Below are 54,873 nucleotides of genomic sequence, written 5' to 3'. Positions count from 1 at the left end.
TCACTGCATCGGTCTGCACGATGACGGCTCGCGCGGCATCCCCGTCGGAGGCGATGTGCGAGCCCTGCACCCGCAACCGCTCACCGACCGCCGATCGCCAGTAGGCCTGGCTCGTGCGGCCGCGCTGCTCTGTCGACGTGAGCACCTCGATGAGTCCGACCCCCGCGCGGCCCGCGTGGGTCGACGAGGTCATCACCACCGACAGGGGGGCGTCGACCGACCAATGGAGTTCGAACGCGCCGACCCGGGCACGGTACGTGGTGAGAGCTGCGTCCTCGTGGTCTTCCTCCGGAGGGGCATCGAGGTCGATGGGCTGCGGGGCGGTGTCGGTCACGGAATCTTTCTCGTCTCGTCGTTCAGCGGAAGCCGCAGGGCGTCGTTGCAGATGTGGATGCCGACCCCCAGCAGGGCGGGGAGGAACATCGCCAGCACTGAGCCGACGAGCGGGAGCGTCATCGCGCCGATGCCGAGCCCGACCAGCAGCAGCCAGCTCAGTGCCACGTGGGGCCGACGTGCGATCGCCTTGACGGCGGCCGTGGTGACATCGATCGGCTTGTGTTCGGACCGCGTTGCGGCGACCGCGCAGACACCGATCACCAGGACCAGGACGACGACGGCGGCGCCGACTGCGAACAGCAGCATGGCGTCGGAGGCTCCGAAAAGAGTGACGTCGTATGCGAGCAGCAGCGCCAGGACGCCGACGGCGAGCGCGGCCCACGCCAGGGCGCGGCACGCCTGGGCGAACGATGTCCAGAAGACGCGCCCGGCGCGCGCCTCCTCTCGCTCGGCGAGCAGCCGCCGCGAGCTCCTCAGCAGCGCGTACACCGCCGGAACGACCGGGAGCAGCGAAAGGGCACCGAGCCACAGCGCCACGTGCGTCGGCTGCCAGCCGACCAGCGCCAGGAAGGCGAACGCCGGGACGAGGCATCCCCAGAACGAGACGGACACCAGGAAGTACTGGAAGACCGTCAGCACCGTCGTGGCCAGCGGACCCTCGAGCGCGGCGAGCCCGCGAAGGCGGCCGAGGGCGCTGACGGGCTTCGACGGGGTCTGGGCGGTCATCCCTTCACCGCCCCGACGGACATGCCCTTGATGAAGTAGCGCTGGAAGGCCGCAAAGATCGCCACCGACGGGATGATCGCGAGGATCGCTCCGGTGTAGATGAGCTGCCACTGGGACGTGAGCAGGCCCACCATGCGGTTGATCGCGACGTTGATCGTGCCGGCCGACGATGAGTCGAGGAAGACCAGCGGGATGAAGAAGTCGTTCCAGAGCCCGAGCGCCTGGATGATGACGAACGCCGAGGTCACTGGCAGCAGCATCGGGAACACGATCGACCAGAAGGTCCGCAGACGCCCGGCGCCGTCCATGTTCGCCGCTTCCTCCACTTCGATCGGGATGCCCTTGATGAAGCTGCAGTACAGCAGGATGCCGAAGCTCGCCGCTCCTCCGAGATGCACCAGGACGACGCTGGTCAGGGTGCTGTAGAGCCCGACGTCGTCGAATCCCTTGACGAGCGGGATCATCCGCACCTGGAACGGGATCATGAGGCCGGCGATGAACAGGATGTACATGAGGCGCGAGGTGCGGCCCCCGACACGTTCGATGCCGTACGCGGCCATGGGCACGATCGCGATGAGCAGCACGACGGTCGCGACGGTGATGATGAGGGTGTTGACCAGCGCCTCGCCGTAATCGGTCTGCTGGAACAGCTGGATGTAGTTGTCCAGCGTGAACTGCGTGGGAAGCCCCATCGGGTCCATCGTGATCTCGGCATACGAACGGAACGAGTTCAGCAGCGCATAGATCACCGGACTCGCGACGATCAGCACCAGCACTGCGAGCACGACCATCACGACGATCTGGCCGACGGTCAGCTTCTTGCGCTTCGGCCGGCGACGCGCGGGGCTCTGCTTCGGGGTGACGAGCAGCTCGGTCTCGGTGCTCATGCCTGGATCTCCCTCTTGCGCATGTAGGCGTTGGCCGCGACGGTGCTGACGATGACCACCAGGAACAGCACGATGGCGGCGGCGCTGCCGAATCCCGCCCGGTACTCGCCGAACCCGACCTTGTAGATGAAGAACGCCATGGTCTCGCTCACGAACCCCGGGCCGCCGGAGGTGAGCACCATGACCTGATCGAAGATGGTCCACCCGGCGATCATGGCCAGCGTCATATTGACCGTCACCGCACCCGCCAGCATCGGCCATGTCACGTGGCGGAACACCTGGCGGCTGTTGGCGCCGTCGATGCGGGCGGCTTCGATGAGGTCCTGCGGCACCGACTGCAGGTTGGCGAGGTAGATGAGCGTCGTGTTGCCGCCGAGGGTGAAGCACGTGATGAAGAGGATGACCCCCACCACGATCGTGCTGTCGCCCAGCCAGTCGCGCGCCCAGTCCGGCAGGCCGATGTCGCGCAGGAACATGTTGACCGCGCCGAAGTTGTAGTTGAGCAGGTACTTCCAGATCGTCGCGAGGATGAAGGCGCTCACGAGCGAGGGAAGGTAGACGGCCGTGCGGAACAGGCCCTGCCACCGCCCGACCTTGTCGAGCATGAGTGCGACGCCGAGCGAGATCGCATTGATGATCACGGCCGAGCCGAGCCCCAGGATGAGGGTGTTCTTGACCGCGTTCCAGAACCGGCCGCTCGCCAGGATCTCTTCGTAGTTGCGCGTTCCGACGTAGGCGTAGTCGGGGCTGATGCCGTCCCAGTCGGTGAAGCTGAGCTGGAGCGACTGCAGCGAGGGGATGATCACCATCAGCAGGTAGATGACGAGCGCGGGTGCGATGAAGCCGAGCATGGCCCAGCGCACCGAGCGGAAGCGCCGCGTGCGCCGTTTCTCGGTGTCGGGACCGCGTGGAACGAAGGGGACGTCGTCGGCGGCGCCCGCGGGCGCTCCGTCGAGCGGGCCCTCTCCGGTGAGGCGGACTGCCGTGCCGACCACCTGGGTCTGCCCTTGCAGTGCACTCTGATCAGTCATGGAGGCCTCCTCGGCTCCCGGATCGCGGTGCCCGGGCGTCGCCCGGGCACCGCGTCACGTGTGGGTCAGCCTGCGGCGACCGTCTTGTCGAACTCGGCCTGGACCTTGGCGATGGTGTCGTCGATCGAGGACTGGCCGTCCTGCATCTCGATGCGCGCCTGACGGAAGAACGTGTTGAACGCGCTGAAGGTCGACAGCGCCGAGACGTTCTCGTACCAGACGAGGTTCGGGTTCTCGAGCAGGGCGAAGTAGTCCGCCGCACCCGGGATCGACGTGTTCCGCTCGACCTCGTCGGCGGCCACGATGTTGGGCGCGAGCCAGCCGTTCTCCTCCATGAGGTTCGCCGTGTCGACCTGATAGAAGAACTCGAGGAACTCCGTCGCCGACGCGTACTCGTCGTCGTCCTCGGCCGCCTGCGCCGAGATCGCGAGCCCGCCGGCGGTGTCGCCGTTCACGGCGTTCTTCAGCACGTTGAGGGAGCCGTCCTCGGCCGGGATGATGAACAGCCCGGCGTTGAAGTCGGCATCGACCTTGTTGATGTCGTTCAGCCGCCCGATGCCGGCGGACGACGTGGCCATCACCGCCATGTCGTTCACGAGCAGTGTGGTCGTCTGCGCGTCGGCGGTCGACTGCCAGCCGTCGAGCACGTACTCGTTCGTGATGTCGAGGAGCTCCTGGAGCGGCTCGCGAAGGTCTTCGATCGTCGCGTCGCCGTTCTGGGCCGCCGTCCAGAACCCGCCCTGGTCGCCCCACTCGGCGAAGTAGGGCGCGGCGAGCTGCTTCCAGAGCTGGTCGCTCGGCCACACCTCGGCCGCCGCGGTGGCCAGCGGAGCCTCTCCGTTCGCGGCGATGTCGGCCATCAGATCCAGGAAGTCGTCGTACGTCTCGGGGACTTCGAGGTCGTTCTCCTCGAAGTAGTCCTTGTTGTAGACGATGTTGAGGCCGATCTCGCCGTTCAGGGCGCTGTACGGCACGGTGTAGACGTTTCCGTCGGACGCGGTCCCGACCGCCTCGGGCTCGATGAGCTCCGTCACGGATTCGGGAATCGGAGCGAGCTTTCCGGCATCCACGTAGGTGAGCGTGTCGCGCATGTCGACGACCGCGGGCCAGTTGCCGGTGGCGTCCATCGTCTTGAGCGCTGTGGCGTAGTCGCTGCCGGCCGGAAGCGGGTCGAGCTGCACCGTCGTCGTGTCGCTCTGCTCGTTGAAGGCCTCGACGACGGTGTCGACCACCGCGTTCCAGGTCTCATCGCCGGTGGCGTAGAGGAAGCGGATCGTCGTCTTCTCCGTCGCTGCGTCGCCGCCGTCGTCGCCCGAGCTGCTGCAGCCCGCGAGTGCCAGAGCGGCCACGGCGATGCCGGCTGCGCCGGCGATCCATGGCGAGCGGCGGCCCGTGCGGGCACGCACTCCCGCCCGCGTCGTTGCGTTGTGCATGTGATCTCCCTTGATTCGTGCTGGAACGTTTCCGTCTCGGAGAGAGTACCGCAAAGTGGACAACGTTTGCCACCCTGAATCGAAAGCGCTTTCCACCGCGGCCGCGGGCGCGGGCGCACTCCGGAGGGCCGGATCGCGGGATGCGGTCAGGCCGTGATAAGCGGTGCCCCGTGCAGGATAGGCGTCGCCGTGAGGGCGATCTCCTCCACCCCGGCCGGATGCTCGTCCAGCACCAGACCGAGTGCTGCGCCGCCGAACTCTTCCAGCGGCACCTCGACCGTGCTGAACTCAGGGAGGACGTCGCCCAGCATGGGCACATGGTCGAAGCCGGTCACTTCGATGTCGGCGAGGAGATCCGGCGCCAGCTCGCGGAGCCGCGCGATGACCCCGACGGCCATCGCATCGCTCATCGCGGCGATGACGTCCAGATCGCCGATGCGGTCGCCCAGCAGATCCGCGGCGCGGTAGCCGCCGTCGCGTGAGAACTCGGTGTGAACGATGTCCCGCTCGTCGATCACGATGCCCTGCGCCGCGAGGCCCTCGACGAAACCGCCGACCCGCTCGAGGGCGGTGATCTCGCCGTCCGGCCCCGACACGATCGCGAAACGACGCTGACCGGCTCGGGCGAGTCCCTCGGCGAGCAGGCTCGCCGCGCGACGGTTGTCCACGGTGACGGTGGGAAAGCCCAGGTCGTTGTCGCCGATGACGACGATCCTCGCGCCATGGTCGCGCAGCACCATCAGCTGCTCCTTGACCGAGGCCTCCCGCGCGGAGTCGGTCGTCCGGCTGGTCGCCATCACCACGGCGAGATGACGCTCGCCGCGGAGCTGCGTGAGGATCTCGAGTTCGCGTGCGGGCTCATCGCGGGTGGTGCGCACGGCGACGGAGATGCCTCGCTCCTCGGCAGCGTGCATCACGCCGGAGATCATCGTGGCCGATCCGAAGTCGTCGATGTCGCCGACGATGAAGGCCACTGTCCGCGAGCGGCCGCCCTTCATGGTCTGGGCGGCGGGGCTGACGGAGTAGCCCAGCGTGCGTGCCGCTTCCTCCACACGGCTCCGAAGCTCCGCCGAGCCGCTCTGCCGGCCTCGAACGCCACCGTTGAGCGCGCGCGAGGCTGCCGGGACCGACACTCCCGCCAGCCGAGCGACGTCGGCGAGCGTGGCGGGTTTATCGGATTTCGACATGCTTCTCCCCGATCCGGTTGATGAGGTAACGCTATCCAGATTTTTGGACACCGGCCTCGACCGACGATCGGAGAGCCGTCAGGTGAGCTGTCCGCGCCGCACATCGCAGCCGGAGCACAGGCACACGCGCGTCCGGCCCCGGTGCATCCCGCACCGGGGCCGGACGTCGTCGAGACGCGTATCAGGCGGCTCGCTCGAGCCCGTCGATCGCGGCGGCGAGCGCCGCGGCGGCGGCATCGATCACGGCCTGGTCGGTCTCAGCGGCATCCACCAAGGTCTGCGCGACTGCTCGCGCCTCGGCGTACCCGGCCCAGGAGCCGGGCGTCCATTCGGCTCGCGTCAGGTCCTTCGTCTCGTCGAGGGACAGGACGAGCGCGCTTCGATCCGCCGTGCTCGAGATCAGTTCCACCTCTGCCAGATTCGTGTTCCCCGACGTCGCGAATACCCGGACGGCGGTGGTCGACACGGGAGCACTGAGGTCGATCCGGTTCCAGCCGTCCGTCGCGCCGGTGACGGTCGCGAACGTCGTCCACGTCACGCCGCCGTCGGATGACCCCTGGAACTGAATCCCCTGAGCCCGTGACGTGAACGTGGCGCGAGGTGCGAAGCGCACGCCCTCGACAGTGAGCTCACGCCCATCGGTGGGCACCACGCTCACCCAGCCCGACGCTCCGGTCGTGTCGGTGAAGGTGGCGAGATCGCCGTCGAACATCGCCCAGCCGTTGGCGGCGGCGTCTCGCTTGCCGTCCCACGAGCGCGTGCTCGCCGTCACCCAGCTGGTCACGACGTCGACCGTGTCGAAAGGCGGTTCGCCGAGCAGATCCCACGCTTCGTGCAGCCGCGCGACGAGCGCGACCGTGTCAGCGTCCGGCTCCCCGGCCGCCGTGGTCACGGCGTCGAGTTCCCGCTCGAAGAGCACGACAGAGGCGCGTGAGTATCCCGACAGATCGGTGGCTCTCGCCTCGGCGAGCTGGTCCTCGATGGTCACCTCCGTGCGCACGCCGTCGATGCGGAAGTCCGCCTGGGTCCAGATACCCGGGTACGCGGGGTCGGTCGGCGCTCCGGGTTCGTCGATCTGCAGCCGGAGGTAGCGGTAGCGCTCGGCCTGCACCTCGTCGCGCACGTCGATGTACTCGACGCCGGCGTCGCTGCCCTCGTTCGGATGCTCCGTGAGAAGCGTCCACGAGACGGCGTCGTTCGAGCCGTACACGTTGGTTCCCTCCGAGCGATTGGCGAAGGTGTCGCGTGCCAGCAGACCGAAGCGATCGGCCTGCACACGGTACCCCGCCCCGAAGTCGAGCTCGACGGAGTTGTCGCGGCGATCCCCCCAGGTGGTCTGGTTCGACCCGTCCACGAGCGCGAGCAGCGTCGTCTGCGATAGCTCGGGCGAGGTCACCGTCAGCGAGTAGTCCAGCGTTCCGTCGTCGAGTCGGGGATTGAGCAGATCCAGCTGCGCCACCGCGAGCCGGAGGTCCTCGAGGAGCGCCGCGAACGTGGGAGCGTCGGCGGCGAGACCCGCGCGTGCGGCCGACAGGGCTGCCGCGACAACTGCCCAGCTCACCGTCGTGTACTGCGCGGAATCTTCCAGACCGTCCAGCGTCTCGGCGATGGCCCCGTCGCGGTCCGCCGCGACGGTCACCGCGACGGACAGGGTGGTCGTCGCCACTCCGTCAGCGGCGACGACGAGGAGCTGCTCCTCGCCCGCGGAGGCCGGGGTCCAGGTGAACACGCCGTCGGCGCTGATGCCCGCTGCGCGCGGCGCGCCCTGCAGCGACAGCGCACGGTCGGAATCGGCATCCGTCACCGTGATCGGCCGCGCGATCGGCTCACCGGCGACCGCGACGAACGTGAGGTGTCGTCCGTCGGCGAAGACCGGCGGCGTGATGGTGCGGGCGGCGTCGGCGACGACGCCCCCGACATCGACCGGCGACTTCGAGTCGAGCGCGCGCAGGAAGACGATGTGCTGCCCGACGGCCTTGCCCGCCGCGACCGCCTGCCCGACATCCGCCCAGACCGTCGTCCACTCTCCCTTCGTGTCGGGCAGGGCGATCGCCGCGAACGGCTCGGAGGTCGCTGTCGCGGAGGCCTGCAGCGTCGCCTGCTCCTGGGTGCGCACGCGGATGCCGACGAGCGATGTCGCGCCCGTGCTCCACACCATCCGGCGGATGGCGACGACCGCGTCCCCGCGGTTCGGGTTGAGGCGTGCGATCTCCGCGCCGTCGTCGTCGGTCAGGAGTTTGGTGCCCCGTCCCACGCCGAAGCCGTACTTCACAGGGGAGACTTCCGCCGATGAGGCCGTCTGCGGCACCTCCACGTCCTGAGCCGCCAGCTCCGACGGGAAGGCGAGCCACGACTCGGAGTCCGTGAAGTCGGAGCCACGAGGGTTCCAGAAGTTCTCGATCGCGGACCCGTAGTAGTACAGCGGACCGTCGGACTGCTCGTGCAGCAGCGCGAGGTGGGGTGCCTCCGCTTCGACGTCGACGCCCTCGATGTAGGTGTACTGGTAGTACAGGTCGCTCATGAGGTCGCGGAGGCGCCCCCGATAGGCCTGCGACAGCGTGCTGGCGCCCCCCGACGTGTCGACGAAGGGCGGCTCGCCGCCCATCATGAACTCGGCGAAGGCGTCGGCGCCCTTGAGAAGCCGATCGTCGAGGAAGCCGTACGGCGAGACGGCGTCCTCGGCCGTGGAGATGGTGCCCGCGACCGGGTCGAGGCGCGTGCCCTGGTTGTTGACGATGCGCGCGGCCGCGCTCAGCGTCGTGATGTCGCCCTCAGCATGCGCCTGATCCCGCGCCATCTCGAGGAGCTCGACGAAATCCTCACCGTAGGGGTTGATCGGGTCATCGGCGCTGATCGACCGGATGAGCGAGGCCAGTCCCCCGTTCACGTCTCCGCCGTTGATCGTGTGCTCGCTCTCGTAGGTCGAGTTCACCGAGAACCACTCGACGCGCTCCGCGTAGAGTTGCGCGTCGTCGAGGAAGATCGCGGCGGCGATCATGCCGAGCACGCCGTAGGTGTGCTGGTTCCACAGGCGATTCTGCGAGAACAGGAACGTCTCGAGAGTGGGGCGGACGAGGTTGTCCTCGGCTCGCTGCTGATCACGCTCGGTCCAGCGCAGGTCGTATCCGTCGAGCGTGTCGTTCGCCGGCTCGGTGGCGCGGACGATCTCCGCCGCGGTCACGAAGTAGTACAGCGGAACGCCGGTGTGAATGTGGGCATCCGCGAAGTAGGCGTACGCGGCGGGGTCGAGACTGCTCCAGGTGCGCAGCACGTGCAGCGCGTTCGCGCGGTACACCTCCTCGCCGGTCGCCGCGTACATCACCGCCTGGGTGAGCGCGCCGAGGCTGTCGTCATGCGCGCGGGAGCGCATCGCGACCTCGTTGTAGGAGTCGTCCTTCGGCTGCTCGTCCGTGGCGCCCTGGTTCTGGGCGACGTAGGTCCGGGAGGCGTACTTGGTCTGGGCCATCGCCGCGTAGTAGCTCGTCCAGGGCTCAGCACCCGCCGCGAGCTGCTCCTGGACGTTGCGCAGCTGAACGGCCGTGACGCCGATGCCCGGATGCCGGAAGCCCTCGGGGCTGACCGATTCGACGATCTGAGGAACCGTCGGCGCTTCTGCGGCAGCTGCGCTCGTCGGTACGGCGGCGAGCGCGGAAAGGCCGATCGCCGTGGCGACGACAACGCCGATCCCCCTCCGTCCGCGGTTCGTGGTGGTGTGCTTCGTTGTACGCAGCATCGCGTCGTGCCCTTTCCTCGAGGCCTCCGCTCGCATCTTCGCTCGCGTGAGTCCACTCCGATGTCGAATGGATAGCGTTTGCCATGAGCAGATTGCCACGTCTGCTCGACGTCGGCAAGCCTTTTCCCGAGTTTCCGTGGTCGATCGGGCTTCGAGACCGGCGCCCCCTCGGCCCCGGCCCTAAGCTCACGGTGTGGCTGCGATCGACGACGGCGATCTCGCCGGCATCCGCCGTCGTCTGCTGGCGTTCTGCTACCAGATGCTCGGCTCGGCGTTCGAAGCGGAAGACGCCGTGCAGGACGCGATGGAGCGCATCTGGCGCGCACGCGACAGCTTCGATCCGGCGCGCGCCAGCCTGACGACGTGGGCGTATCGCATCGCACGCAACGTGTGCCTCGACCGGCTGCGCGAGGCGCCGCGCCGGCCGCTGCCGAGGGATCTGCGGGAACCCGGGATCGAGGTCGGTGCGCCGCTCGTGCCGTCCCTCGATGTACCTTGGCTGATCCCCGCTCCGACCGGCTGGCTCGCCGCCTCCGACGTGGAGCAGACGGCGGAGCGGCGCAGCGATGTGCGCCTCGCGGTCACCGCGATGCTCCAGTCCCTCTCGCCGCTGCAGCGCGGCGCGTTCGTCCTGCGCGACATCGTCGGACTCTCGGCGGCTGAGACCGCGGCGACTCTCGAGGTGTCGGTCGCCTCCGCGAACTCCGCTCTCCAGCGGGCGCGGGCGGCGATCGCCGCCGGGACGCAGCGCCCGCACTCACTGGCGCCGGCGGCCGTCGAGCGGTACGCGCGAGCGATCGAACAGGCGGATGTCGCAGCCCTCGCGTCCCTCGTGACCGACGACCTCGTCTTCGAGATGCCACCCGTTCCTGCGTGGTCGCGCGGTCGCGAGACCTATCGCGCATTCATGGCCGACTTCTTCCTCCGGAGGGGGACAGGCTGGACGACGCGGGCGATGTCGGCGAACGGGCAGCCCGGCATCCTGCTCTATCGACTCGGCCCGGTGGGGCCCGAACCGCACACGGTGCAGCTCTTCGACGGCGACGGGACCGGTGCGATCCGGCATGTCCTCGTCTATCAGGATCCCCGGCTGTTCGCCCTCTTCGAGAACCAGCTCACCGCCGAGAGATGAGTTCGCGTCCCGCCGTTCGTATGTCCTGGTGAACCCGATTCACGAGGAGGACAGCATGGGACGACTGATCGTCGTGCAGTACATCACGCTCGATGGCGTGGTGGAGGATCCGGACGGCAGCGACGGCACGCCGTTCGGCGGATGGGCGATGCGCTTCGGGCCCGAGGGCGTCGCCGGCGACAAATTCCGGCTCGGCGACATGCTCGAGACCGGCGTGCTGCTGTTCGGGCGCCGGACGTGGGACCACTTCGCCGAGCTCTGGCCGCCCCGCGACACGCCCTTCGCGCAGGCCATGAACCGTGCCGAGAAGGCCGTGGCGACGAGCCGGCCACTGCCTGCCGCAGCCTGGACGAACTCGCGCGCCATCGCCGGCCCGCTCACCGATTGGGTCGCGGCCACCATCGCGACGCGCGACGTGGTCGTCATCGGCAGCGGGTCGGTGGTCGGCGAACTGCAGGCGTCGGACCTCGTGGACGAATACCGCCTCATCGCCTTCCCCCTCGCGGTCGCGGCCGGCAGGCGACTGTTCCCCGATCCGCAGCAGCTCGAGCTGGTCTCGTCGGAGATGGTCGGCCCCGCGAGCCTCACGGTGCACCGTACCCGTACGACCACGGGCTGAGCGACCGATCGCGGCGGCCGCGACCACTGTTGCGGCCGTCCAGCGAGGACTCGACGACCATCAGCCGCCGAGTCCTCGCCGCAACGCGACGAGCCCGTATTCGAAGGCGGCGTCCACGTCGCCGCCGAGCCGGAAGGCTCCGGCAAGCTCCATGTGGATGAACCCTGTCGCCCACGCGGTCACCAGGCGCGCCGCGTCCAGCGCGTGGGTCTCGCCGGCGATCGCGGCCGCGCTGTCCACGATGGTGAGGCCCGCACGGGCGAGCAGCTCCGGCGGCGCCGCTGTGGCGAACATCAGGCGGAACCCCTCCGGCCGGCTCCGCGCCAGGGTGCGGTACGCGCGGGCGAGCCCTTCGATGGAGTGATCGGATGCCTCGAGCCGCGCTGTCAGGTCGTCCACGGTCGCCGCGGCCACGGCCTCGATGAGCGCGTCGCGGTCGCGGACCCGCTTGTAGAGCGACGGTGCGCGCACGCCCACGCGCTCCGCGACCCGCTGCATCGTGAGCCCCGCGGGCCCGGACTCCTCGAGGAGATCGCGCGCTGCGGCGATGATCTCGGCGTAGGACGTGCGTTCCGGCGTCGGCATGCGGCATCCCCTCGATGGCTATTGACATTAGCCATGATAGCTACGTATCGTAGCCTTGCCAACCCCGGACACCCCCCACTCCCCGAAGGATGCGCCATGAAGCTCGCACCGCACCTGCACCGCATCGGCAACGACATCGTCGCCGCCTATCTCGTCGTCACCGACGACGGGGTCACCGTCGTCGACGCGGGCCTTCCCGGTCACTGGAAGGATCTCGTGCGCGAGCTCGACACGCTGGGCCTGACGCCCGCCGACGTGAAGGGCGTCGTCCTCACCCACGGCGACAGCGATCACATCGGGTTCGCCGAGCGCCTGCGCCGCGACCACGGCGTGCCCGTCTACGTGCACGAGGCCGATGCCGAGCGCGCACGCACCGGCGAGAAGCCGAAGGTCGCCGCAGGCCCGATGAAGCTCGGCCCGGCGCTGGGCTTCTTCGGGTACGCGCTGCGCAAGCGCGCCATGCCCACGACGTATGTGTCCGAAGTGGTGGAGGTGCACGACGGCGACGTGCTCGACCTGCCCGGCTCCCCGGTGGTCGTCGGGATGCCCGGACACTCCCCCGGCAGCATCGCGGTGCACGTGCCCCTCGTCGACGCGGTGTTCGTGGGCGACGCGCTCACGACGCGCCACGTGCTCACCGGTCACGAGGGCATGCAGCCGGCGCCCTTCACCGATGACCTCGACGAGGCGTCCGCGTCGCTCGATCGGCTTGCGGGCATCTCGGCATCGTGGGTTCTTCCCGGGCACGGTGCGCCCTGGCAGGGCTCCCCGGCGGATGTCGCCGCCGCGGTCCGCAGCGGAGCTGCCTGAGCCAAGCAGCCCGACCGGAGGCCTGAACCGCCCCGCTCGCGGCGGCCCGACCCGATCAGACCGGGCGCGCCGCCGCGAACAGGTTGGCCGGGTCGTACGCGAGCTTGAGCTGACGCAGGCGGGCCCACGCCGGCCCGAAGGCGAGGGCACGGTCGGCGCCGGGCGCGTCGATGAACGTCAGCGCGAGTGCGTCGGCGTGCCACGGCTCGAGGGCGGCAACTCCGGCGCGGACGGCCGCCGTGGCGGAGGGGTCCGCCTCGGGCACCGGCACCATCGCGATCGAGTGCACGAGGTAGTCCCCCTCGAGTGCCGCGATCGCGCCGCCCCCGGCCGGCTGTCGGGTCACGGCGCCACCGAGGTGACGCATTTCCTGAACGAAGATCCCCGGAGTCCCGGCCGCCCCGACGAACGCGTCCACGGCGTCCGCCGGGAACGAGTCGAGCATCGCGTGCCACGTCAGCGACGGCGTCGGCTCCGGCGGGTCCATGTGGACGCCGACGAGCGCAGGCGCGGGGATGCGGGCGAACGTGTCGATCTCGGGCAGCAGCGCCCGCAGCGGCGCGAGCAGAGCGGATGCCGCGGCATCCGTCTCGTCGATCGCCCCGTCGATCACGACCACCGACCGCCCCGACAGGAAGGGCGGAAGCTGCGGCAGCGGCGGGAAGTTCATGATCCGCAGTGCGGTGGTGGCGGTCTCGGGCGCGGAGCGCGTCCACTGCGCCCACGCATGCGAGACCTCGGCGGCGCGCGATGCGTCCCACAGCAGCATGCCCGCGAAGACGTCGGCGACGGGCAGCAGGTCGATCTCGATGGCGACGACGACGCCGAACGATCCGGAGCCGCCGCGCAGCGCCCAGAACAGGTCGGGGTGCTCGTCCTCGCTCGCCCGCACGAGCGTGCCGTCGGCCGTCACGACCTCGACGGCGCGCACCGCATTGACGGCGAGGCCGTGCGCGCGGGCGTAGAACGAGAGCCCGCCGCTGAGCATGTATCCGACGACCGAGACGTCGCCGGCGCTGCCGTGCAGCGCGGTGAGCCCGTGAGGCGCGGCCGCCTCGAGCACATCGTTCCAGAGCGAGCCGCCGAGCACGCGCGCAGTGCGGGCCCCTGGGTCGATCTCGACGCCGCGGAGGCCCTTCAGCGAGACCAGCACGGTGTGCGCGAGATCCGTGTCGGCGAGCGCCCCAGCAGCATGGCCGGTCGACTGCGGCGCCACACGGAGCCCGGACAGGGTCGCGGCACGCACGACGTCGACGACGTCCTCGGCCGATTCGGGAAGGGCGACGGCGAACGGATGCTGCGCCACGGCGACGTTCCACGGAGTGCGCGCGGCGTCGAAGCCGGCGTCACCCGGGAACAGCACGCGGGCGCCGAGCGCGGTGCGCAGTTCGCCGGCGGCGGCGCGGATCGCGGCACGGGGGACGTCGATGGCCAGATCATTGAGCGACATGGAGTGGGATGCCTTTCGATGAAGCGTGCGCGACGGATCGTCAGCACGACTCCGTCACGCGCCCGCGCGTCGGGCGCGGGCCACCCCACCAATGAGCAGACTGCGATCTCCCAGATACATGGGGACCGCGGAGATTCTCAGCTCTCGAAGTCCTCGGGCTCGACCTCGTCGAGGAAGCGCTTGAACTCGTCGAGACGCTCCGACGCATCGGTCTCGGTGAGCACATCGGGAACGCCGGCCTCGGCGAGGACCTCGTCCGCCACCCACATCGGCGCCGCCACACGCGAGGCGAGCGCGATGGCATCCGACGGCCGGGCATCGACGATGCGATCACCGAGCGCGGTGGAGATCGTGATCTCGGCGAAGAAGGTGCCGTCTTCGATGCGGGTCACCTCCACCCTCGTCGCCGACGCATCGAGCGCGGCGAGCATCAGACCCATCAGGTCGTGCGCGAGCGGGCGCGGCACATCCGCGTTCTCGACCGCGACGAGGATCGAGGTCGCCTCGAGCTGTCCGATCCAGATCGGCAGGACGAGTCCGTCGCCCGGGATCTGATCCACCGGCTTGAGCAGCAGCACGTGCTGCCCCGAGGCGTCGAGGGCGACGCCCGCCACACGGACCTGAACCATGACGTGCCTCCTCTCGCCGCGGCATCCCCCCGCATGATCTTCTGTGCCGCCATCGTAGGCACGCCCGGCCGCGGACGGACAGGGGGTCACGCGAGTGCGACCGCCGCCGGCCACCCGCGCCGCTCAGCGCGGCGGAATGCCCGTGATCGCCGAGAGACCTTCGTTGACGCCGTAGCTTCTCGCGTCGATGTCGGTCACACCGACACTGCGCAGCCGTTCGCTGTGGAACGCGAGGTAGCGATCGGCGTCCTCCTTCGTCTCGAAGAGGTAGGCGCCGCCGGCGATGCCCGTCTCGGCATCCTCGGTCCACACCTTGAACACGAGGCCCTTCTCACCCGCGATGTCGCGAGCGAGCTCGCCGAACGCTGCGACCGCGTCAGCGCCGAACGGCCCCGCCGAGGGGAATTCGAACACCAGGAGATGTGCCATGCTTCGTCCTTCCGACTTTCCGGTTTGAGATCCAGGCAACCACGAGGTGCCGACACCCTTCCCCCGTGACGCCTCATCACCCACGGGGCGCGAAGCAGCGGCAGTGCATTCACCGGAATGGATGCTGCGCGCGTACCGTTGCAGTCGACATGCAGCGATTCGGCACCCTCTCGTTCGGACACTACGGCCCGCTGGGCGGCGGGCGGCAGCTCACTGCAGCCGACTCGATGCTGCAGGCGATCGACCTCGCCCAGGGCATGGACGAACTCGGTGTGAACGGCGCCTACTTCCGCGTCCACCACTTCGCTCGTCAGCAGGCGTCGCCGATGCCCCTGCTCGCCGCCATCGCGGCGCGCACCCGCACCATCGAGGTCGGAACCGGCGTGATCGACATGCGCTACGAGAATCCGCTGTACCTCGCCGAGGAGGCCGCCGCCGTGGACCTCATCTCGGACGGCCGGCTCGCGCTCGGCGTGAGCCGCGGCTCACCCGAGACCGTCGTGCGCGGCTACGAGGCGTTCGGGTACACCGGATCGGGCGACCCCCGGGGCGCCGACATCGCCCGGGAGCACTTCGACCTCTTCCTGCGCGCGATCGAGGGCGAGGGCCTCGCAGAGCGCGACGCCTCGTCGCCGTTCGGCGGGGGCACCGGAGTGCAGCGCATCGAGCCGCACTCCCCCGGGCTCCGCTCTCGCGTGTGGTGGGGCGCCGGCAACCGCGACTCCGCCGAGTGGGCGGGCCGTACGGGCGTGAACCTCATGTCGTCGACGCTGCTCACCTCCGCGGACGGACGACCGTTCGACATCCTCCAGGCCGAGCAGATCGACGGCTTCCGGGCCGCGTGGCGGGACGCGGGCCATCCGGGCGAACCGCGCGTGTCGGTGAGTCGCTCGATCTTCCCGATCACGACCGCCGAGGAGCGGATGTACTTCGGCGGGCGCCAGGACGGCGACCAGATCGGCGTCATCGACGGCATCCGCTCCACATTCGGCAAGACCTACGCCGGTGAGCCCGACGAACTCGTTCAGCAGCTGAAGGAGGACGCGGCCATCGCCTCGGCCGACACCCTGATGCTCACCATCCCGAGCCAGCTCGGCGTGGAGTTCAACCTGCGCATGATCGACTCGTTCGCGAAATACGTCGCCCCCGAGCTCGGCTGGCAGCCGGCCCGCGTCTGACGCCGCCGCACGCAGCGCCGCGGGCGTGTTCGTGAGGGATCTTGACCGGTCGGTCAGTCAGGAATAGCGTGGAGTCGACCCCCGATCGGGAGCCATCACCGTCTCCGAAGGAGGAGATTCCGATGAACAAGTGGACTCGTTGGGAGGACTGGGTCGTCGTGGTCGTGGGCCTCGTCGCCGCAGTGGCAGCGCTGCTCATGCCGCCGATGGGCGCCTCCATGCCATGGATGCTGATCGTCGGCATCCTGCTGATCGTCGCCGGCGTCATGAACCTCGCGATGCCGGGGATGGTGGCGATGGAGTACGTGCAGCTGGCGCTCGGTGCGGTGCTGTTCGTCGCGCCGTGGCTGGGCGGTTTCGCCAGCATGGATTCCGCAGCCGCGTGGATCTGCTGGATCGGCGGGGCGGTCGCCGCGATCGTCGCCGCACTCGCCATCCGACCGGCCATGCACATGCACGACCGTTCCCTCCCGCACTGAGGTACCTTCCCCACTGACGTGCGCCGTCGAGACGGGGGCGCCGGACACCGCCGGCCGCCCCCGCGCCTTTCCCGAGGACCCCACATGACCCGAAACCGGGAGAGCCGGATCCTCATCCTCGATGCGGCCGAGCGCCTCTTCGCCGAGCGCGGCTTCGACGCCACCCCGACAGGGGCGATCGCCGACCTGGCGGGCGTCCCCAAGGGGCTGCTCTTCTACTACTTCCCCAGCAAGACCGATCTGCTGCGCGCGCTGATGGGCGAACGGCTCGACCTCGATCCCATCGACACCTCAGCGCTGATCGCCGAGGGCGATCCCGCGCAGTCGCTGCTCAACGTCACGGGGAGGCTCCGCGAGCTGCAGGGCGAGTCGGCGGTGCGCCGCGTCATCGTGTGGCGCGAGCACCGCACGCACCCCGAAGTGCGCGCGAGGCTCCGCGACTACCGCAGCCAGCTGCAGGCGATCGTCGAGCGGGTGCTCGGCGCGAGCATCCTGCATCCGATCGCCGCACGGCGCGTGCGGATCGCGGCGGAAGCCTGGGTCGCGATCATCACGACCCCGACCCTTCCGGCCCACTCGGGAGGCGAGGAGCTCGAGTCTGCAGCGGCGGGCGACGAGCTCGGCGGCCCGGCCGATGCCGCCGACCTGCCCGCACTCGCCGATCTCATCTCGGCCGGCCTGCGCGAGGCCGCGGCCTGACCTCCGGCGCTCACGCCGCGGAAGGCCGCGCCACCGGCCGCGGAGTCAGTCGAGCACCTCGACGCCGGTGATGCGCAGTTCCTCCACGTCGAGCCTGGTCTGGATCTGCGTCACCACGGCATCGTCCACGGCACCCTCGCGGCGCAGCCGGTACAGCACCTCGCGCTTGCGATCCAGCAGTGCGATCCGCAGCCGCGAGTACTCCTCGTCTCGTTCGCGCGGCGAGGGCAGCGGGGCGAGCGGATCGAGCACGGCAGTGGCGGTGGCGGCTGTCTCGGCCTCGGCCCCGGTCTCGGCATCCGTGGCCCCGATCATCTTGTCGAGATCGGCGATCCTGCGGTCGACCTCGGCCTGCTCCCGCGCCTGCACGCGCTCGTTGTTGCGCTCGAGGTAGTCGTAGTAGTCGCGGGTGAGCCGGTCACGGGTCTCCTCGCTGACGCCGTGGTCGTGGGCGAGGTCCTTCATCGCGGTAAGGGCCGCGCCGGTGATCGCGCGCTCAGCGAGTTCCAACTCCCTCTGCATCGCCATGTCGTCGGGAAGGCGCGCCCACCGCACGACGGCAGGGAGGATCGGTCCCTGCACGAGGAGGGTCAGCAGGATGATGCCCGCAGTGACGAAGATGATCTCGTCGCGCCCCGGCATCGGGTCTCCGGCGGTCGTCATGAGCGGCACCGACAGCGCGATCGCGAGCGAGACCGCGCCGCGGAAGCCGGCCACCGCACTCACGATCCGCGCACGGTACGTGGTGCGCCGCAGCCTCTGCGACGGCCGGCGGTCGAGCATGCGGATGATCATGACCGACGTCGTCTGGAAGACGAACCGCGCGACGAGGAGCACCAGCCACGAAGCCAGAGTGACGACGATCAGCCAGCCGATCTCGCGCCCGGGGATCTCATGCGCCACGGCCTGCACCTCGAAGCCGATGAGCACGAACAGCGAGCCGTTGAGGAGGAAGGAGCCGAGAGGCCATGTCCACGCGGCCTGGCGCCGCGATGCCGCCGTGCTGATCCGTGGCGTGATGTACGCGACGATGAGACCTGCCACGACCACCGCGAGCACACCGGACGCGTGGACCAGCTCGGCGAGCAGGAACGCGGTGAACGGCACGAGCAGCAGGGCGATGTTGAGGTTCAGCGTGTTCCGGACGCGCCGCATGACCAGGTACGCCAGACCCGCCACGACGACACCGGCCGCCGCACCGCCCACGTATGACAGCACCACCAGGCCCGTGACGTCGAGCGGGGTGTACTGGCCGCCGGCGGCGACACCGACGGCAACGCCGTAGATGACGAGCGCGGTGCCGTCGTTGGTGAGGCTCTCGGCCTTGAGGTTCATGAAATTGCGTCGCGGCAGCATGCGCCCGAGCGCAGCGACCGCGGTCGCGTCGGTCGGAGCGACCGCGGCGCCGAGGATGAGCGCGGCGTTCCAGGGCAGCCCGAGGGCGTAGGCGACGCCGGCGACGGCGAAAGCGCTGGCGACGACGAGCGCCGTGCTCATGAGGAAGATGCCGCGGAAATCCCGGCGGATGGACCGCAGGGAGGTCGTCATGCTCTCCCAGAACAGCAGCACCGGCAGGAAGAGCAACAGCACGGTCTCCGGCGGCAGCGCGATCTCGCGCACCTCGGGGATGAAACCCAGGGCGAGGCCGGCGACGACGAGCAGCAGCGGCACGGCCACTCGCAGCTTGGGGGCGAGGATCGCACCGGTGAGGACGGTGATTCCGAGCAGGACAGTGACCTCGAGTCCGTTCATGCGGGGCTCCCTTCGGTGCAATCATCATCCAACCGCACACGGCCCGGTGGGATTCCCCGATGCCGCGACGGGCGACGCCGACCGCCGAGCGTCCGCGGACGTCCTGGCCTGCCCCGCGCGCGGGTTAGAGTGTCCGGACCGGACACTGCGGCACGTGCCCGGGATGCCGGGAGGGGCAGCGTTGGGCGAACTGTTGACGCTCGCGTCGCGAGACGTCGGCGATGTCGAGTCGACGTGGCGTCGATTCGTGCCGTCCGCGGCCCTGCAGCGAGTCGATCCCCGCACATTCGCGTTCTCGTGGACGTCCGCCGCGATGCCCGGCTTCTCCATCGTGAAGTACCGGCTGAACGCCTCGGTGCAGTCCGCGATCGAACCGGACGGTCAGTTGATGGCCTGTCGTGTGGCTTCGCGCGGAGGCTGGGTGGGCACGCCGCGCGGCGACCTGAACGCGGGATTGCCGTGGCTCGCGCTGGACGGACCGACGAGCGCGCGCTGGCATACCCGCGCCGATGTGCGCGCGTTCGTGTTCGACCGCACCCTGGCCGAGGACGAGGCGCGCCGCCTGGCCGGCGACGACCGCTTCACGCTGCGCGCGGCCACGACGAGTTCCGCTCCGATCGACCGGGAACTCGCGGCGCACTGGGAGCGCGTGTTCCAGCATGTCGCCGGGTCGTTCTTCGTGCCGGGACTCACCTCTCCGATGATCGAGGCCGAGCTTCGGCGCCACGCACTGCACGCCACCCTCGCGGCGTTCTCCCCCGCGTTCGGCGCCGCCCTCGAACGCTCGTCCCAGCGGCGCGGCGCCCCGCGGAGCGTCCGGCGCGCGATCGCCTTCATGGAGCAGCACGCGCACGAGCCGATCACCATCGACGATGTCGCCGTGGCGTCCGGCATCTCGTCACGAGGACTCCAGTACGCCTTCCGTCGCGCCCTCGATCAGACGCCCACCGAGTACCTCCGACGCGAACGGCTGGCCGGCGTGCACGCGGAGCTGCAGCGGGGTACCCCCGTGAGCGTGTCGGAGGTCGCCCGGCGCTGGGGATTCGCGAGTGCCTCGCGCTTCGCCAAGCACTACCGCGACGCGTACGGGAGGTCGCCGCGGCAGACGCTGCGCGGAGGGTGACCGGAGAGTTTCGTTTTGCGTGCCGCGCTTTCGCAGGACGGTTCGCGGCGAGCCGGGGCCGAGCGAGCTGTCGCAGAGTCTCTTCGTGCGGGCATGCGGCTCGCCGAGGGAGACACGTGGGCAAGTTCATCTACGAGGGCGGCATCCGCGCGGAGTTCGACGATCGCGCACTCTCGCACCTGCAGGTCGCGATCGGCACGAAGCTGCGCCGGAACGAGCCCTTCTACTTCACATGGCACGGCGACGTCAGCACCGGCGGCGGCCGGACGACCGTCTGGGTGCACTCCGCGGCGAGCCTGGTGTTCACCTACTACGGCGGCCGGCCGGCGAAGATCAACCGGACCTGGCTCGAGGCGCTGATGCGCACCGCCAACTCGCCGGTGGGTCTGCAGGTCGTCCCCGAGCCGCCGGACGACGGCGGATCCGAGGTGCTCGGCTGAGCCGCGCCGCGTACCCCTGTCAGTCGCACGAGCCGCACCGGTAGACTCCGGCCAGCCGAGGCGATGGAGGCGACGCTATGGACAGCAGGGACCTGGCCGACGTGATCGACGACCTCATGGCGAAGGCGCGCGAGGCATCCAGCGGCCGCGCGGCGCGCACCATCCGGGGTGGCCACGAGAATGCCCTGCGGGAGACCGTCATCGCGCTGCTCGCCGGCCATGAGCTCTCCGAGCACGACAGCCCGCACGAGGCGACGCTCCAGGTGCTCCGCGGCCGCGTGCGCCTGATCGCGGCAGACGATGCGTGGGAAGGGGAATCCGGCGATCACCTCACCGTGCCGCCGCAGCGTCACAGTCTCGCCGCGCTCGAGGACTCGGTCGTGCTGCTGACCGTCTCGAACCGCGTGCCCTGACCGCCGGACGCCCGCAAGTCGCTAGGGCGTCGAGCCCGGGACGCGAGCACGTCAGGCGTCGAGCCCGGCCGCACCCCGGTCAGGCGTCGAGAGTCGCGGCGAGCGCGGCGAGCGCCTCGCCGGTGAGGCGCTGCGTCGTCCACTCCCCCATCGGGTCGGCGCCGATCGAGCGGTAGAACCCGATCGCGGGGTCGTTCCAGTCGAGAACCGTCCATTCGAAGCGCGAGTATCCGCGGTCGACGCACACGCTCGCCAGCGACGCGAGCAGCGCCTTGCCGTAGCCGAAGGCGCGCTGGCTCTGATCGACGAAGAGGTCCTCGAGCCAGATGCCGTGCCGTCCGGTCCAGGTGGAGTAGGTGACGAACCAGATCGCGATGCCGACGATCTCGCCGTTCCGCTCGACCACGTGGGCGAAGACGCGCGGCTCGTCGCCGAACAGCGCCGCCTCCAGCGCGTCGACCGTGTTCTCGACCGCATCGGGCTCGCGTTCGTACACCGCGAGTCCGTGGATGCACGCGAGGATGCCGGGCTCGTCGCCGCGCCGGGCCTCACGAAGGGTCGCGCCACCGGCGAGCGTACGAGGAGTCACGTCCTCGAGCGTAGCGAGACCGCGATGGTCCCCCACGCCTCATCCCGCTGCGCACGCGCGAAGCGCAGACCCCGCGCGGCGGCATCCGCCCGCTCAGGGCAGTCCGGTCACCGATACGCCGAGCCATTCGGCGAGGTCGGCGATCTCGGCGCGCACGATGTCGGACTCCTCCGGCTCGAACGGAAGGAAGTCGTGGACCGCCGTCACCTTCAGCACCTCGCGCTCGCGGTCGACTTCGGCATCGAGCATCCCGACGAAGCGGTCGCCCATCAGGATCGGGTGGGCGAAGAAGCCGTACCGGCGCTGGGCCTTCGGCTTGAACTGCTCGAGCACATACGTGAATTCGAACAGCTCCTCGAGGCGTCTGCGGTCGAACAGCATGCTGTCGTACGGGTTGAGGAATGCCACGCGCCCGTCTGGGTCCTCGTCCGCGAGCGCGGCGAGCGCCTCGGGATCGACGCGATACTTCACGGAGCTGCCCTCGACCACGGCGGGCTCTCCGGTGTCTTTGGCGACACCGGTCCAGAACCAGTGCGGCTTCGCGAGTCCCGCGGATTGCAGGCGCCGCGTGGCGAGCAGCGCGGCGGCCTCTTCGTCGTCGTACTCCGGCAGATCCTGCGGGTAGACGCGCTCGGCGAGATCCCAGCGGCGATGGCGCCCCTCGCGCCCGGTGACTGCCACCTCGCCCTGACGCAGCAGGAAATCGAGCATGTGGGGCACCTGATTCGCGCCCGACCAGCCGTCGGGTGCGCGGCTGACCTGCGCCGTGTCGGGGATGTCGCTCGCGAGGAGCGGGCCGTCCGCACGCAGTCGCGCGAGCACGTCGGCCCGGAATCCCGCGTTGGCCGCCAGCCACTGCTTGCTGCTCTCGCGCTGCGGCCAGCGGCGCATGCCCGGCATCATCAGCGGCAGCAGGCTCATCGGCCGGAAGGCGCCGTCGAACTCGAACAGGAGGCGGTCGTCCTCGACGGCCTTGCGCAGCTGACCCGGCTCGTACGACCAGCCGATGCGCGACCACAGCACCGTGTGCTCGCAGGGCGCGATCGTCGCCGTAGGGTCGATCTTGATGTAGCCGAGCTGCTCGGCCACTTCGACGACGTCACCGGGACGATCGGCGTCGAGCAGCTGAGCGCGCACGACGATGCGGCGGGCCTGCTCCCGGGTGAGCTGATGCGCTGTCACGCGGTCTCCGCCGGAAGCACGCGATACCGCACGTGCGTGACGAGCGATGCCTGCCGCCCCGAGATCTGCTCGAGGCGCAGGGGCCCGACCCCGTCGAACAGCCGGAGTCCTCCCCCGACGATGCTCGGCGAGATCTGCAGCGCCAGTTCGTCGACGAGCCCGGCCGCGAGGTAGGCGTTCGTGGTCGACGGACCGCCGGCCACGTGGACGTCGCGATCGCCGGCAGCGTCCCGCGCGCGCTCCAGGGCCGCGTGGATGCCGTCGGTCACGAAGTGGAAGGTCGTTCCTCCCGCCATCTCGATCGAGTCGTGCGGATGGTGCGTGAGCACGAAGACGGGGGCGTGGTACGGCGGGTTCGGGCCCCACCACCCCCGCCAGTCGCGGTCCCACTCGCCGCGGACCGGGCCGTACATGTTGCGCCCCATGATGAAGGCGCCGGCGTCGACGATCGCGTCGATCTCGGCGCGGTTCTCGTCGGGCGTCTCGACCATCCACCGGTGCAGCGCGCGCTCGGGCACCTCGCCGAACGGCCTCTCCTCGGTCTGGTGGATGCCGGACCCGAACCCGTCGAGCGTGATCGACATCGTGGCGACGACGGCTGACATGCGGACCTCCGTGGTGTGCGGCACGTGCGGCCCCACGCTAGCCGCGGGCGCCGGCAGCCCGAAAGCCCCTGCGGCGAGCGACCCGCGCCGCACGGGAAGGTCGACCTCGCCGCTAGCACCCGCATCGCGGGGTCGCAATCCCCGGGCGACCTCGCCCGTTCGTTCGTATCGTGCCGAAGGCGGTCGCCATCCGGGGTGGCCCGCGGCGCAGATGCGGAGGAGCGAAGATGGTGCGATTCGGATACACGCTGATGGGCGAGCAGAGCGGCCCGCGAGAACTGGTGCGCTACGCGCAGACGGCGGAGGACGCCGGCTTCGACTTCGAGGTCTCGAGCGACCACTACTCGCCCTGGCTCGTGAGCCAGGGGCACTCGCCCTACGCCTGGACCGTGCTGGGCGCCGTCGCCCAAGCGACCTCGCGTGTCGAGCTGATGACCTATGTCACCTGCCCCACGATGCGCTATCACCCCGCCGTCGTGGCACAGAAGGCCGCGACGCTGCAGATCCTCAGCGAGGGCCGGTTCGTCCTCGGGCTGGGATCCGGCGAGAACCTGAACGAGCACGTCGTCGGACAGGGCTGGCCGAACGTCGACGTCCGCCAGGATCGGCTGATCGAGGCGATCGAGATCATCCGCGAGCTGCACTCCGGCGAGCTGCTGACCTACCAGGGCGAGCATTTCCGCGTGGATTCGGCGCGCATCTGGGATGTGCCCGACACGCGGGTGGAGATCGGCGTCGCCGTCTCGGGTGAGGAGTCCATCGGATCGTTCGCTCCGATGGCCGATCACATGATCGCCGTCGAGCCGAAGTCCGAGCTCGTGCAGCTCTGGGACGATGCGCGCCGCACGGATGCCGGGCCCGGCACCGACGGCGGTTCCCGCAAGATCGGCCAGATCCCGATCTCCTGGGATCCCGACAAGGACACCGCCGTCCAGCGCGCCCATGAGCAGTTCCGGTGGTTCGGCGGCGGGTGGCCGGTCAACGCGGAGCTGCCGACGCCCGCAGGCTTCGAAGCTGCGAGCAGCTTCGTGCGGCCGGACGACATCGCATCGTCGATCCCCTGCGGGCCGGATCTCGATCAGCTCGCGGAGAGCGTGCGTCCCTACCTCGATGCCGGATTCACCGACGTCGCTCTCGTGCAGATCGGCGACGAGCAGCAGGAACGGTTCCTCGCCGAGGCCGCCGGCCCGCTGCTCGAGCGGCTGCGCGCACTCGCCTGAGCCGGGCCCCGGGGCGGCGGACGGCGTACGCCTCGCAGAGTCACACCGGTCGTACCCGGCGCAGGACGATGGCCGCCGGCATCCGTCTCACGACGGGACGGAAGGGGGCCTTGGCCAGGCCGGCCGCCTCGTCGGCGTCCACGATGCGCGGCGCGGTGGCGTCCACGTCGCCGCCGCGCCACCGCAGCGTCGCGCCGCCCGCAGCGACGACGTTGAGCGCCCGGTTCGTGTCGGCGCCCCACGGAAGGCCGATGAGGATCGCGTCGCGATCGGCCGTCGGCACCACGGCGACGGGGGTCGCAAAGGGGGTGCCGCTGCGGCGTCCGCGGTGGTGCACCACGGCCCACAGCGGGAACCATCGCTTGCCCGCCAGGGCGCGGGCAGCCGGCTCGGTCACCCGCACCGCGAGTCGTGGCGGGCCGGGTTTGCGGGGCGGCTCGGTCATCGCTCCAGCATGCGCCGCGCGATCGCCGGGTGCCAGACCCGCGGCTACTGCTTCGTCGCGCGCTCGATCGACATGACGAGGATCACACGGTCGGCCTTGTCGCGGGGCGGCGTGGTGCTCGGGTTGCCGTACCGGTTCTGCAGCCGCACGTAGAAGGCGCCCTCGGGGTCGGGGACGACATCGACGAGCCGGCCGGCGACCTCCAGGTAGTGGAACGGGTGATCCGGGTCGATGATCGACAGCGACATCGACGGGTTGTGCTGCAGGTTGCGGTACTTCTGCCGGTAGTTCGTGTGGGTGAAGCGCACGTGCTCGCCGTCGAACTCGAACCACATCGGGTTCACCTGGACGGTGTCGTCGGGGCGGATCGTGCCGAGGTGCGCGTACACCGGGAGTTCGAGGAGATGGCGTCGGTCAGCGGGGAGGATGTCGTCGACGGAAGGCATTCGTCCAGTCTGCCGTGGCCGGGAACCCGAGGGGTTGCTCGCCGACCTCCGGTGTCACGAACTACCCTCGGTGCATGGCGACGCAACCCGCACCCGGGTGGTACGACGACGGCTCGGGCAAGCAGCGCTGGTGGGACGGCACCCACTGGACCGAGCAGTACATCGACCTGCGCGCGCCCGACGTCGAACTGCGGACGGATGCCGGACCCGCCGCGGCAGGCCCCGCCCTGCCCGGCTGGTACGACGACCAGCGTGGACGCACACGGTGGTGGGATGGACGGCGGTGGACCGCCGACGTGCGCTACAGCGGCCAGGAGCAGGACTTCGCGGGCATCGTCATCGACGGGCGATGGATCCACTTCGGCGACCTGAGTCAGCCGGTCGCCGAGGTCGAGGCATCCGTCGACTCCGGGGATGCCCTGCTGCGGCGACCGGCCTTCACGCGAGCAGCCGTGGAGCGACGTATGTTCGGCCCGACCGGCCCCATCACGCCGCGCACCATCAACCGGGCGATCAACCGGATGGCGCCCCACCTGGTGGTCGCGGGAGCCCAGGTGTGGGTCGTGCCCTATGCCGCCACCCACGACCCCGAGGCACGCCGCTTCGCCGGCTGGGTCAACACGAGCGCACAGCACTACCGCTACCGCTGAGTCCCGCCGTCAGTCGGGCAGCACGAGCGGCAGCTCGCGGGTGTCGTCCCACGGCTCGCTCCATCCGAGGCGGTCGAACAGCCCGTCGAGCACCATTCCGGTGAAGCCCCACACGAGGTGCTCTCCCGTCGTATGCCGCACGAGGAATCCAGGACCGCGCCACTCCTGTCCGTCGCGGCGGATCACCGTCACGCCCCGGTTGGCGGGGTTCAGCAGGTCGGCGACGGGAGCCCGGAACACCGCGGCGGATTCGGCTTCGTCGACGACGCGGACCGGGGACGGATGCCGCCACCAGCCCAGCACCGGGGTCACGAGGTGCTGGGAGAACGCGAGGGAGATGTCGCCGAGCACGCCGAGCACCTCGACGCCCGCGGTGTCGAGCCCGGTCTCTTCACGGGCTTCGCGCAGCGCGGCGCCGACCGGACCGTCGTCGCCCGGGTCGAGGCGTCCTCCGGGGAAGGCGACCTGACCGGGATGGGCGCGCAGCGTCGTCGCGCGGGCGAGGAGAAGGACGTCGAGATCGCGCGACACGGCTCGCGCCTGAGCGTCGTGGTCGCTGGGCAGGGTGTCGAGCACGCCGAACAGCATCAGCACCGCCGCCGCACGCGGGTCCGCCTGCGAAGGCAGGTCGATCAGCGGGGCGGCGGCAGGATCTGCGGCCAGCGCAGCCAGCTGCGCGCGTGCGCCGAGCGTCGTGTCGGGCAGCACCTCGCCGTCCTGCGGGGTCGTCGGCTGCGGCATCCGTTCAGGCTACGCCGATCCGCCGACGTCGCGGGCGGGCGAGGCGAGCCGCGCCGGTTGACCGGCGCTCGGCGATCCCGGTAGCTTCGGCCCCGTGGCGCGTCGCGTCGCCGGGTGCGCACGCCGCTCCTGCCTGCTGCTGGGGAGCCGCATGATCACCGTCGACGGTCTGCGCGCGATGCGCGTGTTCGAAGGGGTGCCCGACGAGGGCCTCGTCTACCTCGCCGGCGCCGTCGAGGACATCCGCCTCGTATCCGGCGAGTACTTCGCCCACGAGGGCGACGAGCGGTCGCTCTTCATCGTGGTCGAGGGACTCGCCGAGATCACCAAGATCGTGAACGGCGACGAGCGGGTCATCGGCACGCGCCAGCCCGGCCGGTTCTTCGGCGAGGTGCCGATGACGCTCAGCACGCCGTTCCCGGCCAGCGGCCGCGCCGCCGGACCGACGCGCGTGCTGAAGCTCGAGCCCGCGGTGTACTACACGCTCGCCGCGCTCGCCCCGTCGGTGCCCGACCGGGTGGCCACCCTCGCCCGCCGCTACCTCGACTCCCTGCAGACGATGGCCGCGGAGCAGCGCGAGCCCGGCGTGCGACTGATCCACCACGGGCGCAGCGCGCGAGCACATCGCGTGAGCGGGTTCCTCACCCGCAACCAGGTCGACTTCGAGAGCGTGACAGCGGATGCCGACCCTCACGCGGCCGACACCGTCCTCGAGCTGGCCGACGGCCGGCGGCTCGAGAACCCGACGATGCGAGAGGTCGCCGAAGCCGTGGGGCTCGACGTGGCGCCGGCTGCCCGCGACTACGACGTCGTCATCCTCGGCGCCGGGCCCGCCGGTCTCACGGCTGCCGTGAACGCCGCGGCGGAAGGGCTTCGCACGCTCGTCGTCGAGACGTTCGCGCCGGGCGGGCAGGCCGGCACGTCGACCCGGATCGAGAACTACACCGGGTTCCCCTTCGGCATCTCTGGCGACGACCTGGCGAGCCGCGCGTTCAAGCAGGCCAAGCGCCTGGGCGCGGAGCTGGTGGTCACGCGCACCGTCGAGGCACTGGATCCGAAGACGCACGAGCTGACGCTCGACGGCGGCGATGTCGTCCGCGCCGAGGTGGTGATCCTCGCCACCGGGGTGGTGTGGCGCACGCTCCCCCTCGACGACGTCGGCAGATTCCTCGGCGGCGGCGTCTACTACGGCGCCGCCCGCAGCGACTCCGCCGTCGCGCAGGGCGCCGACGTCTGCATCATCGGCGCCGGCAACTCCGCCGGGCAGGCCGCGCTGTTCTTCAGCCGCCACGCGCGGTCGGTCACGCTGCTCGTGCGAGGCGAGTCGCTCGAGGCCGGCATGTCGAGGTATCTCATCGACCAGATCTCGGCCATCCCGGCGATCCGGGTGGAGACCCGCAGTGAGGTGGTCGCGCTGCACGGCGCCGACAGCCTTCGGTCAGCCGATATCGCCGACCGGCGCACCGGCGACGTCCGGCGCCGCGACGTCGACGTGCTCTTCGTCATGATCGGAGCGGATGCCGAGACCGCGTGGCTGCCGCCGGGGATCGCTCTCGACGGACGAGGCTTCGTGCTCACCGGGGCGGACGCCCTCGAGTCGGGGAGATGGGCCGAGACGCGGCGTCCGTTCGCCCTGGAGACGACAGCTCCGGGCGTCTTCGCGGTCGGCGACGTGCGCTCCGGCTCGGTGAAGCGGGTCGTCGCCGGCGTCGGCGAGGGCGGCATGGCCATCGCGTTCACGCACCAGTATCTGGCGCTGGACCGCTAGGCGCGGCGTCGGCCGCCGTCATCCCCGAGCGCCGCGCCGGCTCGCGGCCGGGCGCACGATCGCGCGTCCGAGCATGACGACCAGCGTGCCGGCGATCACCCAGGGGCCCAGCACGAGGAGGGGATCGAGCCATGCGTGCTTCAGGTCGGCACGGCCCCGGCCGAAGCGCGACGAGATCGGCCGGTGCCCTCGCTCGCCGAGGATGCCGCTCTGCGTGATCGGGTCGTCGGGCCGTCGCGTGACGAGCGACTTCACGTGGGCGGTCGTCGAGTCGATGCGGTCGCCGAGCATCAGGAGCAGCCAGTGGGCGGTCTGGCCCTCGCTGTACGTCTCGTACGCGTAGCGCCGCACCCGGCCGGCCAGCCCGTGCAACGGCTGCGCCGTGCCGAACACCGGCGTCAGCCGCGCGTGCTCGACGGACTTCTCGCGCCCGCCGCGTCCGCCCTGGTTCTCGGGGATCTCCCAGTGCGCGCCCGTCTGGATGCCGGGCTGCTCACGCGGCACCGCGGGGCGGTCCGCGGGGTCGGCGTCGGCTCCCCAGCCGGGAATGCGGGCGCGCAGCTCATCGGGGTCGGGGGCGGAACCGGGCTTGTTCGCGGTGTACGGCATGTCGTTCCTCCGATTCGAGTGTCAGGCCGCCGGGACGATGACCGGCTTGATGATGTCGTCGAGCTTCGTCGAGAAGAGGTGGTAGCCCTCGGCGATGTGGTCGAGCGGGATGCGGTGCGTGATGAGATCGCTCGGCCGGAGGTAGCCGGCCCGGATGTGCTCGAAGAGCCGGGGCCACTGGCGCTTGACGGGCGCCTGGTTCATCCGCAGCGTCAGGCCCTTGTTCATCGCGTCTCCGAACCGCACGGCGCTGAACATCGGTCCGTAGGCTCCCATGACCGACACCGTGCCGCCCTTGCGGACGGAGTCGATCGCCCAGTTCAGCGCCACCGGCGAACCGCCCTGCATCTTGAGCTTCGCCGAGGTCACGTGCTGGATCACATGACCGTCGGCCTCCGCCCCGACGGCGTCGATCGCGACGTCCGCTCCCAGCCCGTCGGTCATTCGCTTCAGCTCACGCACGATGTCACCGACCTGGGCGAACGCCACCGTCTCGGCGTACGCGAAGTCGCGTGCCTTCCGCAGGCGGTAGTCCAGATGATCGACGACGATCACTCGTCCTGCACCCATGAGCCAGCACGACCGCGCCGCGGCGAGTCCGACCGGGCCGGCGCCGAACACGACGGCCGTGTCGCCCTCGTCGATGTCGGCCAGCTGGGCGCCGAAGTATCCGGTCGAGAACGCGTCGGTGAGCAGCAGTGCGTCCTCGTCGGCGATGTCGTCGGGGATGACCGAGGGTCCGACATCCGCGAACGGCACGCGCACCATCTCGGCCTGCCCGCCGTCGTACCCGCCGGTCGAGTGCGAGTAGCCGTAGATGCCGCCGATCGCCGTCGCGTTGGGATTGACGTTGTGGCAGTTCGAGAACAGGCCCCGCGCGCAGAAGTAGCAGGAGCCGCAGTAGATGTTGAAGGGCACCATCACGCGGTCGCCGACACGGAGCCGCTCGACCGATCCGCCGACCTCCACGACCGTGCCGATGAACTCGTGGCCGAACGTGTGGCCGATGCGGGTGTCGGGCATCATGCCGTGGTACAGATGCAGATCCGATCCGCAGATCGCCGCCAGCTCGACGCGGACGATCGCATCGTTGGGGTGCTCGATCCTCGGCTCGGGCTTGCTCTCGACGCGCAGCTTGTACGGTCCGCGGTACGTCATCGCCTTCATGCGCTCCTCCTGGGTCTCTCACGACACCCTCTCCGCGCCGGGCGGAATCCGCGGAGGGGGTTGCGTTCGAGCCGTCGAAGTGTCAGAGCGCCGACGAGCGCGCCGACGCCTCAGCCGCGGAAGTACGTCTCGGCGACGCGGGCGAGGTCCCACAGGTCGCTGACCCCGGCGAGCTCGCGCGCGGAGTGCATCGAGAGGATCGGGATCCCGACGTCGACGGTGCGGATGCCCAGGCGTGTCGCGGTGATCGGGCCGATCGTCGAGCCGCACGGCACGGCGTTGTTCGAGACGAATTCCTGGCTGGTGACGCCTGCTGCCGCGCACCATCCGTTCCACGCCGCCGCGCCCGCGGCATCCGTGGCATACCGCTGGTTGGCGTTGATCTTGAGGATCGGGCCCGACCCGAGCACAGGCTGCACGACCGGGTCGTGCTTGTCGGCGTAGTTCGGGTGCACCGAGTGTCCGACGTCGCTCGAGACGCACCACGATGCCGCCAGCGCGCGCAGCTGCTGCTCCCGATCGGCGCCGAGGGACAGCCACAGCCGTTCGAGCACGTCGGCGAGGAAGGGCCCGGCGGCGCCGGAGCGCGTGCCCGAGCCGACCTCTTCGTGGTCGAACACCGCGAGCATCGCGATGTGATCGGCATCGTGGCCGTCGGCCGCGCGCTCGAGGGCGACGACTCCCGCATGCACCGACGCGAGGTCGTCGAGACGCCCGGAGGCGAAGAAGACATCGTCGCGTCCGAACGTCGCGCCCGGGGCGGAGTCGGCCGTGACGATGTCGTACCCGCGGATGTGCGCGGCGTCGACGCCGGCCTCGCGAGCGAGCTCGCCGAGGATGTCGGCCGACTCGACCTCGCCGAGGCCCCATACCGGCTGCGTCTGCGACTGCTTGTCGAGGGCGAGGTGGTCGTTGGCCTCGCGGTCGAGGTGGATCGCGAGCTGCGGCAGGCGCAGGAGCGGGCCGGTCGACGCCAGCACGCTGGTGCCGTCGTCGAGCACGAGGCGCCCGGCCAGACGGAGCTCTCGATCGAGCCATGAGTTGAGCAGGGGTCCGCCGTAGATCTCCACTCCGGCCTGCAGCCAGCCGAGCTTTGCGGTCGTCGGCTTCGGCTTGAGCTTGAAGCCAGGGGAATCACTGTGGGCACCGAAGATGCGCACCGCCGTGGCGGCGGTAGCCGACGGCGGCACGACCCACGCGATCGCCGCTCCGTCGCGCACGACGACGAACTTTCCGCCCGCGGGGGCCGGCCAGCCGGCCGACTCGTCGAGGCGCGTGAAACCCGCGCTCTCCAGGCGGCTCGCGACCTCCCCGGCGGCGTGGAAGCTCGATGGGGACGCGGCCACGAAGGCGGCGAGATCGTCGGCGTGAGCCAGAGCCGCAGTGGCGGCGGGGGCGGTGGATGAGGGCACGGGCGAGCCTCCTCGAGAGCGGTGCAGGGCTCCTCCGATCGTAGTTCGCGGCGCCCTTCCGGACGGCAGAGGAGCCACGATGCAGCCCCGTGACCTGGCCTTTTCGAGCAATCCGCTCACATGTAACGTTCAGGTAACGCACCGGAACCGTCCAGAAACGACGGGGAGACTCGGGGACTTGTGCCCGCCCGAACGGGCACGACGCGCCGCCCGATGGCGCTTTTCGCTGATACGGAACCCGGTCTTTCATGCGCAACCACACGTCTTTCCTGCCCGCCCGCCGCACTCTGCGTCGTGCCGAACGCCGCCTTCGCCGCCGCCCCGTGCTGCTGTCCGCGACGCTCGCGATCGGCGTGCTGGCCACCGCGGGGTTCACCACGGCGACCCCGGCGTCGCAAGCCGAGGCGGCCGGAGCGCTCACCGGTTTCGCACTGGCGTCGTACACGACGTCTCCCTCCGTCACCGCCGAGGAGGTGCCGTCGGCATCCGCCGCCGACGAGGCCGTCGCCGCAGCGAACGCCGCCGTGACGGCGGCGACAACGGTCGCCTCCGACATCGCCGCCTCGGGTCTCGATGTCGGCACCCCCGTCACGACGGTCGACACCTCGGGTCTCGAGACCGCTGTCGAGCAGCTGCAGCGCGCCCAAGCGCTGCCGGCGATGTACGCGACCGACTTCACGGATGCCGTCACCACCCTGGCCGCATCGGTCAGCGAGCAGGCGCAGGGATTGCGCGGCCGCCTCGACGCCGCAGTCGCCCTCAAGGCGCAGCAGGAGGCCGAGGAGAAGGCGCGCAAGGAGGCTGAAGCCGCCGCCGCTGCGCAGGCCGCCGCCGAAGCGGCCGCCGCCAAGAAGGCGTCCTCGACGTCGTCGGCACCTCGCCCCGTGTACGCCACCGGCGGTGCCGTCGGCGGCACCAGCCCGGCCGACGCGCAGGCCACAGCCCGCGCGATGATCGGCGGCTACGGCTGGGGCGACGACCAGTTCGCCTGCCTCGTGCCGCTGTGGCAGAAGGAGTCGGGCTGGAACTACCAGGCGTACAACCGCAGCAGCGGCGCATACGGCATCCCGCAGGCACTCCCCGGCAGCAAGATGGGAACCGCCGGCGCCGACTGGCAAACCAACCCGGCGACGCAGATCGCGTGGGGTCTGGGCTACATCTCGGGTCGCTACGGCAACCCGTGCGGCGCCTGGAGCCACTCCCAGTCGACCGGCTGGTACTGACCTCTGCTACTGACTCAGCGCAGGAAGGCGGACGGGTCGAACTGCTCGATCGGGATGACCCGCACGCGCGGGAGCGGAGCGTCGAAGGCCTCGGCGTCGTACTCGATGTCGAAGAACTCGACGCCGGGGATGCCGGTGAACTCCGTGCTGCGGAACTCGTGGAATGCGATGACGCCCACGCGGCGTCCGTCGGTGGCGAGACGTGCGAGGTCTTCGGCGAAGTCCCGGTCGTGGCTGACGAGCGCGACGTCGTCGTCACGGTCGGCGAGCGCGCGCAGCGTCCGCTGGATCGCGATGTCGACGATCTTCTCGTCGGCGGGGCCTGAGAGCGGAACCGGCTGGTAGCCGAGCGCGAGGAGCGCCTGCACGAACGGCATCGGCAGGTGGGTGCTCGCGTTCAGGAAGAAGAGCCCCTTCGCGGGCCGCTCCCAGCGGTCGGAGATGAACGCCAGCAGGCGGTCCCACCGCGGTCGCTCCTCGGGCAGGGGACGCCTGCCGAGGATGGATCCGCCGAGGGTGGCGTCGATGTTCTCGCCGTCCACCAGCACCCAGCTGCTGCGCTCCATGCTGCTCTCCTCGGGTCTACCCGCTCCGAACGTAGCAGGGCGCGCAGGGGCATCCGTCTCGATTAGGCGCTGCGGAGGATCTTCTCGATCGCCTTTCCGCGGGCCAGCTCGTCGACGAGCTTGTCGAGGTAGCGGATCTTCTGCATCAGCGGATCCTCGATCTGCTCGACGCGCATCCCGCAGACCACGCCGGTGATGAGCGAGGCGTTCGGGTTGAGGTCGGCCTCGGCGAAGAAGTCCTCGAACGTCGTGTGCTCATCGATGTGCTGCTTCAGCTGGGCGTCGTCGAAGCCGGTCAGCCACTCGATGACCTCGTCGAGCTCCTCGTTCGTGCGGCCCTTGCGCTCGACCTTGGTCACATAGAGCGGATAGACCGAGGCGAAGCTCGTCGTGAAGATCCGGTGCATGTCGCCAGGGTAATCGGGACGGGATGCCGAGGCACCGGCGTCGACCACCCCTCGACGCAGCGACGGTCCCGGTGGGTAGCCCTCCCACCGGGACCGTCAGCACGTTCACGGGAGTCTGCACGGCGACCCGAACGCCGATACTCGACCGTTTCGCACGGCACTGCTTTGTATTGCTCTGCAAGCCTAGGCATGAGCATCGATCGGGGTCTGCCCATTGACACGGCGGGCACTGACCTGTTAACCGGCCGGCCCGGCGGGCGTCCCGTCGAGATGGAGCGCCTCCGGGCCCGATTCAGGCGGCCGGAGTCAAGTCCCTTCTCCCCCGCTGCCGGAACGGGTGGAATCGGAGCATGCCGGACATGCCGCGGACCTCGGTGGTCATCCCCGTGAAGGACGACGACACCGAACTCGCGCGGTGCCTGCGGGCCCTCGCCCAGCAGACGCGGCCTGCCGACGAGGTCATCGTCGTCGACAACGGATCGACGGATGCCTCCGCCGGGGTCGCGCGCGCGTTCGGCGCCCGCCTGATCCGGTGCGAGACCCCCGGCATCCCCGCGGCGAGCGCCGCGGGGTACGACGCCGCGGCCGGCGACGTCATCCTGCGGCTCGACGCGGACTGCGTCCCCGACGCGTCGTGGACTGGTGCCATGGCGGACGCATTCGCATCCCGGCCCGATGTCTCGGCATTCACCGGGGGCGCGCGGTTCATCGACGGCCCGCGCGCGTTGCGCGCGCCGCTCGCGACGCTCTACCTCGGCGCCTACGCCGCCGTGATGGTCCCCACGCTCGGGCACCTCCCGCTGTTCGGCTCCAACCTGGGGATGCGTCGCGAGGCGTGGCTCGGCATCCGCTCGCGTGTGCATCTCGATGCCGCCCTGCACGACGACATGGACCTGTCCTTCCACCTCGGCGAACGCGGCCGCATCCGCCACCTCCCGGCCGCCCGGATGGGGATGTCGATGCGGCCGTTCGCCCCCGGCCGGGCCTTCGGGCGCCGCGCAGCCCGCGGCTTGCGCACCGTGCTGGTGCACTTCCCCCGCGACTTCCCGCCGGTGCGCTGGACGCGTCGCGCACTCCGCCGCATGGGCGCGTCGCGTCCGCTGCCGCAGCGCCCGGGGCCCCAGACCGGCCACGTCGCGAGCGTGCCACCGCGGCGTAGACCGCGGGACGGCGGCTACGACACGCGGCCGTCACCCGGACGCGAGACCCGCAGCCAGCGGTAGCCGTAGGCGGGGAGCTCGAGCTCCACCCCTCCCCGCTCATCGAGCGGGATGCGCTCCGCGCCCAGCAGATCGACGAGACGGGTGCCGTCGGGTTCGTCCTTCAGCGAGAAGCTCGTCGTGGCCGGCACGTCGGCGAAGTTGTGTATCGCGACCATGCGGCCGACGTCCGCGCGGAGCGAATGCACCAGGAGGTGGTCGACAGGCTGCTCCAGCACCTCCCACGTGCCCCACCCGAGCTCCGGGGAGATGCGGTACCGCGAGATGAGGTCGCGGAAGAAGTGCAGCAGCGACTCGCGATCCTCGATCTGGTCCGCCGCATTGACGTGCTGCGGCGCGTAGCCGTCGCCCGGCGGTTGCGCGATCAGCCGGGACGGCGCCGCCGGCGAGAACCCGCCGTTCTTCTCCGCCGTCCACTGCATCGGCGTGCGGACGGCGCTGCGTCCGGGGATGTCGATGTTCTCCCCCATCCCGATCTCCTCGCCGTAGAACAGCACCGGCGTGCCCGGGAGCGTGAAGAGCAGGCTGTACGCCATGCGGATGCGTCGCGGATCCCCGAGCATCGGGGGCAGCCGGCGCGTGATGCCGCGGCCGAAGACGCGCTGCTTCTCGTCCGGCGCGAACGCCTCGAAGACCTCCTCCCGCTCGGCGTCGGTCAGCTTGTCGAGAGTCAGCTCGTCGTGGTTACGGAGGAAGTTCGCCCACTGCACGTCGTCGGGAAGGACCGGCCGAGAGGTCAGCGCCGCGACGAGCGGAGCGGGATCCTGCCGTGCGAGCGACAGGTAGAACGCCTGCATGCCGACGAAGTCGAACTGCATCGACAGCTCGCTCACGTCGTCGCCGCCGAAGTAGGCGACCTGCTGGTCGTACGGCAGGTTCACCTCCCCGAGCAAGATGGCCTCGCTCGAGCGACGCTGCAGGAAGCGGCGGAAGTCGCGCAGGAGCTCGTGCGGATCCGGGATCTCGGCGCCGGGGGGCATCTCGAGGAGGAACGGCACCGCATCCACGCGGAACCCAGACACTCCCAACTGCAGCCAGTACCCGATCACACGGGCGAGCTCGTCGCGCACGACGGGGTTGGCGATGTTCAGGTCCGGCTGATGCTCGTAGAAGCTGTGCTGGTACCACTGCCCCGATGCGTCGTCCTGGGACCAGACGCCGTCGGCCTCGCCCGGGAAGACCGGGTTCTTCTGGCCCTTCGGCGGCGCCTCGTCGCGCCAGATGTAGTAGTCCCGGTACGGGGAGTTGACGCTCCGCTTGGCCTTCTGGAACCACGGATGCCGATCCGAGGTGTGGTTGACGACGAGATCGACGATCACCCGCATGCCCCGGTCGTGGGCGGTGCGGATCATCTCCACGAACTCTCCGTGATTGCCCAGCCGCGGATCCACGCCGTAGAAGTCGGTGATGTCGTACCCGTCGTCGCGATCGGGCGTCGGATAGAACGGCATGAGCCACAGGCACGTCACACCCAGCTGGGCGAGGTAATCGATGCGCTGCGCGAGACCCTGCATGTCTCCGACGCCGTCGCCGTCGGAGTCGAGGTAGGTCTCGACGTCGAGGCAGTAGATGATGGCGCTCTTCCACCAGAGGTCGCTGGTATCGGTGATCTTCATCGCGCCTCCCGCCGAGGAGCGGGCAGATCTCTCGGGAGGAGCTCCGCGCGGGACGGGGACAAGCCTTCGTACACCATCCCGCGAGTCTGCCGGGCGTCTCGCGTCCGGGGCAGGCCCTTGAGATCCGCGGCGGTGTTGGATACAGGTGCGCGGGGATCGCGCACGGCTAGAGTCTTCACCCGTGTCGACCGTCGCCGAATCCGCTGAACGCTACCGCATCGAGCCGACCGTGCTGCAGGCGCTGCGCCGTCCCCGACTGCTCACCCGCGAGGTGCTCGCGGGACTGGTCGTGGCTCTCGCGCTCATCCCCGAGGCCATCGCGTTCTCGGTCGTCGCCGGCGTCGATCCTCGCGTCGGCCTCTTCTCGTCGTTCGTGCTCTCCGTGGTGATCGCGTTCACGGGAGGCCGCCCCGCGATGATCACCGCAGCCGCGGGTGCGGTCGCACTCGTCATCGCCCCGGTCTCACGCGAGTACGGGGCCGACTACCTCATCGTCACCATCGCCCTCGCGGGCGTGATCCAGGTCGTGCTCGCCGCCCTCGGGGTCGCCCGGCTCATGCGGTTCATCCCGCGCAGCGTCATGGTCGGGTTCGTGAACGCCCTGGCGATCCTGATCTTCCTGTCGCAGGTGCCGCAGCTCGTCGACGTTCCCTGGGCGGTGTACGTGCTGGTGGCCGTGGGCCTCGGCATCCTGTTCGTCTGGCCGCGCATCACGCGCGCGGTCCCCGCGCCGCTCATCGCGATCGTGCTCCTGACCGCCGCGGTCGTCGTGTTCGGGCTCTCGGCGGTGCCGAACGTCGCCGACCAGGGAGAGCTGCCCCGCAGCCTTCCCGAGCTGCTCGTCCCGAACGTGCCGCTGACATGGGAGACCCTGCAGATCGTCGCGCCGTACGCCTTCGCCGCGGCGCTGGTCGGCCTTCTCGAGTCGCTCATGACCGCGAAGCTCGTCGACGACATCACCGACACCCGCTCGCGCAAGACGCGGGAGGCCTGGGGCCTCGGCGTCGCCAACCTCGCCTCGGCCTTCTTCGGAGGCACCGGCGGCTGCGCGATGATCGGCCAGACGATGATCAATGTCAAGACTTCGGGCGGCCGTACGCGCATCTCGACGTTCCTGGCGGGCGTGTGGGTGCTGATCCTGGTCGTCGCGCTCGGCGACATCGTCGGACTGATCCCGATGGCGGCGCTCGTCGCGGTGATGATCCTGGTCTCGGTCTCGACCTTCGACTGGCACAGCATCCGGCCGTCGACGCTGAGACGGATGCCGCTGAGCGAGACGCTCGTGATGCTGGTGACCGTCGTGGCGACGGTCTGGACCCACAACCTCGCCATCGGCGTGGTGCTCGGGGTGCTCGCCGCCATGGTGCTGTTCGCTCGGCGGGTCGCCCATTTCACCACCGTGAGCCGCACGGTCGACGGCGACATCGCGCGGTACCGGGTGGACGGCGAGCTCTTCTTCGCCTCGAGCAACGACCTGACCACGCAGTTCGAGTACGCCGCCGATCCCGCCCACGTCGTGATCGATCTGTCGCGCACCCATGTCTGGGACGCTTCGACGGTCGCGGCGCTCGACGCCATCGTGACGAAGTACGAGCAGCGCGGCACCACCGTCGAGCTCGAGGGCATGAGCGACGCCTCGGCGTCGTTCCACGGGCGGCTGAGCGGTGGTCTCGGGTCGGCCTGAGCGCCTGCTTCCCGCAGAAGCCGCCGCGGCGCAAGCCCTTGCCGGCGCACACCTCCGTCTGCGTACCGTGAGGGATGCTGCGGCGACGAGACGGGATGGTCGAGGATCGGTCGGCCCTGCGGCTCGTCGGCCCGGTCGAGCCGCCCGCCCTGCACGTCATGACGTTCAACATCCGGCGGCGGACGAACGGCGTCGCCTGGCGGCGGGCCGATCGATGGCGGCATCGCGCCGGCGCCGTCCGAGCGCTGCTCCAGCAGGAGCAGCCGACCCTCGTCGGGGTGCAGGAGGCGATGCCCGATCAAGCCGACGCGGTGCTCGCCGCGCTGGGATCCGCATACCGGTTCGTCGGCCGGGGCCATGGGCGCCGGGGCGGCGAGGGCTGCCCGATCTTCTTCGATGCCGAACGGCTCGAACTCCTGGACTGGGATCAGACATCGCTGTCGGATCAGCCGCGTGAGGCCGGCTCACGCTCGTGGGGCAACCTGATCCCCCGCATCGTCGTGACGGCCCGCTTCCGCGACCGCCGCACCGGGTCCGCGTTCACCGCGCTCAACACGCACCTGGACCCGTTCTCGCCGCGCTCGCGCGTGCGCTCGGTCGATGCGCTCCTGACGCTGGTCGGTCACGGCCCGACCATCCTCACCGGCGATCTGAACGCGGGCGAGGGGTCGCCGACCCTGCGGGCACTCCTCGACGACGGCGGGCTGAAGGATGCCTGGAGCACCGCAGCGCGCCGGCTGACGGCATCCGTCGGCACGTTCGCCGGGTACCGGCCGCCGCGTCCCTCGCGCGCCCGCATCGACTGGATCGTCGTCACACCGGACGTAGAGGTGGCGAGCGCGGGGATCAACACCTTCCGCCACGCGGGCGTGTGGCCGTCCGACCACCTGCCGGTCCAGGCGGTCGTCGCGATCCCTGCCGGGCGGGGCCCGGCGTGAAGGCGCGGTTCCTCAGGCCGCCGCACGGCGTCGCGGAGTGGCTGGCCGATGCCGTCCGACTGCTCGGACCGCTCAGCGTCGCGGCGGCATTCGTCTGGTGGGACCCGCCGGACGCGGGGATCCTCGCACTGTCGCTGCTGGCGCTGGTGCTTCCGCGGTTCGCGGGGGTGCGCCCCGCGTTCGACGTCGTCTTCTGCATCACAGTGCTCGTCGCTGCCTGGAGCAACGTGCTGCACCTCTACGAGGCGGTGCCGCCCTGGGACCTCGTCGTGCACTTCGCCTGCACCGGCGCCCTCGCCGCCATGGCCTACCTCCTGCTGTCGAGGCTGGCGCTCGTGCCGCTTCCCCTCGCCCCCGCCACGCGGCGGGCGACGCCCATCGTCCTCGTCACGAGCCTGGGCCTCGCGCTGAACGCGGTGTGGGAGATGGCGGAGTGGGCGGGCAAGACCTTCGTCGACCCCAGCATCTTCGTCAGCTACCAGGACACGATCGGCGACATGGCCGCCGGCGGGCTGGGCGGCGTCGTCGCGGGGGCCGTCGTCGCCGGTGTCAGGTTGCTCGAGCAGGACTGACGTCGACGAGCCGCACGTCACGCAGTTCCCCGGCGTCGACGGTGGCCGTCATCATCGTGTGCGCGGGCTGACGGCGGCGGTCCGTGGGCGATCCTGGATTGAGCAGCCGCAGCCCAGCGGGCGTCACGGTGTCCCACGGGATGTGGCTGTGGCCGAACACCAGCACATCGGTGTCGGGGAACGCGGCGTCCATCCGCTCCCCACGCCGTCTGGACTCGCCCGTCTCGTGCACGACAGCGAATCGCACTCCCTCGAGGGTGAGGTGCGCGACCTCGGGCAGGCGCGAGCGCAGCTCGGCACCGTCGTTGTTGCCCCACACGCCCAGCACGTCGGAGTGCTGCACCAGTTCGTCGAGCACGGATGCCGCGACCCAGTCGCCCGCGTGGATCACGAGGTCCGCCGCGTCGGCGGCGCGGAGCACCGCATCCGGGAGCCGCCGTGCGCGCCCGGGGATGTGCGTGTCGGAGATCAGCAGCAACTGTGTCGCCATCACCCGATTCTGCCCGCCGTCAGCCCGTCGGAACTCGAAGCTGGCTCCCAGGTTCGCGGGACCAAAAGGGATGCGGCATCCGTTCTCCATCTATGACGCCGCAGCCAGCGACGCCACCCCCAGGAGGAATCGTGAGCAACGACTACCGCAGGACCCCCGAGGCGCTCAGCCGCCTCACCGACGCCCAGTACCGGGTGACGCAGGAGGACGGCACGGAGCCGGCCTTCCGCAACGAGTACTGGAACAACCACGAGCCCGGCATCTACGTCGACGTCGTCTCGGGCCAGCCGCTCTTCTCGTCGACCGACAAGTACGACAGTGGAACCGGATGGCCGAGCTTCACCCAGCCGATCGAGCCCGACGCCGTCTCGACCAAGAAGGACTGGAAGCTGCTCCTGCCGCGCACCGAGGTGCGCTCGTCGGGTGCCGACAGCCATCTCGGCCACGTCTTCCCCGACGGCCCCCGGCAGTCCGGCGGCCTGAGATACTGCATGAACTCGGCCGCACTGCGCTTCGTGCCCGCCTCGTCGCTCGAGGACGAGGGCTACGGCGCCTACCGACACCTCTTCACCACCGAGAACCAGGAGCACGCATCATGACCAGCGGTCCCTTCGACACCGGCGAGATCACCCGCACCCCCGGCACCGAGACGGCAGTACTCGCCGGCGGCTGTTTCTGGGGGATGGAGGACCTGATCCGCCGCCAGCCCGGCGTCCTCGGCACCCGTGTCGGCTACACCGGCGGCGAGAACGCGCACGCCACGTACCGCAAGCACCCCGGACACGCGGAGGCCGTCGAGATCGTCTTCGACCCCACGAAGACGACGTACCGCGACATCCTGGCGTTCTTCTTCCAGATCCACGACCCGTCGACCCTGAACCGCCAGGGCAACGACATCGGCTCCAGCTACCGCTCGGCGATCTTCCCCCTCTCCCCCGAGCAGGAGGAGGTCGCGCGCGAGACCATCGCCGACGTCGACGCGTCGGGGCTCTGGCCCGGCAAGGCCGTCACCACGATCGAGCCCGCGGGCCCGTTCTGGGAGGCCGAGCCGGAGCACCAGGACTACCTGCTGCGCATCCCGAACGGCTACACCTGCCACTTCCCGCGTGCCGGATGGGTGCTGCCCAAGCGCGCGGACGCCACCGCGTGACGACGACCTCGCGGGGTTGAGCGAGCAGCTCACCACGAGACGGGAACGGATGCCGCGACCCGGCCGGGTCGCGGCATCCGTGTATCTGGACCCGGTCTCACACTCTCTTCCGAGCAACCGCCGTGCATGCGCGGCGGAGGGAGTGGAGCCATCATGACCGAAGCAGCGCAGTCCCCGCTCGGCACGGGACTGATCGGCGATGCATCCTGGGTCACCTGGCTGAGGATCCAGCTCGCACGTGTTCCCAACGCCGCGCGTTCGCGTGCCGCTGAACGTGAGCGGGAGGCGCTCCACGAGCAGCCCGCCGGTCTGCTGAGCGGTGACGGGCCGGGCTTCCACGCGGCGGCGATGAAGGTCGCGACGTCTGCACCGCGGCAGTTCGGCCGACTCGATGAGGTACTCCTGCGGGGGCGGTTCGTGCTGCGCGGCGACGACATCTCGACTCTCGACGAACTGGTCAGGGAAGCGGTGCGCATCGCTGCCGAGGGCTTCGCCGGCTCCGGTCCGCACACCTCCGATGTCGCCGCGCTCGAGGCGCGGCTGCGGTACGCGGACGACTTCCTCAAGCGCCGCGAGGGTGAGATCGCGCGCCGGACATACGCGCGGGGACTCCTCGGCGGCGTCATCCTCACCGCTATCGCCCTCGCCTTCATCGGAGGTGTCGGTGCGGCGGTGATCACGCTCTGGCGGGGCGGTCCCATGCCGCCCGATCAAGCCGACGCGCTGCGGGACGTCCTGGTCGCGGTGGGCGCGGGTGCTGCCGGAGCGTGTGTCAGCGTGCTTCTGCGGATGCACAAGATGGGCAACCTGCCGATCGAGGTCGCCGACGGCGGCGCGGCGAGGTACCGCATCGTCCTCGGGTGGTTCTTCGCCGCCGCGGTCGTCTTCCTGCTCAAGAGCGGACTCCTCTCCGTCGTGTTCGTGATCCCCGAGGGGCGGGTCGAGAGCTGGTTCTTCTGGGGCTCGGTGGGTTTCCTGGCCGGGTTCAACGAGCGCTGGGCGACGAACCTCATCTCTCGCCGACCCGAAGACGTGGGATCGGATGCCGCACCCGATGCCGGCGCGACCGGCCGCCGCGGGAAATAGCCGATCCGGGCGCCTCATCCGCCGTCTCGGCGGGTCGCGGGGCGACACACGGGCTTTCGCACACGGGAGCGTGCTAACCTGGAGCGCCCGATCGGGCTGTTTTGTCGACATCCTCTGCCATCAACGAGGAATGCAGAGCTTCCGACGTCCACCGCCGAGTGCGGTTTCACTCCCATCGATTTCCGTGCCCCCTCCGCCTCGCGGACGCGCACCTTCTGAAAGTTCCATTGACTTCCGTCACTTCCACAGCAGCACCGGCACATCTCCTGCTCGACTGGCACCAGGCCGACGCCGACGTCTTCGTCGCGACCGCCGCCGGCGAGTACGCGGGGTTCGTCGCTGTCGGCTCCCACGGCTTCGAGGCGCAGAGCGCCCTCGGGTCCCCCCTCGGCGTGCACCCCACGCACCCGCAGGCGTCCGCGGCAGTCGCCGCGTCGTTCGCGTCGCACACCGTCGCACCCGCGCTCCACGCGCGCCACACACGTCCACTGCGCGCTCGCGCGAGTGGCACCCGCGGCCGTTCACACGGCCCACGAAAAAGAAGGAAAGACACGATGGCCACTGGCACCGTGAAATGGTTCAACTCGGAGAAGGGCTACGGCTTCATCGCCCCCGACGACGGTTCGGCCGACCTCTTCGCGCACTTCAGCGCGATCACCGGCGAGGGCTTCAAGGAGCTCCGCGAGGACCAGAAGGTCGAATTCGACGCCGAGCGTGGCCCGAAGGGCATGCAGGCCGCCAACATCCGGCCGCTTTGATCTGTCGTCAGCCGGGGCCGATCACTTCGGCCCCGGCTGACTGCCGACAATCGTCCTGCGCTCAGCCCGCCGGATCGGCGGGCTTCGCCTGCTCGACCGGCTGACGCAGGATCGTCCGCAGCCGCTCGGGGGCCGAGCGACGCGGATCGGTCAGGTAGATCTCGTGGTGCAGCCCGCGCATGCGCAGGCCCGCATCCGGGATGAACCGGCTGTGCATCTCGTCGAGCACCGGCGCCTCGTCGTCGTACGAGCCCACGTGGAGCGTCTGCACGCATGTGCCCTCCGCCAGCTCCGTCATCCGCAGCCGATCGATGGCCGGTGAGCCGCCCTTCGCGGCCGCCGCGTCCCGGGCCCGCTCGACATGGGCGGTGTCGATCCACTCCGGGACGAGACTCATCATCGTCCAGCTCCAGCGCGACTTGTCGCGCCCCGTCGTGAACGTCGCCATGTCATCGGACCACCAGAGTCCTTCGAGCGGCATCACCACGTAGTCCTGACCGAGGTCGGTCTTGCTCAGGAACTTCAGCGTGTAGGCGACGGAGAAGACCGCCGCGACCGCCTCACCGTACGCCTCGGACGTGTTCGGATCTCCGTGACCGTCGACCATGAGGTAGTGCATCGCCGGCACGTCGATGATCTCGAACGACCCGCGCGGGGCCTTGTAGGCCGAGATCGACTTCTTGAGATCGGCCTTGCTCACGACGCGCCGTCGACCGACCCGGACCCGCCGCTCGAGGACTCGGACTTGCGCCCGCCGGCTTCGAGCACGTCGCCCGCCGGGAGCTCCTGGTGGCCGCCGAACTGCAGCCGCATCGCCGAGAGCACCTGATTGGCGAACTGGTCCTCGTCCCGCGACGCGAACCGCTCGAACAGGGATGCCGCGAGCACCGGAGCCGGAACCCCGGTGTCGACGGCGGCCTTCACGGTCCAGCGCCCCTCACCCGAGTCCGACACGCGCCCCGCGAGCCCCTCGAGTGTGGGATTGCCCTGGAGCGCGGCGGCGGTCAGGTCCAGCAGCCAGGACGAGATCACGGATCCTCGCCGCCACAGCTCGGCGACCCTGGGCGTGTCGATCGTGAACTGGTAGAACTCCGGCTCCTCGAGCGGGGCGACCTCGGCCGAGTGCTCCGCCTCCTGCACCCCGGCATCCGCGTGCTCGAGGATGTTCAGGCCCTCCGCGAGCGCCGCCATCACCCCGTACTCGATGCCGTTGTGGACCATCTTCACGAAATGGCCCGCGCCGGAGGGCCCGCAGTGCAGGTAGCCGAGCTCTTCGGGCGCGAAGTCGCCGGCGCGGCCGGGCGTGCGCCCGACCTCGCCGCTGCCGGGCGCGATGGTCTGAAGGATCGGCTCGATCCGCTGGAAGGCTTCGTCCGGTCCCCCCACCATGAGGCAGTACCCGCGCTCCAGGCCGAACACGCCGCCGCTCGTGCCCACGTCGACGTAGTGGATGCCGCTGTCCTTGAGGGCCGCCGCGCGACGCACGTCGTCGCGATAGTTCGAGTTGCCGCCGTCGATGATGATGTCGCCGGGCTCCAGCAAGGCGGCCACCTCGTCGACGACCTTCCCGGTCAGTCCGGCGGGGATCATCAGCCAGATCGCGCGTGGCGCCTCCAGCTGCGACACGAGTTCGCCGAGGCTGCCGGCGCCGACGGCACCCTCCGTCACGAGGCCGCTGACGGCATCCGCGCTCACGTCGTACACGACGCACTCGTGTCCGTCCCGCATCAGCCGCCGGACGATGTTGCCGCCCATCCGGCCGAGGCCCACCATTCCCAGCTGCATCTCCGCTCCTCCGCTCGTCTGTCGGGTCTGCGCTCGGCCACCCGTCCTCGCAGTCTAGAGAGCAGCTGCGACGGATCCGCCGCCGCATCCTGCCGGTCCCACGAGGGGACGGATGCCGCCGCCGTGGCGCCGGTCGAGTCGGTCAGGGCGTCGGCGAACCGCCCGTGACGGCGAGCGTCTCACCGGCGACGTAGCTGGATTCCGCGGACGCGAGGAACACGTAGGCCGGAGCCAGCTCGGCCGGCTGGCCCGCGCGACCCAGCGGCGTCTGCTCTCCGAAGCTCTCGATGTTCTCCTGCGGCTGTCCGTCCGTCACCTGCAGCGGGGTCCAGATGGGTCCGGGTGCGACGGCATTCACACGGATGCCCTTCGGAGCGAGTTGCTGCGCCAGCGCCTTGGTGAAGGCGTTGATGGTCGCCTTCGTCGAGGCGTAGTCGACGAGGATCTCGGACGGCTGGTAGGCCTGGATCGAGGTCGTGTTGATGATGGTGGAGCCGGGCTTCAGGTGCGGCAGCGCGGCCTTGGTGATCCAGAACATCGCGTAGACGTTCGTTTTGAACGTGTCGTCGAACTGCTGGTCATCGAGCGTCGTCAGGTCTTCGTTGAAGATCTGCTTGCCGCCGTTGTTCACGACGATGTCGAGCCCGCCGAGCCCGTCGACGGCCCGCGCGACGAGATCGCGGCAGTAACCCGGATCACGCAGATCGCCGGGCAGCGTGAGGACGGCGACCCCGGCATCCTGAATCAGACCGGCGATGCGCTGCGCGTCCTTCTCCTCTTCAGGCAGATACGACATCGCCACATCGGCGCCCTCTCGGGCGAACGCGATCGCGGTCGCCGCGCCGATGCCGGAATCGGCGCCGGTGATGAGCGCCTTGCGACCGGCGAGGCGTCCTGACCCGCGATAGGTCTCCTCGCCGAGGTCGGCCCTGGGCTCGAGCTCGGCATCGAGGCCGGGCTCCGGCTGATGCTGCTTCTTCGGATCGAAGCCGGCATACATCTCAGCGGGATTGGTGAACGTGTACTGGTCGCGCTTGTCGGTAGCCATGCCGTCACGGTAGGCAGAGCGCGCCGCAGACGTCGCGGGGTTGCGCGCGCGCGGAAGATTCGTTACGCGGGGCGCGGTGTCCGAGTCGTGCGATGCCGGCCGGATTCAGTCGCGCGGACCGCGGCGGCCGGAGAAGCCCGCGAACAGCGCGTGCAGCAGCGGGAGCAGTGAGGCGATCATCAGCACGGTACCGATCGTGAGGTCCTCTGCACGCAGCACCGAACCGCTGATCAGCAGTCCCGCGAACAGTACGGCCGAGACGACGCGACGGCCCATGCGCTCGAGCCTCTTCAGCCACCTGTCGAGCTTCGGCACGTCGGCGACGAGCCGCCCGTCCTCGATGCGCGTGACCATGTCGTCGAGCCGTCGCGGCAGCCGTGCGACGACGCCGGCCATCGACGTCGCCTCCTGTACGACGGCTCTGCCCATGTTGCCCCGCTCGTCCCGCAGCAGGCGATCGGCATACGGCTCGACGGCATCCCACACATTGAACGAGGGGTCGAGCGAGCTGCACATCCCGCTTGTGAGCGAGACGGCACGGATGATCAGCAGGAAGTTCTCGGGAAGCTGGAACGGCAGCGATCGGACGACGTCGCCGAACTCCTTGGCGAAATCGCGGAACTCGCGCGGGTCCACCTTCTGCAGCTCGGCGAACCCCATGCCCCCGAAGCGGCCGAACAGCGCGGTCATGGCCCGCTCGAGCTCGATGGTATCTGCGGACGGGAGCAGCACACCGACCGCACGGATGCTGTCGATCATCTGCCCGCTGTTGCGCGAGGCGACCGCGATGACGAGCTGCTGCAGGTTGTGCCGGAGCGTGTCGGGCACCTCGCCCATCATCCCGAAGTCGATGAACGTGAGCGTCCACGGATGCCGGGTGTCGCCGGCGGGACGCGTGACCGGGGTCACGAAGATGTTGCCCGGATGCGGGTCGGCGTGGAAGAACCCCCGCAGGAAGAGCTGATCGAACATCACGTTGGCGAACTCGACGGCCACCGCAGCCGGATCGATTCCCGCGGCCCGCAGACCCTCGATGTCGTTGATCTTGATCGCGGTCACGTCCTGGAGGGTCAGCACGCGACGCGTGGTGCGCTCCCACGCGATCTCGGGGGCCGCGACGCGGGCGTCGCCCGTGACGTCGGCGGCGAACCGCTCCGCGTTCTGCGCCTCGTGGAGGTAGTCGATCTCCTCGCGGCTGGTGTGCGCGAACTCCTCGACGAGCTGCGGGAGATCGACGTGGTCGCGCACGACCTTCACCCGGCTGAGCCAGCCGGCCACCCGCCGCAGCGCGGCGAGGTCGACGTCGACGATCGCCTCGATGCCCGGCCGCTGCACCTTGACGACGACGTCGGCGAACCCGGTCTCGGCGGCGTCGGCCGGCGTCAGTCGTGCGCGGTGGGCCTGACCGAGGGATGCCGCGGCGACCGGGGTCTCATCCACCCATTCGAACGCGCGGGCGAGGGGCACGCCGAGCTCGGCCTCGGCGAGCTCGCGGATCGCCGGGAAGGCGACCGGGGGCACCTCGTCCTGCAGGCCCTCGAGCTCCTTCGTGATCTCGGGCGGCAGCACGTCGAGGCGCGAGGACAGGAACTGGCCGACCTTGATCATGAGGCCGCCGTACTGGACCGCGAGGACGTGGAACCGCCGCGCGATCGTCCGCAGCCGGTGCGTGCGCCCGCGGGCGGCGAGCGCACCGAGGCCGAATCGCGGCAGGACGAGCTCGAACCACCACGCCTGGACCATGTAGCGCCCGGCGAACCGCAGAATCCGTCGATAGCGGGCGCGCGCGTTCCCGACGTCGGCCATCGAAGCTCCTCGGCGGTGCACATCAGGTGATCAGGGGGTCCTGCGATCCCGGTCGTCCGGGATCGCGGGACCCCGCCGACCCCGTGCGCGCGGGTCGACGTCGTGCGCCGGCAACCAGCCCGGCCCGTCAGTCCTGAGCGAGGATCGAGTAGAGCTTACGCCGCGCCTCGTCGAGCACCTCGACCGCCTGCGCCACCTGCTCGGGCGTGCCGCCGCGACCGACCTGCGCAGCTGCCTGCGCGAGCTTGGCGCCCGCCTTCGGCAGGGCGCTGGTGCGCCCCGTGTCGCGCGAGCCGAACGCCTCCCACGGCGCGGACTGGCCGTCGGCGGCCGCCGCCTCCGCGCGACCCGCCTCGGTCAGCGAGTAGGTCTTCTTGCCGCCCGACTCCTCCGCCGCGACGAGACCCTCGTCGGAGAGCAGCTGCAGCGTCGGGTAGACCGAGCCCGGGCTGGGCTTCCACGCGCCGTCGCTGCGCGTCTCGATCTCCTGGATGATCTGATACCCGTGCATGGGCTTCTCGGCGAGGATCGCGAGCACCGCTGCCCGCACGTCGCCGCGCCCGACGCGCGGTGAGAACCCGCGCTCGAAGGCATCCTTCAACTGATCCATCGCATCCCACAGGCTGCCGGGCAGACCCGAGCCCTGACCTCCCGGACGCGAACCGAATCCCTGGAACGAACCGCTCATGACGACCTCCTGAACGAGTGTGTGCCGATATGCCGACGATACCTAGCGATATATCGCTCAGCAAGGGAGCAGGCTGGGTGTTCCCTGCCAGATCGGCAGGTGGATGCCGCTGTGGCGTGACGCGCGAACCGTGGTGTCACCACCCCAGCGAGCCGGATTCTCCCTTGAACGGGCCGACGATCTCCGGCGTGATCCATCCCCCGTAGAACCGCCCGGGCTGCGGGATCACCTCGACGCCGTCGACCGTGCACAGGTCCATGTCCCGGGCGTACACCGCCACCCGGGCGGTGAGCGATTCGAACCCGGCGGCGGGACGGGGATAGGTCCAGGCGGCACGCGGCCGCAACTGCCCTCCGCCGTGGACGTCGAAATACCGGGCGCCGCCCTTGAACTCGCAGTACGACGAGCCCTCGCCGGGTGTCAGCGCCCCGGTGGCGAACGCGGAGATCGGCAGGTAGTAGACCGGCGGGTGGCTCGTCTCGAGGACGCGCACGACGTCGTCGGTGTCGACGATCATCTCACCGCCCAACCGGATCACCACGCGCCGGGCGACCTGCTCGACCCGGGGCGGACGCGGATAGTCCCACACGGACTCCTGACCGGGGCCGACCGGTGATGGGTCCGGCCTCATGTGCCACCTCCTGAGGAGCGACGATGAGCGCCAAGGGTACCTCTGGCTCATCCACGGCGTCTGGAACTCTGTCAAGCCCTCGCGGGGACCGCGGCGGGTTCCGTAGCGTGCCGAGCGACGCGAAGGGAATCGACATGCTCCGCGCACTCGCACTGAACTGCACCCTCAAGCCCTCCCCCGATGCCTACCTCGCGAAGCTCCTGCGGGAGCGCCCGTATCCGGCGCCGCCGCAGTGATGAGGAGCCCGTGCGCGGGCAAGCTGCGCTGAGCTCAGCCCCCGTACTCCTCGAGCCAGCGAAGCCACACCTCGCTGATCGTCGGGTATGACGGCACGGCGTGCCACAGGCGCTCGATCGGCACCTCGCCCACGATCGCGATCGTCGCCGCATGGAGCATCTCGCCCACGTCCTGCCCGACGAACGTCGCGCCCACGAGCACGCGTCGCTTCTCGTCGACGATCGCCCGCGCGCGCCCCTGATAGTCGTCGGCCAGTTCACTGGAACCGGCGAGCCAGGAGAGGTCGTAGTCGATCACACGGATGTCGAGACCCGCCGCGCGTGCCGACTCCTCGGTGTGTCCGATGGCGGCCACCTCCGGATCGGTGAAGATCACCTGTGGCACCGCGGCATGATCGGCGGTCGCGACGTGCGAGCCCCAGGGTGCGTCGTCGATGTCGGCCGCCCGTGCCCGCGCGGCGATGACAGCTCCGGCGGCCCGGGCCTGGTACTTGCCCTGATGGGTGAGCAGGGCGCGGTGATTGACGTCGCCGACGGCGTACAGCCAATCGACCCCGCGGACGCGCAGCGTGTCGTCGACGTCGAGCCAGGCGCCGGCCTCGAGTCCGACGGTCTCGAGCCCGATGTCGGACGTGCGGGGCACCCGACCTGTGGCGACGAGCACCTCCGCCGCCCGCACCTCCGAGCCGTCCGACAGCGACAGCACGACATCGCCGCCACCGTCGCGCGAGACCTTCTCGACCTCGACGCCGGTGCGCACCGCGGCGCCGGCGTCGGTCAGCGCCTTCGCCACCGCCTCGCCGGCGAAGGGCTCCACGCCGCGCAGCAGGCCGGACCGCGCGATGACGGTGACAGTGGCGCCGAACGAGGTGAAGAGCGTGGCCATCTCGCTGCCGACGACGCCTCCGCCGAGCACCGCCAGCGATGCCGGAACATCGTGCACGCCGGTGGCCTCGCGGCTCGTCCACGGCTGGACCTCGCGTAGGCCCGGGATGTCGGGAAGCAGCGCCGCCGATCCGGTCGAGACGGCGACCGCGTGGCGGGCGGTCAGGACGGTCTCCGCGCCATCGGCGCCGGTGACGGTGACTTCGCGCTCACCGGTGAGCCGCCCGTGGCCGCGGACCAGATCGATGCCCGCGCCGTGGAGCCAGTCGACCTGCGACGTGTCGTCCCAATGGTGCACGAGCTCGTCGCGGCGCACGAGGGTGGCGGCGACATCGACGGTGCCCGTCACGGCAGCCGCGGCCCCCTTCACGCGGCGGGCTGCACTCAGCGCGGCTCCGGCGCGCAGCATCGCCTTCGACGGGATGCACGCCCAGTAAGAGCATTCGCCGCCCACGAGCTCGCTCTCGACGACGACGACCGACAGGCCACCCTGGGTCGCCCGATCGGCGACGTTCTCGCCGACGGGGCCGGCTCCGATCACGATCAGGTCGTACTCGCGAGAAGTCATGCGCCCCAACGTAGCGGCGCGTGGCGACAGAGGCGACATGGTTGCCACCGCCGTCGTGGGGCGCGAGGATACCCGAGATCACGGCGTCTGTCGGCCTCCGTCATCATGTCGGCGGCGTGTGGTTATGTGGGAGCCCCGGCCGAAAGGGCAGCATGGCGATCGAATTCCGCGGGGTCTCGAAGCGTTACCCGGATGGCACTGCCGCCGTCGACGACTTCAGCGTGCTCATTCCTGCGCACAAGACCACGGTGCTCGTCGGCTCGTCGGGGAGCGGCAAGACGACACTGCTGCGCATGATCAACCGGCTGGTCGAGCCGACGACCGGCGTCATCACGATCGACGACGAGCCGATCTCGGAACGCGACCCCGTGACGCTCCGCCGCGGCATCGGGTACGTGCTGCAGAACGCGGGGCTGCTTCCCCACTTCTCCGTCGTCGACAACATCGCGACCGTTCCCGTGCTGAGCGGCGTCTCGCGCGCGAAGGCGCGCGCGGATGCGCTCGAGCTGATGGATGTCGTCGGACTCGAGCGCGGGCTCGCGAAGCGGTACCCGAGCCAGCTCTCGGGCGGCCAGCAGCAGCGCGTGGGCGTCGCACGGGCCCTCGCGGTCGACCCCAACATCCTGCTCATGGACGAGCCGTTCGGCGCCGTCGACCCGATCGTCCGCCGGGAGCTGCAGGCCGAGACGCTGCGGCTACAGGGCGAGCTCGACAAGACGATCGTCTTCGTGACCCACGACATCGACGAGGCGTTCCTGCTCGGCGACCAGGTCGTGATCCTCGAGAAGGGGGCGCGCGTCGCCCAGATCGGCAGCCCGAGCGAGATCATCGAGAACCCGGCGAGCGACTTCGTCGCCGACTTCATCGGGGTCGAGCGCGGCGCCCGGGCGCTGCGCGCCAAGCAGACGGCGCGCGGCACCGTGCTCGTCGACACGGCCGGGCGCACGCAGGGCGTGCTCGTGGAGGACGAGCCGTGAACTGGGTGCTCGACAATCTCGACCTGATCGGCGCGTTGACCGTCGACCATCTGCGTCAGAGCGCCGTGGCGATCGTCGCCGGGTTCGTCCTGTCGGTTCCCCTGGGCTGGCTGGCGTTCCGCTACACCAAGCTCCGCGGCACCGTGCTGACGGTGGTCGGGCTGCTGTACACGATTCCCTCGTTCGCCCTCTTCCCCCTGATCACCCTTTTCGGCATCCCGCTGCTGTCCGAGCTGAACCTCGTCATCGCGCTCACCGTCTACGCCGTCGCCATCATGACTCGCTCTGTGACCGACGGGCTCGCCTCGGTCGATCCGGTCACTCGCGCCGCTGCCGTGGCGGTCGGCTTCGGGGCATGGCGACGGTTCTGGGCGGTCGACTTCCCCCTCGCCGGCCCGGTCGTCCTTGCGGGTCTCCGCGTGACCGCCATGTCGACGATCTCCTTGGCGACGGTCGGCGCCCTCATCGGCGTCCAGAACCTCGGCTACCTCTTCACCAACGGATCGCAGCGCCGCATCGTCGCCGAAGTCTTCGCGGGCGTCGTCGCGGTCGTCGTGATCGCCGTGATCATCGACGCGCTTCTCATGCTCGCCGGGCGCGCGCTCATGCCGTGGACGCGACGGGCCGCGCCGCGCCGCGAACCCCGACTACGGGCGGTGACCGCGTGAACCTGCTCGCCGAGGCGTTCGCCTGGATCTTCTCCCCCGAACGGCTGACGGGTTCGCTCCCGCTTCCGACCGCGATCGCGCAGCACATCGCGTTCACCTTCGGCTCGGTCGCCATCGCCGCCGTCATCGCCATCCCCATCGGCTGGCTGATCGGTCACACCGGTCGAGGCCGTGAGGTCGCGGTGTTCCTCTCCGGTGCGGCTCGAGCGCTGCCGGCGCTGGGGCTCGTCGTGCTGCTGGTCATGCTTGTGGGCGTCGCCTTCAAGACCGAGGCCGCGGTGACCGTGTTCGTCGTTCTCGCGATCCCCTCGATCCTTGCCGGCGCCTATGCCGGCATCGAGTCGATCGATCGATCCGTCATCGACGCGGGACGCGCCATGGGAATGACCGAGTGGCAGATCCTGTTCCGGATCGAGATGCCACTCGGACTCTCACTCCTGATCGGCGGTCTCCGCTCCGCCACGCTGCAGGTGGTCGCAACAGTGACCATCGCCGCCTACGTCGGCCTCGGGGGACTGGGCTTCTACATGATCCAGGGGCTGAACACCCGCGACTTCCCCGAGATCCTCGGGGCCTCCATCGTGGTCGTCGCGCTCGCTCTCGTCCTCGACGGGCTCTTCGCCCTCCTCGCCCGCTTCGCCGTCCCCCGGACCGATGGTCCGCGCATCCGTGCCGCGGCGAGCGCACCCGCTCTCGCCCGCGCCCCGCAGTTCTCCCGCTGATATCCCCACCCACCACACCGGAGGTAACGACAATGTCCACAGCACGCACGCGCCTGACCGCGGCGCTCGCGGGGACCGCCATCGCGGCGCTCGCTCTCGCCGGCTGCGCTTCCAGCGATCCGCTGAGCGGCGACAGCACCGACACCGGCGACACCGGCGACTCTTCGACGATCGTCATCGGCTCGCAGGCCTACTACTCGAACGAGATCATCGCCGAGATCTACGCGCAGGCGCTCGAGGCGGGCGGCTTCACGGTCGAGCGCAACTTCAACATCGGCCAGCGGGATGCCTATATGCCCGCCCTCGAGGACGGCGAGATCGACCTGTTCCCCGAGTACACCGGCAACCTGCTGCAGTACTTCGAGCCGGACACCACGGCGACCACGTCGGAGGACGTCTACTCGGCTCTGCAGGACGCCCTGCCCGAGGGCTTGACGGTGCTCGACCAGTCGTCGGCGACCGACCAGGACTCCTACAACGTCACCGCCGCCTTCGCGGAGGAGAACGGACTCACCTCGATCGCCGATCTCGCCGGCATCGACGGCCTGGTGCTCGGTGGCGCGCCCGAGCTCGAGGAGCGTCCGTACGGGCCGACCGGGCTGCAGGACGTCTACGGGGTGACCGTGTCGTTCCAGGCGACCGCCGACACCACGGTCGACGAACTGGTGGCCGGAAACATCCAGGTCGCCAACGTCTACAGCGCCGACCCGCGCATCTCGACGCAGGACCTCGTGACACTGGAGGACCCGAAGGGTCTCTTCCTCGCCTCGAACGTCGTTCCCGTGGTCAACGCCGACATCGCCGACGAGATCGCCGACGTCATCAACGCGGTGAGCGCCGCCCTCACGCCGGAGGGACTCGTCGCACTCAACGTGGAGTCCACGGAGGACCAGCGCTCGGCCGAGGACATCGCTGCGGACTGGCTCGCCGAGAACGACCTGAACTGACCTCTCACCGACCCTGAGACGGCGCCTCCTGCCCTGCCCCCCGCGGCACGGCAGGAGGCGCCGCCGTCTTGCGGCCGGTGTATCCGAGAACGCGGAACCACCCGGTCTTTTCGCTAGGTTGGGCAGACGCAGGAGCGCGAGAACAGGAGCCGCATGTCCGACCCCCTCCCGCCGCAGCCAGTGGGCGACGACGACACCACGGATCCCGCCGCCGCGCCCCCGCCCGGGGCCCCTGTGGATCCGACGCCTCAGCACGGCGCTGCGCCGGATCCCGAGCCGACGCCCCCGCGGGAGACC

The 54,873-nt window shown here is 70.1% G+C and carries 57 protein-coding genes (1 of these 57 only partly in view); 25 read left to right on the top strand and 32 right to left on the bottom strand.

Features of this window, described 5'->3' with window-relative positions; genetic code table 11:
* From VIP82_RS18035 to VIP82_RS18005, 7 genes are all read right to left on the bottom strand, one after another.
* A protein-coding gene (locus VIP82_RS18035; RefSeq protein WP_331911136.1) for an alpha-galactosidase crosses the window boundary here: on the bottom strand, positions 1-334 show its start. 1,796 nt of this gene lie to the left of the window's left edge; 334 of the gene's 2,130 nt are visible here — the first part of the coding sequence; it begins with the start codon at positions 332-334; its stop codon lies off the left edge, out of view.
* Complete coding sequence (locus VIP82_RS18030) at positions 331-1,062, bottom strand: hypothetical protein (RefSeq protein ID WP_331911134.1); 732 nt, start codon at positions 1,060-1,062, stop codon at positions 331-333. Before VIP82_RS18030 ends, VIP82_RS18035 begins: the two co-directional genes overlap by 4 nt.
* A complete protein-coding gene (locus VIP82_RS18025) occupies positions 1,059-1,949 on the bottom strand; it encodes a carbohydrate ABC transporter permease (protein WP_331911132.1) in 891 nt (296 codons plus the stop codon). Before VIP82_RS18025 ends, VIP82_RS18030 begins: the two co-directional genes overlap by 4 nt.
* On the bottom strand, positions 1,946-2,980 hold the full coding sequence (locus tag VIP82_RS18020; protein WP_331911130.1) for a carbohydrate ABC transporter permease: 1,035 nt from the start codon (positions 2,978-2,980) through the stop codon (positions 1,946-1,948). The genes VIP82_RS18025 and VIP82_RS18020 overlap by 4 nt, the downstream gene beginning before the upstream one ends.
* Before the next feature lie 65 nt (positions 2,981-3,045).
* A complete protein-coding gene (locus tag VIP82_RS18015; protein WP_331911128.1) occupies positions 3,046-4,413 on the bottom strand; it encodes an ABC transporter substrate-binding protein in 1,368 nt (455 codons plus the stop codon).
* A gap of 146 nt (positions 4,414-4,559) precedes the next feature.
* On the bottom strand, positions 4,560-5,600 hold the full coding sequence (locus tag VIP82_RS18010) for a LacI family DNA-binding transcriptional regulator (protein ID WP_331911126.1): 1,041 nt from the start codon (positions 5,598-5,600) through the stop codon (positions 4,560-4,562).
* Between the two features lie 181 nt (positions 5,601-5,781).
* Positions 5,782-9,333: a discoidin domain-containing protein gene (locus tag VIP82_RS18005; protein WP_331911124.1), complete on the bottom strand. Its 3,552-nt coding sequence runs from the start codon at positions 9,331-9,333 to the stop codon at positions 5,782-5,784.
* A 193-nt stretch (positions 9,334-9,526) separates the two neighbouring features.
* Between VIP82_RS18005 and VIP82_RS18000 the strand changes: the two genes are divergently transcribed.
* On the top strand, positions 9,527-10,465 hold the full coding sequence (locus VIP82_RS18000) for an RNA polymerase subunit sigma-70 (RefSeq protein ID WP_331911122.1): 939 nt from the start codon (positions 9,527-9,529) through the stop codon (positions 10,463-10,465).
* Between the two features lie 55 nt (positions 10,466-10,520).
* Entirely contained in the window at positions 10,521-11,084 is a 564-nt protein-coding gene (locus VIP82_RS17995) for a dihydrofolate reductase family protein (RefSeq protein WP_331911120.1), read from the top strand.
* Between the two features lie 60 nt (positions 11,085-11,144).
* Here the strand turns inward: VIP82_RS17995 and VIP82_RS17990 are convergent, their stop codons facing one another.
* Positions 11,145-11,669, bottom strand: coding sequence for a TetR/AcrR family transcriptional regulator (locus VIP82_RS17990; protein ID WP_331911118.1), 525 nt, complete (start codon positions 11,667-11,669; stop codon positions 11,145-11,147).
* A gap of 96 nt (positions 11,670-11,765) precedes the next feature.
* Between VIP82_RS17990 and VIP82_RS17985 the strand changes: the two genes are divergently transcribed.
* Positions 11,766-12,479 carry an MBL fold metallo-hydrolase gene (locus VIP82_RS17985; RefSeq protein ID WP_331911116.1) on the top strand — a complete coding sequence of 238 codons (714 nt, stop codon included), beginning with the start codon at positions 11,766-11,768 and terminating at the stop codon, positions 12,477-12,479.
* 55 nt (positions 12,480-12,534) lie between these two features.
* Here the strand turns inward: VIP82_RS17985 and VIP82_RS17980 are convergent, their stop codons facing one another.
* The 3 genes from VIP82_RS17980 to VIP82_RS17970 all read right to left on the bottom strand — a co-directional run bounded on the left by VIP82_RS17980 (position 12,535) and on the right by VIP82_RS17970 (position 14,987).
* Positions 12,535-13,929, bottom strand: coding sequence for an FAD-binding oxidoreductase (locus VIP82_RS17980; RefSeq protein ID WP_331911114.1), 1,395 nt, complete (start codon positions 13,927-13,929; stop codon positions 12,535-12,537).
* 137 nt (positions 13,930-14,066) lie between these two features.
* Complete coding sequence (locus VIP82_RS17975; RefSeq protein ID WP_331911112.1) at positions 14,067-14,558, bottom strand: bifunctional nuclease family protein; 492 nt, start codon at positions 14,556-14,558, stop codon at positions 14,067-14,069.
* A 123-nt stretch (positions 14,559-14,681) separates the two neighbouring features.
* Positions 14,682-14,987, bottom strand: coding sequence for a monooxygenase (locus VIP82_RS17970; RefSeq protein ID WP_331911110.1), 306 nt, complete (start codon positions 14,985-14,987; stop codon positions 14,682-14,684).
* A gap of 149 nt (positions 14,988-15,136) precedes the next feature.
* Between VIP82_RS17970 and VIP82_RS17965 the strand changes: the two genes are divergently transcribed.
* The 3 genes from VIP82_RS17965 (at position 15,137) to VIP82_RS17955 (ending at position 17,343) form a co-directional block, all read left to right on the top strand.
* The gene (locus VIP82_RS17965; protein ID WP_331911108.1) at positions 15,137-16,165 is read left to right on the top strand and encodes an LLM class flavin-dependent oxidoreductase; all 1,029 of its coding nucleotides are present in this window, start codon (positions 15,137-15,139) and stop codon (positions 16,163-16,165) included.
* 122 nt (positions 16,166-16,287) lie between these two features.
* A complete protein-coding gene (locus VIP82_RS17960; RefSeq protein ID WP_331911106.1) occupies positions 16,288-16,644 on the top strand; it encodes an SPW repeat domain-containing protein in 357 nt (118 codons plus the stop codon).
* Between the two features lie 84 nt (positions 16,645-16,728).
* On the top strand, positions 16,729-17,343 hold the full coding sequence (locus VIP82_RS17955) for a TetR/AcrR family transcriptional regulator (protein ID WP_331911104.1): 615 nt from the start codon (positions 16,729-16,731) through the stop codon (positions 17,341-17,343).
* A gap of 45 nt (positions 17,344-17,388) precedes the next feature.
* Here the strand turns inward: VIP82_RS17955 and VIP82_RS17950 are convergent, their stop codons facing one another.
* Complete coding sequence (locus VIP82_RS17950; protein WP_331911102.1) at positions 17,389-19,095, bottom strand: Na+/H+ antiporter; 1,707 nt, start codon at positions 19,093-19,095, stop codon at positions 17,389-17,391.
* A gap of 181 nt (positions 19,096-19,276) precedes the next feature.
* Here VIP82_RS17950 and VIP82_RS17945 point away from each other — a divergent pair, with 181 nt between their 5' ends.
* The 3 genes from VIP82_RS17945 (at position 19,277) to VIP82_RS17935 (ending at position 21,071) form a co-directional block, all read left to right on the top strand.
* The gene (locus tag VIP82_RS17945) at positions 19,277-20,218 is read left to right on the top strand and encodes an AraC family transcriptional regulator (protein WP_331911100.1); all 942 of its coding nucleotides are present in this window, start codon (positions 19,277-19,279) and stop codon (positions 20,216-20,218) included.
* Positions 20,219-20,334: 116 nt separating this feature from the next.
* Complete coding sequence (locus tag VIP82_RS17940) at positions 20,335-20,658, top strand: DUF7882 family protein (protein ID WP_331911098.1); 324 nt, start codon at positions 20,335-20,337, stop codon at positions 20,656-20,658.
* A gap of 77 nt (positions 20,659-20,735) precedes the next feature.
* Entirely contained in the window at positions 20,736-21,071 is a 336-nt protein-coding gene (locus VIP82_RS17935; RefSeq protein ID WP_308869376.1) for a cupin domain-containing protein, read from the top strand.
* A gap of 79 nt (positions 21,072-21,150) precedes the next feature.
* Here VIP82_RS17935 and VIP82_RS17930 read toward each other — a convergent pair whose 3' ends face one another.
* The 3 genes from VIP82_RS17930 to VIP82_RS17920 all read right to left on the bottom strand — a co-directional run bounded on the left by VIP82_RS17930 (position 21,151) and on the right by VIP82_RS17920 (position 23,447).
* Complete coding sequence (locus VIP82_RS17930) at positions 21,151-21,660, bottom strand: GNAT family N-acetyltransferase (RefSeq protein WP_331911096.1); 510 nt, start codon at positions 21,658-21,660, stop codon at positions 21,151-21,153.
* A gap of 93 nt (positions 21,661-21,753) precedes the next feature.
* Entirely contained in the window at positions 21,754-22,842 is a 1,089-nt protein-coding gene (locus VIP82_RS17925) for a DNA glycosylase AlkZ-like family protein (protein ID WP_331911094.1), read from the bottom strand.
* Positions 22,839-23,447 carry a dihydrofolate reductase family protein gene (locus tag VIP82_RS17920; RefSeq protein ID WP_331911092.1) on the bottom strand — a complete coding sequence of 203 codons (609 nt, stop codon included), beginning with the start codon at positions 23,445-23,447 and terminating at the stop codon, positions 22,839-22,841. Before VIP82_RS17920 ends, VIP82_RS17925 begins: the two co-directional genes overlap by 4 nt.
* A 227-nt stretch (positions 23,448-23,674) precedes the next feature.
* On the opposite strand from VIP82_RS17920, the gene VIP82_RS17915 reads away from it, so the two are divergent.
* A complete protein-coding gene (locus VIP82_RS17915) occupies positions 23,675-24,667 on the top strand; it encodes an LLM class F420-dependent oxidoreductase (protein ID WP_331911090.1) in 993 nt (330 codons plus the stop codon).
* Between the two features lie 40 nt (positions 24,668-24,707).
* Here the strand turns inward: VIP82_RS17915 and VIP82_RS17910 are convergent, their stop codons facing one another.
* Positions 24,708-25,112 carry a PNPOx family protein gene (locus tag VIP82_RS17910; RefSeq protein ID WP_331911087.1) on the bottom strand — a complete coding sequence of 135 codons (405 nt, stop codon included), beginning with the start codon at positions 25,110-25,112 and terminating at the stop codon, positions 24,708-24,710.
* A 44-nt stretch (positions 25,113-25,156) separates the two neighbouring features.
* Positions 25,157-25,558 (bottom strand): PPOX class F420-dependent oxidoreductase, encoded by a 402-nt coding sequence (locus VIP82_RS17905; RefSeq protein ID WP_331911085.1) that lies wholly within the window; start codon positions 25,556-25,558, stop codon positions 25,157-25,159.
* 74 nt (positions 25,559-25,632) lie between these two features.
* Between VIP82_RS17905 and VIP82_RS17900 the strand changes: the two genes are divergently transcribed.
* Complete coding sequence (locus tag VIP82_RS17900; RefSeq protein ID WP_331911083.1) at positions 25,633-26,208, top strand: DUF2510 domain-containing protein; 576 nt, start codon at positions 25,633-25,635, stop codon at positions 26,206-26,208.
* Between the two features lie 9 nt (positions 26,209-26,217).
* Here the strand turns inward: VIP82_RS17900 and VIP82_RS17895 are convergent, their stop codons facing one another.
* Positions 26,218-26,949: an NUDIX hydrolase gene (locus VIP82_RS17895; protein ID WP_331911081.1), complete on the bottom strand. Its 732-nt coding sequence runs from the start codon at positions 26,947-26,949 to the stop codon at positions 26,218-26,220.
* A gap of 94 nt (positions 26,950-27,043) precedes the next feature.
* Here VIP82_RS17895 and VIP82_RS17890 point away from each other — a divergent pair, with 94 nt between their 5' ends.
* A complete protein-coding gene (locus VIP82_RS17890) occupies positions 27,044-28,717 on the top strand; it encodes an FAD-dependent oxidoreductase (RefSeq protein ID WP_331911079.1) in 1,674 nt (557 codons plus the stop codon).
* 18 nt (positions 28,718-28,735) lie between these two features.
* On the opposite strand, the gene VIP82_RS17885 is transcribed toward VIP82_RS17890, so the two are convergent.
* The 3 genes from VIP82_RS17885 to VIP82_RS17875 all read right to left on the bottom strand — a co-directional run bounded on the left by VIP82_RS17885 (position 28,736) and on the right by VIP82_RS17875 (position 31,905).
* A complete protein-coding gene (locus tag VIP82_RS17885) occupies positions 28,736-29,326 on the bottom strand; it encodes a hypothetical protein (protein WP_331911077.1) in 591 nt (196 codons plus the stop codon).
* A 21-nt stretch (positions 29,327-29,347) separates the two neighbouring features.
* Positions 29,348-30,493 carry a zinc-dependent alcohol dehydrogenase gene (locus tag VIP82_RS17880; RefSeq protein WP_331911075.1) on the bottom strand — a complete coding sequence of 382 codons (1,146 nt, stop codon included), beginning with the start codon at positions 30,491-30,493 and terminating at the stop codon, positions 29,348-29,350.
* A gap of 110 nt (positions 30,494-30,603) precedes the next feature.
* On the bottom strand, positions 30,604-31,905 hold the full coding sequence (locus tag VIP82_RS17875) for a M18 family aminopeptidase (RefSeq protein ID WP_331911073.1): 1,302 nt from the start codon (positions 31,903-31,905) through the stop codon (positions 30,604-30,606).
* Positions 31,906-32,153: 248 nt separating this feature from the next.
* Here VIP82_RS17875 and VIP82_RS17870 point away from each other — a divergent pair, with 248 nt between their 5' ends.
* Positions 32,154-33,128, top strand: coding sequence for an aggregation-promoting factor C-terminal-like domain-containing protein (locus VIP82_RS17870; RefSeq protein WP_331911071.1), 975 nt, complete (start codon positions 32,154-32,156; stop codon positions 33,126-33,128).
* A 14-nt stretch (positions 33,129-33,142) separates the two neighbouring features.
* Here VIP82_RS17870 and VIP82_RS17865 read toward each other — a convergent pair whose 3' ends face one another.
* Both VIP82_RS17865 and VIP82_RS17860 read right to left on the bottom strand, forming a co-directional pair.
* Positions 33,143-33,694 carry an NYN domain-containing protein gene (locus tag VIP82_RS17865; protein WP_331911069.1) on the bottom strand — a complete coding sequence of 184 codons (552 nt, stop codon included), beginning with the start codon at positions 33,692-33,694 and terminating at the stop codon, positions 33,143-33,145.
* 62 nt (positions 33,695-33,756) lie between these two features.
* A complete protein-coding gene (locus tag VIP82_RS17860; RefSeq protein WP_331911067.1) occupies positions 33,757-34,101 on the bottom strand; it encodes a DUF2200 domain-containing protein in 345 nt (114 codons plus the stop codon).
* A gap of 359 nt (positions 34,102-34,460) precedes the next feature.
* Between VIP82_RS17860 and VIP82_RS17855 the strand changes: the two genes are divergently transcribed.
* Positions 34,461-35,324 (top strand): glycosyltransferase family A protein, encoded by an 864-nt coding sequence (locus tag VIP82_RS17855; RefSeq protein WP_331911065.1) that lies wholly within the window; start codon positions 34,461-34,463, stop codon positions 35,322-35,324.
* Here the strand turns inward: VIP82_RS17855 and VIP82_RS17850 are convergent.
* Positions 35,276-36,937, bottom strand: a complete 1,662-nt coding sequence (locus tag VIP82_RS17850; protein WP_331911063.1) for an alpha-amylase family protein — start codon at positions 36,935-36,937, stop codon at positions 35,276-35,278. The two genes, VIP82_RS17855 and VIP82_RS17850, sit on opposite strands and share 49 nt — an antisense overlap.
* Before the next feature lie 181 nt (positions 36,938-37,118).
* Between VIP82_RS17850 and VIP82_RS17845 the strand changes: the two genes are divergently transcribed.
* The 3 genes from VIP82_RS17845 (at position 37,119) to VIP82_RS17835 (ending at position 40,131) form a co-directional block, all read left to right on the top strand.
* Positions 37,119-38,621 (top strand): SulP family inorganic anion transporter, encoded by a 1,503-nt coding sequence (locus VIP82_RS17845; RefSeq protein WP_331911061.1) that lies wholly within the window; start codon positions 37,119-37,121, stop codon positions 38,619-38,621.
* 95 nt (positions 38,622-38,716) lie between these two features.
* Complete coding sequence (locus VIP82_RS17840) at positions 38,717-39,559, top strand: endonuclease/exonuclease/phosphatase family protein (RefSeq protein WP_331911059.1); 843 nt, start codon at positions 38,717-38,719, stop codon at positions 39,557-39,559.
* Positions 39,556-40,131 (top strand): DUF2238 domain-containing protein, encoded by a 576-nt coding sequence (locus VIP82_RS17835; RefSeq protein ID WP_331911057.1) that lies wholly within the window; start codon positions 39,556-39,558, stop codon positions 40,129-40,131. Before VIP82_RS17840 ends, VIP82_RS17835 begins: the two co-directional genes overlap by 4 nt.
* On the opposite strand, the gene VIP82_RS17830 is transcribed toward VIP82_RS17835, so the two are convergent.
* On the bottom strand, positions 40,109-40,621 hold the full coding sequence (locus VIP82_RS17830; RefSeq protein ID WP_331911055.1) for a metallophosphoesterase family protein: 513 nt from the start codon (positions 40,619-40,621) through the stop codon (positions 40,109-40,111). The two genes, VIP82_RS17835 and VIP82_RS17830, sit on opposite strands and share 23 nt — an antisense overlap.
* Before the next feature lie 131 nt (positions 40,622-40,752).
* Between VIP82_RS17830 and msrB the strand changes: the two genes are divergently transcribed.
* The 4 genes from msrB (at position 40,753) to VIP82_RS17810 (ending at position 43,615) form a co-directional block, all read left to right on the top strand.
* Complete coding sequence (msrB, locus tag VIP82_RS17825; protein WP_331911053.1) at positions 40,753-41,220, top strand: peptide-methionine (R)-S-oxide reductase MsrB; 468 nt, start codon at positions 40,753-40,755, stop codon at positions 41,218-41,220.
* Entirely contained in the window at positions 41,217-41,771 is a 555-nt protein-coding gene (msrA, locus tag VIP82_RS17820; RefSeq protein WP_331911051.1) for a peptide-methionine (S)-S-oxide reductase MsrA, read from the top strand. Before msrB ends, msrA begins: the two co-directional genes overlap by 4 nt.
* 153 nt (positions 41,772-41,924) lie before the next feature.
* Positions 41,925-42,857 (top strand): hypothetical protein, encoded by a 933-nt coding sequence (locus VIP82_RS17815; RefSeq protein WP_331911049.1) that lies wholly within the window; start codon positions 41,925-41,927, stop codon positions 42,855-42,857.
* Positions 42,858-43,411: 554 nt separating this feature from the next.
* The gene (locus VIP82_RS17810) at positions 43,412-43,615 is read left to right on the top strand and encodes a cold-shock protein (RefSeq protein ID WP_026059428.1); all 204 of its coding nucleotides are present in this window, start codon (positions 43,412-43,414) and stop codon (positions 43,613-43,615) included.
* A gap of 61 nt (positions 43,616-43,676) precedes the next feature.
* Here the strand turns inward: VIP82_RS17810 and VIP82_RS17805 are convergent, their stop codons facing one another.
* From VIP82_RS17805 to VIP82_RS17775, 7 genes are all read right to left on the bottom strand, one after another.
* The gene (locus VIP82_RS17805; RefSeq protein WP_331911047.1) at positions 43,677-44,315 is read right to left on the bottom strand and encodes a GyrI-like domain-containing protein; all 639 of its coding nucleotides are present in this window, start codon (positions 44,313-44,315) and stop codon (positions 43,677-43,679) included.
* The gene (gene gnd / locus VIP82_RS17800) at positions 44,312-45,400 is read right to left on the bottom strand and encodes a phosphogluconate dehydrogenase (NAD(+)-dependent, decarboxylating) (protein ID WP_331911045.1); all 1,089 of its coding nucleotides are present in this window, start codon (positions 45,398-45,400) and stop codon (positions 44,312-44,314) included. Before gnd ends, VIP82_RS17805 begins: the two co-directional genes overlap by 4 nt.
* Positions 45,401-45,542: 142 nt before the next feature.
* Positions 45,543-46,448: an SDR family oxidoreductase gene (locus VIP82_RS17795; RefSeq protein WP_414684700.1), complete on the bottom strand. Its 906-nt coding sequence runs from the start codon at positions 46,446-46,448 to the stop codon at positions 45,543-45,545.
* Positions 46,449-46,553: 105 nt separating this feature from the next.
* On the bottom strand, positions 46,554-48,254 hold the full coding sequence (locus VIP82_RS17790; protein WP_331911043.1) for an ABC1 kinase family protein: 1,701 nt from the start codon (positions 48,252-48,254) through the stop codon (positions 46,554-46,556).
* Between the two features lie 127 nt (positions 48,255-48,381).
* A complete protein-coding gene (locus VIP82_RS17785; RefSeq protein WP_331911041.1) occupies positions 48,382-48,942 on the bottom strand; it encodes a PadR family transcriptional regulator in 561 nt (186 codons plus the stop codon).
* Between the two features lie 136 nt (positions 48,943-49,078).
* Positions 49,079-49,573: a DUF427 domain-containing protein gene (locus tag VIP82_RS17780; RefSeq protein ID WP_331911039.1), complete on the bottom strand. Its 495-nt coding sequence runs from the start codon at positions 49,571-49,573 to the stop codon at positions 49,079-49,081.
* Between the two features lie 270 nt (positions 49,574-49,843).
* Positions 49,844-51,262, bottom strand: coding sequence for a dihydrolipoyl dehydrogenase family protein (locus VIP82_RS17775; RefSeq protein WP_331911037.1), 1,419 nt, complete (start codon positions 51,260-51,262; stop codon positions 49,844-49,846).
* Between the two features lie 152 nt (positions 51,263-51,414).
* Here VIP82_RS17775 and VIP82_RS17770 point away from each other — a divergent pair, with 152 nt between their 5' ends.
* Genes VIP82_RS17770 through VIP82_RS17755 form a run of 4 tightly spaced genes read left to right on the top strand, consistent with a single transcriptional unit; the run spans position 51,415 to position 54,576 of the window.
* A complete protein-coding gene (locus tag VIP82_RS17770; RefSeq protein ID WP_331911035.1) occupies positions 51,415-52,239 on the top strand; it encodes an ABC transporter ATP-binding protein in 825 nt (274 codons plus the stop codon).
* On the top strand, positions 52,236-52,907 hold the full coding sequence (locus VIP82_RS17765; protein WP_331911033.1) for an ABC transporter permease: 672 nt from the start codon (positions 52,236-52,238) through the stop codon (positions 52,905-52,907). The genes VIP82_RS17770 and VIP82_RS17765 overlap by 4 nt, the downstream gene beginning before the upstream one ends.
* Positions 52,904-53,629, top strand: a complete 726-nt coding sequence (locus VIP82_RS17760; protein ID WP_331911031.1) for an ABC transporter permease — start codon at positions 52,904-52,906, stop codon at positions 53,627-53,629. Before VIP82_RS17765 ends, VIP82_RS17760 begins: the two co-directional genes overlap by 4 nt.
* Before the next feature lie 32 nt (positions 53,630-53,661).
* Positions 53,662-54,576, top strand: coding sequence for an ABC transporter substrate-binding protein (locus VIP82_RS17755; RefSeq protein WP_331911029.1), 915 nt, complete (start codon positions 53,662-53,664; stop codon positions 54,574-54,576).
* Positions 54,577-54,873 lie beyond the last annotated feature (297 nt).

Source organism: Microbacterium sp., assembly GCF_036566905.1.
Lineage (GTDB): Bacteria > Actinomycetota > Actinomycetes > Actinomycetales > Microbacteriaceae > Microbacterium.
The sequence above is the reverse complement of the archived record's forward strand: the minus strand, read 5'-3'. Positions and strand labels throughout refer to the sequence as shown.

What these genes read in the sequence shown, in the direction of transcription:
- VIP82_RS17920 (WP_331911092.1), bottom strand. Translation starts at nt 23,447, where the DNA reads ATGTCAGCCGTCGTCGCCACGATGTCGATCACGCTCGACGGGTTCGGG.
- VIP82_RS17830 (WP_331911055.1), bottom strand. Translation starts at nt 40,621, where the DNA reads ATGGCGACACAGTTGCTGCTGATCTCCGACACGCACATCCCCGGGCGC.
- VIP82_RS18020 (WP_331911130.1), bottom strand. Translation starts at nt 2,980, where the DNA reads ATGACTGATCAGAGTGCACTGCAAGGGCAGACCCAGGTGGTCGGCACG.
- VIP82_RS17870 (WP_331911071.1), top strand. Translation starts at nt 32,154, where the DNA reads ATGCGCAACCACACGTCTTTCCTGCCCGCCCGCCGCACTCTGCGTCGT.
- VIP82_RS17815 (WP_331911049.1), top strand. Translation starts at nt 41,925, where the DNA reads ATGACCGAAGCAGCGCAGTCCCCGCTCGGCACGGGACTGATCGGCGAT.
- VIP82_RS17975 (WP_331911112.1), bottom strand. Translation starts at nt 14,558, where the DNA reads ATGGTTCAGGTCCGTGTGGCGGGCGTCGCCCTCGACGCCTCGGGGCAG.
- VIP82_RS17895 (WP_331911081.1), bottom strand. Translation starts at nt 26,949, where the DNA reads ATGCCGCAGCCGACGACCCCGCAGGACGGCGAGGTGCTGCCCGACACG.
- VIP82_RS18030 (WP_331911134.1), bottom strand. Translation starts at nt 1,062, where the DNA reads ATGACCGCCCAGACCCCGTCGAAGCCCGTCAGCGCCCTCGGCCGCCTT.
- VIP82_RS17955 (WP_331911104.1), top strand. Translation starts at nt 16,729, where the DNA reads ATGACCCGAAACCGGGAGAGCCGGATCCTCATCCTCGATGCGGCCGAG.
- VIP82_RS17970 (WP_331911110.1), bottom strand. Translation starts at nt 14,987, where the DNA reads ATGGCACATCTCCTGGTGTTCGAATTCCCCTCGGCGGGGCCGTTCGGC.
- VIP82_RS17885 (WP_331911077.1), bottom strand. Translation starts at nt 29,326, where the DNA reads ATGCCGTACACCGCGAACAAGCCCGGTTCCGCCCCCGACCCCGATGAG.
- VIP82_RS18025 (WP_331911132.1), bottom strand. Translation starts at nt 1,949, where the DNA reads ATGAGCACCGAGACCGAGCTGCTCGTCACCCCGAAGCAGAGCCCCGCG.
- VIP82_RS17865 (WP_331911069.1), bottom strand. Translation starts at nt 33,694, where the DNA reads ATGGAGCGCAGCAGCTGGGTGCTGGTGGACGGCGAGAACATCGACGCC.
- VIP82_RS17755 (WP_331911029.1), top strand. Translation starts at nt 53,662, where the DNA reads ATGTCCACAGCACGCACGCGCCTGACCGCGGCGCTCGCGGGGACCGCC.
- VIP82_RS17880 (WP_331911075.1), bottom strand. Translation starts at nt 30,493, where the DNA reads ATGAAGGCGATGACGTACCGCGGACCGTACAAGCTGCGCGTCGAGAGC.
- VIP82_RS17810 (WP_026059428.1), top strand. Translation starts at nt 43,412, where the DNA reads ATGGCCACTGGCACCGTGAAATGGTTCAACTCGGAGAAGGGCTACGGC.
- VIP82_RS17775 (WP_331911037.1), bottom strand. Translation starts at nt 51,262, where the DNA reads ATGACTTCTCGCGAGTACGACCTGATCGTGATCGGAGCCGGCCCCGTC.
- VIP82_RS17840 (WP_331911059.1), top strand. Translation starts at nt 38,717, where the DNA reads ATGGTCGAGGATCGGTCGGCCCTGCGGCTCGTCGGCCCGGTCGAGCCG.
- VIP82_RS18005 (WP_331911124.1), bottom strand. Translation starts at nt 9,333, where the DNA reads ATGCTGCGTACAACGAAGCACACCACCACGAACCGCGGACGGAGGGGG.
- VIP82_RS17850 (WP_331911063.1), bottom strand. Translation starts at nt 36,937, where the DNA reads ATGAAGATCACCGATACCAGCGACCTCTGGTGGAAGAGCGCCATCATC.
- VIP82_RS17905 (WP_331911085.1), bottom strand. Translation starts at nt 25,558, where the DNA reads ATGCCTTCCGTCGACGACATCCTCCCCGCTGACCGACGCCATCTCCTC.
- VIP82_RS17785 (WP_331911041.1), bottom strand. Translation starts at nt 48,942, where the DNA reads ATGAGCGGTTCGTTCCAGGGATTCGGTTCGCGTCCGGGAGGTCAGGGC.
- VIP82_RS17770 (WP_331911035.1), top strand. Translation starts at nt 51,415, where the DNA reads ATGGCGATCGAATTCCGCGGGGTCTCGAAGCGTTACCCGGATGGCACT.
- VIP82_RS18010 (WP_331911126.1), bottom strand. Translation starts at nt 5,600, where the DNA reads ATGTCGAAATCCGATAAACCCGCCACGCTCGCCGACGTCGCTCGGCTG.
- VIP82_RS17990 (WP_331911118.1), bottom strand. Translation starts at nt 11,669, where the DNA reads ATGCCGACGCCGGAACGCACGTCCTACGCCGAGATCATCGCCGCAGCG.
- VIP82_RS17935 (WP_308869376.1), top strand. Translation starts at nt 20,736, where the DNA reads ATGGACAGCAGGGACCTGGCCGACGTGATCGACGACCTCATGGCGAAG.
- VIP82_RS17960 (WP_331911106.1), top strand. Translation starts at nt 16,288, where the DNA reads ATGAACAAGTGGACTCGTTGGGAGGACTGGGTCGTCGTGGTCGTGGGC.
- gnd (WP_331911045.1), bottom strand. Translation starts at nt 45,400, where the DNA reads ATGCAGCTGGGAATGGTGGGCCTCGGCCGGATGGGCGGCAACATCGTC.
- VIP82_RS17985 (WP_331911116.1), top strand. Translation starts at nt 11,766, where the DNA reads ATGAAGCTCGCACCGCACCTGCACCGCATCGGCAACGACATCGTCGCC.
- VIP82_RS17910 (WP_331911087.1), bottom strand. Translation starts at nt 25,112, where the DNA reads ATGACCGAGCCGCCCCGCAAACCCGGCCCGCCACGACTCGCGGTGCGG.
- VIP82_RS17780 (WP_331911039.1), bottom strand. Translation starts at nt 49,573, where the DNA reads ATGAGGCCGGACCCATCACCGGTCGGCCCCGGTCAGGAGTCCGTGTGG.
- VIP82_RS17995 (WP_331911120.1), top strand. Translation starts at nt 10,521, where the DNA reads ATGGGACGACTGATCGTCGTGCAGTACATCACGCTCGATGGCGTGGTG.
- VIP82_RS17790 (WP_331911043.1), bottom strand. Translation starts at nt 48,254, where the DNA reads ATGGCCGACGTCGGGAACGCGCGCGCCCGCTATCGACGGATTCTGCGG.
- VIP82_RS17965 (WP_331911108.1), top strand. Translation starts at nt 15,137, where the DNA reads ATGCAGCGATTCGGCACCCTCTCGTTCGGACACTACGGCCCGCTGGGC.
- VIP82_RS17855 (WP_331911065.1), top strand. Translation starts at nt 34,461, where the DNA reads ATGCCGCGGACCTCGGTGGTCATCCCCGTGAAGGACGACGACACCGAA.
- VIP82_RS17915 (WP_331911090.1), top strand. Translation starts at nt 23,675, where the DNA reads ATGGTGCGATTCGGATACACGCTGATGGGCGAGCAGAGCGGCCCGCGA.
- VIP82_RS17900 (WP_331911083.1), top strand. Translation starts at nt 25,633, where the DNA reads ATGGCGACGCAACCCGCACCCGGGTGGTACGACGACGGCTCGGGCAAG.
- VIP82_RS17860 (WP_331911067.1), bottom strand. Translation starts at nt 34,101, where the DNA reads ATGCACCGGATCTTCACGACGAGCTTCGCCTCGGTCTATCCGCTCTAT.
- VIP82_RS17795 (WP_414684700.1), bottom strand. Translation starts at nt 46,448, where the DNA reads ATGGCTACCGACAAGCGCGACCAGTACACGTTCACCAATCCCGCTGAG.
- VIP82_RS17950 (WP_331911102.1), bottom strand. Translation starts at nt 19,095, where the DNA reads ATGAACGGACTCGAGGTCACTGTCCTGCTCGGAATCACCGTCCTCACC.
- VIP82_RS17980 (WP_331911114.1), bottom strand. Translation starts at nt 13,929, where the DNA reads ATGTCGCTCAATGATCTGGCCATCGACGTCCCCCGTGCCGCGATCCGC.
- VIP82_RS18015 (WP_331911128.1), bottom strand. Translation starts at nt 4,413, where the DNA reads ATGCACAACGCAACGACGCGGGCGGGAGTGCGTGCCCGCACGGGCCGC.
- msrA (WP_331911051.1), top strand. Translation starts at nt 41,217, where the DNA reads ATGACCAGCGGTCCCTTCGACACCGGCGAGATCACCCGCACCCCCGGC.